The organism is Streptococcus sp. CF8-6 (genome assembly GCF_024295845.1).
Lineage (GTDB): Bacteria > Bacillota > Bacilli > Lactobacillales > Streptococcaceae > Streptococcus > Streptococcus oralis_BO.
The window spans coordinates 230,686-288,356 of sequence record NZ_JANCOF010000003.1; the positions used below are offsets into that span (position 1 = coordinate 230,686).

Below are 57,671 nucleotides of genomic sequence, written 5' to 3' on the forward strand. Positions count from 1 at the left end.
TTATGTTTAAACCACCAACACAAGGATCTATTTCTGGTCTCTTGTTGGCTAAAGCATTTGACGAAGCCGGAATCCCAGCAGGTGTCTTCAACACCATCACTGGACGTGGTTCTGAAATTGGAGACTACATCATCGAACACAAGGAAGTGAACTTCATTAACTTTACAGGTTCAACACCGATTGGTGAGCGTATCGGTCGTTTGGCTGGTATGCGCCCGATTATGCTGGAGCTTGGTGGGAAAGATGCAGCAATTGTCTTAGAAAATGCAGATTTAGAAAATGCAGCTAAGCAAATCGTAGGTGGTGCCTTTAGCTACTCTGGGCAGCGTTGTACCGCTATCAAACGTGTTTTGGTTGTGGAAAGCGTAGCAGACAGATTGGCTGAATTGCTCCAGGCTGAAGTTGCTAAGCTAACTGTCGGTGATCCATTTGACAATGCTGATATCACACCTGTTATTGACAATGCTTCAGCTGATTTCATCTGGGGATTGATTCAGGACGCTCAGGAAAAGGGTGCCAAAGCGCTCAGCACAATCAAACGTGAGAACAATCTCATTTGGCCAGGACTTTTTGATTATGTCACAAGAGATATGAAATTAGCCTGGGAAGAACCATTTGGACCAGTTCTCCCAATTATCCGAGTTGCAGATGCCAACGAAGCACTAGAAATTGCTAATGAATCAGAGTTCGGTCTTCAATCTTCAGTCTTTACAAATGACTTTAAGAAGGCGTTTGAAATCGCTGAAAAACTTGAAGTGGGAACCGTTCATATTAATAATAAAACACAACGCGGACCAGATAATTTCCCATTTCTTGGTGTAAAAGGTTCTGGTGCAGGAGTGCAAGGAATTAAATACAGTATCGAAGCGATGACAAATGTTAAATCCATTGTTTTTGATGTGAAATAATTTATAAAATCAGGAAAACGACTTCCTGATTTTATTTTTTTCAAAAAAATACAGTTTAAAATTGATAAAAAACGAATATTCTGGTATTATAATAAAAAAATATATGGAAATTGTTTCGTATTCTATTTTCTGGATATATTTTTTAAAATGCTAGGAAATTTTTTGAAGGCTTTCATAAAAAAATATGATTTCCTTCGTAAATTACTTGAAAGTTATCTTAAAAGAGTGTATAATAGAATTATAGAAAACGCTTACAAAAGAAAGGGGATTGAATGAATAATCAAGAAGCATTAAGAACCTTTACTACAGGTGAGAACTTTCACCTCCAGCATTATTTAGGAGCGCATAGAGAGGAGAAAAACGGAGAAATAGGCTATACCTTTAGGGTTTGGGCACCAAATGCACAAGCAGTTCATCTAGTTGGTGATTTTACTAATTGGGTTGAGAATCAAATTCCTATGGTTCGTAATGAAGCAGGTGTTTGGGAAGTCTTTACCAGTCAGGCTCAGGAAGGTCAGATTTATAAATATCATATCACGCGTGCAAATGGTCACCAGATTATGAAGATTGATCCGTTAGCAGTTTATTTTGAAGCTAGACCGGGTACAGGAGCAGTTCTGACCAATATCCGTGAAAAGAAATGGAAAGATGGTCTTTGGCTAGCACGTCGCAAACGTTTGGGATTTTTCGAGAGACCAGTTAATATATACGAAGCCCATGCAGGGTCTTGGAAGAGAAATCCAGATGGTAGTCCTTATACTTTTTCGCAACTGAAGGACGAGTTGATTCCATACTTGGTTGAGATGAACTATACACATATTGAGTTCATGCCTTTAATGGCTCACCCACTTGGATTGAGCTGGGGCTATCAACTTATGGGTTACTTTGCTTTTGAACATTCCTATGGTAGACCTGAGGAATTCCAAGATTTCGTTGAAGAGTGTCATATAAATAATATCGGTGTTATCGTAGACTGGGTTCCAGGTCATTTCACTATTAATGATGATGCATTAGCATATTATGACGGCACACCAACTTTTGAATACCAAGATCACAACAAGGCTCATAACTACGGTTGGGGTGCGCTGAATTTTGACCTCGGGAAAAATGAGGTCCAGTCTTTCTTGATTTCAAGTATTAAATTTTGGATTGATTTTTACCACTTAGATGGTATTCGGGTTGATGCAGTGAGCAATATGCTGTATCTAGATTATGATAATGCTCCTTGGACTCCAAACAAAGACGGTGGAAACCTTAACTATGAGGGTTATTATTTCCTTCAACGTTTGAATACAGTTGTCAAGCTAGCTCATCCAGATATCATGATGATTGCAGAAGAAAGTTCATCAGCGACAAAGATTACTGGTATGAAAGAAATGGGTGGCCTTGGATTTGACTATAAATGGAATATGGGCTGGATGAATGATATCCTCCGTTTCTACGAGGAAGATCCGATTTATCGTAAGTATGACTTTAATCTTGTGACCTTCAGCTTTATGTATGTCTTCAATGAAAACTATCTCTTACCTTTCTCACATGATGAGGTAGTTCATGGTAAGAAGAGTATGATGCATAAGATGTGGGGAGATCGCTACAATCAGTTCGCTGGTCTGCGCAATCTCTACACCTATCAAATTTGTCATCCAGGTAAGAAACTCTTGTTCATGGGTAGTGAGTACGGGCAATTCCTCGAGTGGAAGTCTGAGGAGCAGTTGGAATGGTCTAATCTAGAAGATCCGATGAATGCCAAGATGAAGCATTTCACTTCACAACTGAATCAATTCTATAAAGACCATCGCTGTCTTTGGGAAATTGATACTAGTTATGATGGTATCGAGATTATCGATGCTGATAATAGAGATCAGAGTGTCCTTTCCTTTATTCGTAAGGGCAAGAAGGACGAAGTGTTAGTCTGTGTCTTTAATATGGCACCAGTTGAACGTAAGGACTTTACGATTGGTTTACCTGTTGCAGGTATTTACGAAGAAGTTTGGAATACAGAACTAGAAGAATGGGGAGGTGTGTGGAAAGAGCACAATCAAACAGTTCAGACTCAAGAAGGCTTATGGAAAGATTATGAGCAGACTTTGACCTTTACCCTGCCTGCCATGGGAGCAAGCATCTGGAAGATCAAGCGTCGTTTGAAACCAACCAAGAAAAAAGAATAATGGGCTGATGATGATATTTTTTAGATTTTAAAAACGGATGTACTTGTATTGGACTTGAAACACAAGAGAAATGGATTTCCTATTATTTTTATAAAAAAGTTTGACTTCCGACCTTCTTTCGATTTTAACGTTCACATGTCTTTATAAAGGAGTAGAAAATGAAGAATGAAATGCTAGCTTTGATCCTTGCGGGTGGGCAAGGAACTCGTCTCGGAAAACTCACTCAAAGCATTGCCAAACCGGCAGTGCAATTCGGTGGGCGCTACCGTATCATTGACTTTGCTCTTTCCAACTGTGCAAACTCTGGAATCCATAATGTTGGTGTGATTACGCAGTATCAACCTCTTGCTTTGAACAACCATATCGGAAATGGTTCTAGCTGGGGATTGGATGGTATCAGTTCAGGTGTCTCTATTTTACAACCTTATTCAGCCAGTGAAGGAAACCGTTGGTTTGAAGGGACTAGTCACGCTATCTACCAAAACATTGACTACATCGACAGTGTTAATCCTGAGTATGTTTTGATTCTTTCTGGTGACCACATCTACAAGATGGACTACGATGATATGCTTCAGTCACATAAAGATAACAATGCCAGTTTGACAGTAGCTGTCCTAGACGTACCTCTCAAAGAAGCTAGCCGTTTTGGTATCATGAATACAGATGCCAATAACCGTATCGTTGAATTCGAAGAAAAACCTGCGCAACCTAAGTCTACAAAGGCTTCTATGGGAATTTATATTTTTGACTGGAAACGACTTCGTAATATGCTTGTTGCTGCTGAAAAGAGTAATGTGGATATGTCAGACTTTGGGAAGAACGTTATTCCTAACTATCTCGAGTCTGGTGAAAGTGTCTATGCTTATGAATTTAATGGCTACTGGAAAGACGTTGGTACGATTGAGTCACTTTGGGAAGCCAATATGGAGTACATTTCGCCAGAAAATGCCTTGGATAGCCGCAATCGTCAATGGAAAATTTACTCAAGAAACTTGATTTCACCACCCAACTTCTTTGGAGCACATGCACACGTTGAAGATTCATTGGTCGTGGATGGCTGTTTTGTAGATGGAACGGTAAAACGTTCGATTCTTTCAACAGAAGCACAAGTACGTGAAGGAGCCGAGGTCGTTGATTCTGTCATCATGAGTGGGGCTATTATTGGCCATGGAGCAAAGATTACTCGTGCTATTATTGGTGAAGGTGCCATTATTGCAGACGGCGTAGAGATTGACGGAACTGACGAAGTACAAGTAGTAGGATACAATGAAGTAGTGGGGGTAGCAACAGATGAAGATTGATAAATATTCAGCCATTTTAGGAAACACAGTTGGTTTTCATGATATGTCAACGTTAACAGAACACCGTCCGGTAGCTAGCTTACCTTTCGGTGGGAAATACCGTTTGATTGACTTCCCCCTTTCCAGTCTTGCAAATGCAGGTGTTCGTAGTATCTTTGGTATTTTCCAACAAGATAATATCAGCTCAGTATTCGACCATATCCGTTCAGGTCGTGAGTGGGGCTTGTCCACCCTTCTAAGTCACTACTATCTAGGAATTTATAATACTCGTGTTGAAAGCAGTACAGTTGGAAAAGAGTATTACCAACAACTTCTTACCTACTTGAGACGTTCAGGTTCAAACCAAACCGTTTCGATTAACTGCGATGTGCTGGTGAATATTGACTTGAATCAAGTCTTCCACCTACACAATACAACGAAAGGTCCGATCACAGTTGTATATAAGAAACTTCCGAAGAAAGACATTTCTGATGTGAATGCTATCTTGGAAATTGATGAAACTGACCATGTTCGTTCGCACAAACTCTTTGATAACAAGTCTACGGATGAACTCTTTAACATGTCTACAGATATCTTTGTTGTGGATACTCCTTGGTTGATTGAACGACTTGAAGAAGAGGCTCAGAAAGAATATCCTGAAAAGCTGCGCTATGTTCTTCGCGATTTAGCTGCAAAAGAAGGAGCTTTTGCTTACGAATACACAGGCTACTTAGCGAACATTCATTCTGTTCAGTCCTATTATCAAGCAAACATCGATATGCTTGAATCTAAAAAATTCTACTCTCTTTTCTCACCAAATCAAAAGATTTATACAAAAGTTAAGAATGAAGAACCAACCTACTATGCGAATACTTCAAAAGTAAGTACTTCTCAGTTTGCTTCTGGTAGTATCATTGAGGGTGAAGTAGTTCAGTCAGTTCTATCTCGTAACATTTATGTTCATAAAGATAGTGTGGTGAAGGACAGCATTTTATTCCCTCGAGTTGTGATTGGTCAAGGTGCTCAAGTTGAATATGCCATCCTAGACAAAGGAGTTGAAGTTGCAGATGGTGTTGTCATTCGAGGAACAGCAGAACATCCAGTTGTAGTTAAGAAGGGTGAAACAGTAACAGAGGACATTTATTCATGAAAATTTTATTTGTAGCAGCAGAAGGAGCGCCCTTTTCAAAAACAGGTGGTTTGGGTGATGTCATTGGCGCACTTCCTAAATCACTTGTAAAAGCGGGGCATGAAGTTGCAGCTTTCTTGCCTTACTATGATATGGTAGAAGCTAAGTTTGGTGACCAGATAGAGGATGTTCTCCACTTTGAAGTCAGTGTAGGATGGCGTAGACAGTACTGTGGTATTAAAAAAACGGTCTTGAATGGGGTTACCTTCTACTTCATTGATAATCAATATTATTTCTTCCGTGGCCATGTGTACGGTGATTTTGACGATGGTGAGCGCTTTGCCTTTTTCCAACTGGCTGCTCTTGAAGCCATGGAACGCATCGGCTTTATCCCTGACCTTCTCCATGTTCATGATTACCACACAGCCATGATTCCCTTCTTGTTAAAAGAAAAGTACCATTGGATTCAAGCATATCAAGGAATCAGAACAGTTTTAACTATTCATAATTTGGAGTTTCAAGGTCAATTTTCTGAAGGAATGTTGTGGGATTTGTTTGGTGTTGGGTTTGAACGCTATGCTGATGGCACCCTTCGCTGGAATGATTGTCTCAACTGGATGAAAGCAGGGATTCTCTACGCGGATCGTGTTTCAACCGTTTCCCCTAGCTATGCGCATGAGATTATGACCAGTCAGTTTGGTTGCGGTTTGGACCAGATTCTTCGCATGGAGTCAGGTAAGGTTTCAGGTATTGTCAATGGTATTGACGCAGATCTTTATAATCCTCAAACAGACCCACTTTTAGACTATCATTTTGATAAGGAAGATTTGTCTGGAAAAGCGCAAAACAAAGCAAAATTACAAGAGCGAGTTGGGTTACCTGTCCGAGCAGATGTTCCTCTAGTTGGGATTGTCTCTCGTTTGACGCGCCAAAAAGGTTTTGATGTTGTGGTAGAAAGCTTGCACCGTTTCTTACAAGAGGACGTTCAAATAGTCCTTTTAGGAACAGGTGACCCAGCTTTTGAACATTCCTTCTCCTGGTTTGCGCAAGTCTATCCTGACAAACTATCAGCAAATATCACTTTTGACGTCAAGCTCGCTCAAGAAATTTATGCAGCTTGTGACCTCTTCCTCATGCCAAGTCGTTTTGAACCATGTGGCTTGTCACAAATGATGGCTATGCGTTATGGAACTCTACCATTGGTTCATGAAGTGGGTGGCTTGCGTGATACGGTTCAATCCTTCAATCCAATCGAGGGAACTGGTACTGGATTTAGCTTTGATAATTTAACACCTTACTGGCTCAACTGGAGTTTCCAAACAGCCTTGGATGTTTATAAGTACCAGCCGGACGTTTGGAGAAATCTACAAAAACAAGCTATGGAATGCGATTTCTCATGGGATACAGCCTGTAAATCTTACCTGGACTTGTACCATAGTTTAGTCAACTAATAGATAAAATCGTATGATGACTTCATACGATTTTTGGGCTGTTTAGAGAGGAGAACTGATGACTCAAGTAATGGGGCTCTGTGTCATGGATGTTGATGGGACCTTAATCCTAGAAGAAGTGATTGATTTGTTGGGAAGAGAAGCAGGTTGCGAAGAAGAAATATCGCAGATTACAAGCCAGGCAATGCGAGGTGAATTGGATTTTGAAACAAGTTTAAGAGCAAGAGTGGCTTTGTTAAAAGGCCTTCCGGTTTCGGTCTTTGATACTGTCTTCAAATCCATTCATCTGTCCAAGAATGCTCAAGAATTTATCTCCGTACTTCAAAAGAAGGGCATTCTAGTCGGTCTAGTTTCTGGTGGGTTTGCACCAATAGTTGAGAGATTAGCAGAATCCCTTGGTATCTCCTATTTCTCTGCCAACCAGTTAGAAGTCAAAGACGGTTTTTTAACAGGAAAATCAGTTGGTGAAATTGTTACAGCCCAAGAAAAACAAGCTACTCTTGAGAAATGGAGAAAGAAATTAGAACTCCCCAAAGAAAGAACGATTGCTATCGGTGATGGTGCCAATGACCTCTTGATGTTAAAGACAGCAGGCCACGGTATAGCCTTTTGTGCCAAAGAGGTCGTAAAAGCAGAGATAGCTTGTCATGTAGATACGAGGGATTTTTTGGAAGTTCTTCCTTTGATTGATTTCTTAGAATGAGAGGGAACTATGAAAATTGTAATTGCACCTGATTCTTTTAAAGAAAGTTTGACAGCAGAAGAGGTCGCTCAAGCTATAAAAAAAGGCTTCGAACAGTCAATAGCGGATGTAGAATGTCTGCTCTGTCCTGTTGGTGATGGTGGGGAAGGAACTGTAGATGCTATTCGCCATTCTCTTGAACTCGAAGAAAAATGGCAAGAGGTGACGGGGCCTTTTGGGCTAAAAGAATCAATGCGCTACTTTCAAAAAGATCAAATAGCGCTCTTCGAAGTTGCTGACTTGGTTGGTCTTGGAAAGATTCCGCGTGAGAAACGAAACCCTCTCCACATCCAAGCCAGAGGAATTGGAGAGCTGATTCACCATCTCATTGATCAAGGGATGAAAGAAATTTATATCGGAGTTGGCGGTACGGCTAGTAATGACGGTGGGATAGGCATTGTTGCTGGTTTAGGTTATCGTTTTTATGATAAGAAGGGAAAAGAATTGCCTGCTTGCGGTCAGACATTACTTGAGTTCGAGTCAGTTTCAGACAGTGAGTTGTATAGGATTCCTGAAGATGTGAAAATCCGCATTTTAGCAGATGTCGTGAGCCCTTTATGTGGTCATCAAGGAGCAACCTATACATTTGGAAAACAAAAGGGCTTGGAATCTGCTTTGTTTGAGACAGTAGATCTGGCTATACAGGAGTTCTATGAAAAATTCTCACCTTCCACCCTGTCTCTTAAAGGAGCAGGAGCCGGCGGTGGCATTGCTGCTGGGCTCTGTACCTTTGCTCAGGCCTGTATCGTATCTGGGATTGATACTTGCTTGGATTTGATAGACTTTGACAAGAAAGTTTCAGATGCCGACTTGGTTATTGTTGGAGAGGGCAGACTGGACAGTCAAAGCTTCGCTGGGAAAGCTCCTATCGGTGTAGCAAAAAGAACCCCTAACGGAGTTCCTGTTATCGCTATTTGCGGTAGTCTTTCTGAGGATTTGCCTCCCCTACCATTCGAAAATATACAAGCAGCATTTTCCATTTTAGAGAAATGTGAACCTTTAGAGAATAGTTTGAAAAATGCAAGTCTCTATTTGGAGCACACAGCTACTAATATTGGCCGTTTATTAAATATGAGAAAGGATTAACCAAACCATTTTTTCCAGATGGATTTTTTAGGAGCCTCTGCCTTTTTCTCTTCCCAGAGGTCTGAGAAAGCAAGTCTAAGGTCCTTCTCGTCTACTTGAACAGATTCATTTGTATGAATGACAAGACCGAAAGGAGAGGTGATATGATCATCTGAAACAATAGTAGCCTGACAGTTGCTTTCCTTTGCTTGTTTTAAGTAAAAGACCTGTTTGTCAAACTCGATATTTGGTGAAATCTTCACAAAAAGAGGTTCTGTCTTTTCTTGAAAATGTTCCAAAATCGTTAAAAATCCCTTTTGTAACTGAAGGCTATTGGCTGTCTCAACATCCGCATAGCCTAGAACTCTTTCCTCGAAAGTACCGAGGTAGCGGCGTTGTTCATCTGGGTTTAATTTCGGCCCACCATGAGCTTTTTCTAGTAGTTGTTTTGATAAATCTGTCATAAAAACAGTATATCACAAAAATCGCAAGAAAACAGACAAAAGAAAGCGATTACTTTATAAAGTTAAGGAAAATTTGCACAAAGATAACGTTTTTTCTTGAAAAACGCTTATTTTTAAGGTATCATAGAGGTGTAAAAAATTTAACTCAAAGGAGAGTAAAAAATGTCAATTATTACTGATGTTTACGCTCGCGAAGTCCTAGACTCACGCGGTAACCCAACACTTGAAGTAGAAGTTTATACTGAATCAGGTGCTTTCGGACGTGGTATGGTTCCATCAGGAGCTTCTACTGGTGAACACGAAGCAGTTGAACTTCGCGACGGTGACAAATCTCGTTACGGTGGTCTTGGTACACAAAAAGCTGTTGACAACGTAAACAACATCATTGCTGAAGCAATCATCGGCTACGATGTACGTGACCAACAAGCTATTGACCGTGCTATGATCGCACTTGACGGTACTCCTAACAAAGGTAAATTGGGTGCAAATGCAATTCTTGGTGTGTCTATCGCTGTAGCTCGTGCTGCTGCTGACTACCTTGAAATCCCACTTTACAGCTACCTTGGTGGATTCAACACTAAAGTTCTTCCAACTCCAATGATGAACATCATCAACGGTGGTTCTCACTCTGACGCTCCAATCGCTTTCCAAGAATTCATGATCGTGCCTGCTGGTGCACCATCATTCAAAGAAGCTCTTCGTTGGGGTGCTGAAATCTTCCACGCACTTAAGAAAATCCTTAAATCACGTGGTTTGGAAACTGCCGTAGGTGACGAAGGTGGATTCGCTCCTCGTTTCGAAGGAACTGAAGACGGTGTTGAAACTATCCTTGCTGCGATCGAAGCTGCTGGATATGTTCCTGGTAAAGACGTATTTATCGGATTTGACTGTGCCTCATCAGAATTCTACGATAAAGAACGCAAAGTTTACGACTACACTAAATTCGAAGGTGAAGGAGCTGCTGTACGTACTGCTGCAGAACAAATCGACTACCTTGAAGAATTGGTAAACAAATACCCAATCATCACTATCGAAGATGGTATGGACGAAAACGACTGGGACGGTTGGAAAGCTCTTACTGAACGTCTTGGTGGTAAAGTTCAATTGGTTGGTGACGACTTCTTCGTAACAAACACTTCTTACCTTGAAAAAGGTATTGCAGAAGGTGCTGCTAACTCAATCCTTATCAAAGTTAACCAAATCGGTACTCTTACTGAAACATTTGACGCTATCGAAATGGCGAAAGAAGCTGGTTACACTGCCGTTGTATCACACCGTTCAGGTGAAACTGAAGATTCAACAATCGCTGACATCGCAGTTGCAACTAACGCAGGACAAATCAAGACTGGTTCACTTTCACGTACAGACCGTATCGCTAAATACAACCAATTGCTTCGTATCGAAGACCAACTTGGTGAAGTAGCTGAATACCGTGGATTGAAATCATTCTACAACCTTAAAAAATAATCTAGTTCAGTGAACAAGGTTTGAAGCCCCTCGGATTTTTTCCGAAGGGCTATTTTTGTATTTAGGGGGCAAAAAAGGGGCAGTGTTTATGGTATAATAGACAAAAATACGTGAATTAGAAAGAAATTATGTCTAAAGAAATTGATATTGAGTATTACCACCAGCTAGCCTTGCAAAAGCAGAAGGAGCACCGCAAAGTGTTAGCTAATCTAAAGAAAAAACCACCAAAGAATCTAGATAAGATTGCACAGCAGATTCACCAAGAAGTTTTTGATGAGATTGATTGTACTGCCTGTGCTAACTGTTGCAAGACATTGGGGCCTGACTTTAAGGAAGCCGATATTACCCGTATTGCTAAGTACTTTAAGATGAAATTACCAGCTTTTGAAGCGGAGTTTCTGCAGGTAGATGAAGATGGTGATAAGGTTTTTAAATCCATGCCTTGTCCCTTTCTAGGAGGAGATAATCTCTGCTCCATCTATGACGTTCGACCAAAGGCCTGCCGAGAATTCCCACATACAGACCGCAAAAAGATCCATCAAATTAATCATTTGACGATTAAGAATACCTTGACCTGCCCAGCGGCTTATCTCTTTGTTGAGAAATTAAAGGATAAGTTATAGAGATTTACACCTTTAAATCTTGTACAAAGATTCTAGGGCGGAAATATCTGATATCTGATAGACTATAGATAGAATTGAACGTGGCCTAAAAGCTGTTCGAAAAAGAAAAAATTTCTAGGACTAGAAGCTCTAGTGTCAATTTTTCTATTTTCACTTTGCTTTTAAGGACTTTTGTATCTTGTGGAGGTAAGAAGAAACGAATATGATGCATCAGTTCAACCAAACCATGGATTATTTGGAGCAGCAGCTGACTGGAGAAGTGGATATGAAAAGATTTCAGCAGCTATCGGGCTATTCTTACCCTCTCTTTAGTAGGCTATTTTCTATCCTGGCAGATATGACATTAGCAGAATACTTGCGCAATCGCAGGCTGTCGGAAGCAGTGACAGACTTGCGTGAAAGCTCTGAGAAGGTCATTGACATAGCAATGAAATACGGCTATGACTCTGCGGATGCTTTTAGTGCGGCCTTTAAGAAATTCCATGGTGCAACTCCCTCAGAAGTTCGAAATGGAAAACCTTATCGGGTCTTTCCTAAGCTTCAATTATCCTTAAAAATCACAGGAGGAAAGAACATGGATATCAAGATTCAAAAGAAGCCTGCATTTACCGTGGCAGGCGTCCTATTGGAAGCTATTGACAATAGCAAATGCCCGTCTGCTTGGGAGTATCTCTATGCTCATCACAGCTTTGAAAGCCTAGAAAGTTTAGGTAGTGGCCAATACTTTGGCGTCTGCTCGGATGTCAAAGAAGGCGAAATCATCAACTATATGGCTGCTTATGATGTGACGGATAAAACTAAAGCAGAAGAATTGGGTCTGTCAATCAAAGAAATCTCCGAAGCTGAATATGCAATCGTACCAGTCAAAGGCCCTATACCAGCAAGCATCCAACATGCTTGGAAATATGTCTTGGAGGTCTTTTTCCCAGAAACTGGCTATCGCCACTCAGGAGCGCCAGACTTTGAAGTCTATACTGAAGGAGACATGTCGTCACCAGACTATCAAATGGAACTCTGGATACCAGTGATTAAGAACTAGATAATTTTCTGACATTTTATAAAGATGCAAATCGAACTCTGTAGAAGATACCTTTTACAGAGTTTTTCTTTGTTTGGGATTGGTAATTTCTGAGAAAAACAATAAATTTGATTTTACTTAAATTTAAGTATAAGGAATTTTTAAGCATTTACTTGTATACTTTTCCAATCATCAAAGAAAGAGGTGTAAATATGAACTATCTAGTTATTCCAGCTTACGAACCTGACTACAATCTCATCAAACTGATTGAAAAGATTCACAACAGGAGCGATTTTTACATCATTGTCATTGATGATGGAAGTTCAGCAGAATGCCAAGACATTTTTGCTCAAGCAGAGGATTTTGCGACGGTGCTTCACCACCAGGTCAATCAAGGAAAAGGCCAAGCTCTGAAAACAGCCTTTGAGTACATTCAGTCTCTTAATAAGTCAGGGACTGTAGTTACAGCAGACGCAGATGGCCAACACAGGATCTGGGACATTTTCCGTAATATGACAAAATCAAATGAAAATCCTAATACACTTGTCCTTGGTGTCCGTGCTTTTACTGGCAAGGTTCCCTTGCGTAGTCGTTTTGGGAACAGCTTGACTCGTATCTTGTTTAAACTGCAAACAGGTGTCGCTGTATCCGACACACAGACAGAATTACGTGCCTTTTCAACGGATATGATTCCTTTTATGCTTAAGATAGAAGGACAACGGTATGAATACGAGATGAACATGCTCCTTGAAGCAAGTCAAGTCTACCCAATCTTAGAAGTTCCGATTGAAACGGTCTATATTAACGATAATGCGGCCTCTCACTTCCGACCTATTCGGGATGGTTTGATGATTTATAAAAATATTTTAAAGTTTGCCCTCTCGTCTTTTAGTAGTTTTATCGTAGATTATGTGGTTTACGCTCTCTCTATTCTATGCTTGAGCTTTATTCCAACTGGTTTGCGTGTTCTCCTCTCAAATGGTTTGGCACGTGTGACTAGCTCCATCTTTAACTTTTCTACCAACAAAAAATTGGTCTTCAAGAACAAGGCGAGCAGTTTTAAAACAGGATCAGGCTATTTTGAATTAGCAGTTGGTCTCTTTATCTTAGACACCATCCTGATTCGACTCTTTAATTCAGGTCTTGGAGTCAACTTGCTAATCGCGAAGATTTTTGTTGGAATCATGCTCTTTATCCTCTCTTGGACAGTTCAAACCCGCTTTATTTTCAAAGAAAGGACTTGTAGCCCATTATGAAAGTTTTAAAGAAACCCTATCTATACGCCTCGGTCTTGGGCTTGTTCCTGACAAGTTCCTTTACCTATTCGATGTTGAAGACCTTTGTTCTCGCTGAAACGATTTCCACTGTCTCTAATACCAGCTCAACTTCTAACACCACGGCAGCAAGTCAGGCAGCAAAAAATGCCCAAGTGACAGATACTAGCTATTCAGATGGAAATATCAGTGTCACCCTAACTGAAAAGACTGTGGAAGAAACTCAGGTCTATGTAGCAGATATAACCCTCAGTTCATTGGACTATCTGAAAACGGCTCTAGCTCAAAACTCCTATGGAACCAACGTCACAGCTAAAACCTCTGTAATGGCTGCTGAAAACAATGCTATTCTAGCTGTCAACGGTGACTACTATGGAGCAAATAGCTCTGGTTATGTTATCCGTAATAGAGTTGTATATCGGGACAGTGTCCGTGAAGATGCTAGTAACGGTGACCTTGCTATTTACAAGGACGGCTCCTTTAAAATCATCTACGAGAACCAAGTTTCAGCCGATCAGTTGGTTCAGGACGGTGTCGTCAATCTACTGGCATTTGGTCCGTCTCTAGTTGAGAATGGAGAAATATCTGTTGATACCAATACAGAAGTCGGTCAGGCCATGTCATCAAATCCTCGTACAGCTATCGGGATCATAGATGAAAATCACTACATCATCATCGTTTCGGATGGTCGTACCTCTGAAAGCAAGGGCTTGTCACTTTACCAGATTGCAGAAGTGATGAAATCTTACGGAGTGAAGACAGCCTATAACCTTGATGGTGGTGGTTCCTCAACTCTCTACTTTAACGGTCAGGTGATCAATAAACCGACTACAGGTGGAAGCAAAATATCAGAAAGGGCGGTGAGTGATATTGTCTACATCGGTTACTAAAATCAAAAACAAACGCCTCAAAAAAACACTCGTTAGCTATAGCCTTCTCACCATTTTCTTTTTTGCATTTAGCCGTATCTACGAGTCCTTTAGTTTTGGCGAGACCTCGCTTCATATGCACTATCTCTTTGTAGTCCCTCTAGTAGGGGGCATCGTTCTAGCATTATTGTTGAAAATCATGCCAAACCTAGGGCGACTCAGTCTAAACTTGTGGAACTCGGCAGTTGCAGTCCTAACAGCTGGAATGCTATTTCGTGGAATCGTCAACCTCTCAGGTCGTTCAACAACACTAGATCAACCTTACTGGTATGTTGGCCTTGCCTTCGCCTTGCTAGCTATAGTATCGCTTTTGCTTCAGAAGAAGAACAGTAAGGAATTAGCATAAAAAATAAAGAAACTGGTTGTTGAGAGAGACAGCCAGTTTTCTTGTGGAAATTCATGTCTGTAAATTAAACATGCTATATTTTTTGTTTGGATTTTATGGGGCATGCGAATAGTTTTCTCGGTATAATAGTCCCATAGAAGATAAGGAGACAGGAATATGCAGATGTATTTTGGAGATGTATCACTTTGCTATAGCTATTCATTGGCAATGGCATTGGATAGCTATGGTTATGACTTTAAAGCAGAGTTTTTAGAGGCAATCATGGTGATGGGAAATGGCGCTAGTATCGTAAAGAAAGATGACCAGCACCCTCTAGTATTCTTTGATAACGGAATGCCAGATCTTTCTATCTCTCATTCTTTAAAAATACTTAGATTTGACTATGAGGACTTCTATCTAAAGGATGGAGCGGAAGTAGATTTGGAAGAGATAAAAAGAAAGTTGGAAACCTTTCTGACTAATGGACCTGTCGTACTGGGACCTCTTGATATGGGCCATCTGACTTATAATCCTAATCACACAATCCTTTATGGTGTGGATCACTTCGTAACCGTGTATGGCATTGATCATCAGCACCTCTATTTGCATGATCCAGCTGGTTTTGCCTGTATGAAGGTTGCTTTTAATGACATTTTAGAAGCTTGGAAGGCGGAGGCTATTGACTATAAGCGTGGTTCTTACTCCATGTGGGGAAATTTTAAGAAGGTCAAGAGTCCTAGTCAGATTGAAATCTATCAGGAAACAGCAAGGATTATGAAAAACCGATATCTGAATGGTCAAAGTGGTGTTTTGGAATACTATGCAAAAGCAGTTGCTAAAAACGGCTTAAATACGGAGCAAAAACAATTGCATCAGTATTTCAGCTTTAAACTTGCTGCTGTTCGAAATCTCTATCTCAGTAAATTCTTAAAAGACCATGATCCCGAAGGGGCACGATTAAAAGAAGAATTGGCTACTCTATTTGGTCAAGCCCATCTTTCATGTTTAAAAGAAGATTACCAAGAACTAGCCTACTTGCTCTATCAGATAGCTGAAGTGGATGGTCGCTTTAGAGATTTATATGTAAACTAGTGACTATAAGCATAAAATAACTAGTTAGTAAAAGCAGTTTTTCGTAAAATGAAGAACTGCTTTTTGAATTGTTAACAACAAAAATATGAGTCCAATTTTTAATATCCTATTTATTTAAAACATATAAAAATGACAACACTTAAAAAGAACGAATAAGAATTTTAAAATAACTATTTGAGTATTTTTCGTTTCTTACTTTTTCTAAGTGTAAATGATATAATATACCTATGGTTATTAAAAATTATTTTGCAAATTCAATTGAATCGTATATTCAAACTATTAGAGAGATTAATTCAGAGAATCCATCCCATAGACTATGGTATAGAGGGCAAAAGAATTCCGAATATGGGTTAATACCTGGAATTTGGCGTGAGGCTTATTCTGTTTTTAATTCGAGGAGAGAGAAAACCCCAATTCTTCGAACAAATTTTTACAATCCTGAAGGAGAGGTAGTTGTTATGCCATCTCAAAATGTTCTTCTTGAAAAATTTAAGAGTAAGGCAAAGACAGAAGATATTATAGGGCCGCAAAACGAAGTACAGTGGTTAGAACTAGCTCAACATTATGGTTTACCAACAAATTTATTAGATTGGTCTACAGACCCATTGGTTGCATTGTTTTTTGCTGTCTCTACAGTTGATTGTAAAAATAACAATCACACTTACTTAACTAAAAATCAAGTTATTTGTCGACAAGATGATGAAGATGAGGATGAGATAATTCATGATCATGCTTCTGTATGGGTAATAAATCCGTTGGAAATAAACCGAATATTACTAAATGAACCTGGTTTAGAAGGAGTTTTTCAGAGTTTCAATCATAATGATATCGAGAGAATTAACCAAGAAATTTCTTTAAATTGTGGCACATTTTGTTTTGAGGGGTCTAAAATCAATCCTCGTATCACCAGACAATCAGGGAACTTCACACACTCAGGAACAAAACTCACACATCCTCTAGATTTTTTGTCAGCTACTCAATCAGAAATTATAAAAATTAATATACCTTATAATTGTATTTTCCAAATTATGAAAGACTTGAGTGCATTAGATATTACAAATCAATCTATATATTTTAGAAGTAATGAAAGAGATTTGACTGCAGGTGAAATTAAAGACGAAGTATATTCGGAGTTTATGGATTATCTGAATTCAATTATTGAGTAATTATTTTTCTTGCACCTCCTTTTGAATCTTTGCACCCCTAGAAAGGAAAACTCTCAAATTGTCCTACAAATTTCTACTTTTCGATCTCGATCACACCTTGCTTGATTTTGACGCTGCTGAGGATGTGGCACTGACGCAACTTTTAAAAGAAGAAGGAGTTGCAGATATCCAAGCCTATAAAGACTATTATGTTCCTATGAACAAGGCTCTCTGGAAGGACTTGGAGCAAAAGAAAATCAGTAAACATGAACTGGTTAACACGCGCTTTTCTCGTCTATTTGCTCATTTTGGACAGGGAAAAGACGGTAGGTTGCTTGCCCAGCGTTACCAATTTTACTTAGCCCAACAGGGACAAACTCTTTCGGGTGCTCATGAACTCTTGGACAGTCTCATAGAGCGTGACTATGACTTGTATGCTGCGACAAATGGCATTACCGCCATCCAGACAGGACGTCTGGCTCAATCTGGTCTGGCACCTTATTTCAACCAAGTCTTTATCTCCGAGCAATTACAAACACAAAAGCCTGACGCACTATTCTATGAAAAAATCGGTCAACAGATTGCTGGATTTGATAAAGAAAAGACACTGATGATTGGAGATTCTCTAACCGCCGACATTCAAGGTGGCAATAATGCTGACATTGACACTATCTGGTACAACCCTCAACGCCTCGAAAATCACACACAAGCCCAGCCGACTTATGAAGTTCATTCTTACCAAGACTTGCTGGATTGTTTAGATGCTTTGTAGTGATTTCCCTAAGAGGTGTTGATATGGAAATTAAAGTCATTGAAGAGATTGATAACTTACTAAACCTCATCGAGCAGTATCAGTTAAAAGGTGTGGTTGCTCAAGTAAATTCGTTAAAAGAGTTAAAGTATATCATAAGCAATCATATAGAGTTAAGTACTCGAGAGAAGATGAATATCCACTATTCACTCTTTCTCCCTAGGGGTGGCTTATCTGAACTCTACTATATGGACGCTAATCTTGAACGGATGAAGTCTGTAAATAATCAACTTTCCTATGCTATTGATACAATAGAAAAGTTTTTAATGGCTGATTGATACTGTGAATACTAATGTCAAATAATAGGGTCAATAACAGTATATATAAGAACTGTAAAAAGTGGTTTAGATAGCCACTTTTTGCTATAATAGAGGCAGTAAAAACGAAGGAGTCGGCTATGGAACACTCGTCTTGGCATGCTTTGATTAAGGAGCAATTACCTGAGGGGTATTTTGGGAAAATCAATCAATTTATGGAACAGGTCTATGCTCAGGGAACTGTTTATCCACCTAAGGAAAAAGTTTTTCAGGCTCTCTTGACTACACCGCTTGAAGAAGTGAAGGTGGTGATTCTAGGACAGGATCCTTATCACGGGTCAGGGCAGGCGCAGGGCTTAAGTTTTTCTGTACCTGACTCTATCCCAGCCCCGCCATCCTTGCAAAACATCTTGAAAGAATTGTCGGATGACATCGGGGTTAAGAAATCACATGATTTGACGGCTTGGGCTGAGCAAGGAGTTTTACTTCTCAATGCTTGCTTGACGGTTCCTGCTGGTCAGGCCAATGGTCATGCTGGGCAGATATGGGAGCCTTTTACAGATGCTGTGATTCGGGTTGTCAATAATCTAGACAGACCTGTAGTCTTTGTACTCTGGGGAGCATATGCACGTAAGAAGAAGGCCTTGGTTACCAATCCTCACCACTTGATTATCGAATCAGCCCATCCTAGTCCTTTATCGGTTTATAGAGGATTTTGGGGTTCCAAGCCTTTTTCCAAGGCCAATGCATTCTTAAAAGAGACAGGACAAGAGCCAATCGATTGGCTTAGATAAGGAGAGAATATGCCTCAGTTAGCGACGATTTGCTACATTGATAACGGAAAAGAACTACTCATGCTCCATCGTAATAAGAAGCCCAATGATGTCCACGAAGGCAAATGGATTGGTGTGGGTGGGAAGCTAGAGAGAGGAGAGACACCTCAAGAATGCGCTGCGCGTGAAATTCTCGAAGAGACAGGTCTCAAAGCCAAGCCAGTACTTAAAGGTGTTATCACTTTTCCTGAATTTACGCCAGATTTAGACTGGTACACCTATGTTTTTAAGGTGACAGAGTTCGAGGGTGAGTTGATTGACTGCAATGAGGGAACCTTAGAATGGGTTCCCTATGATGAAGTTTTGAGCAAGCCAACTTGGGAGGGTGATCACACTTTTGTTGAGTGGCTTTTAGAAGATAAACCCTTTTTTTCAGCCAAGTTTGTTTATGATGGGGATAAATTGTTGGATACCCAAGTTGATTTCTATGAATAAAGGAGAAAGCAGATGCTACTTATCAAAAATGGTCGTGTAATGGATCCCAAGTCTGGTTTGGATCAAGTGTGTGATATTTTAGTCCAAGATGGAAAAATTGTCAAAATTGCCCCTGAAATCAAGGAAGAAGGAGCAGAGATAATTGATGCTACGGGACTTGTTGTTGCGCCTGGACTAGTTGATATTCATGTTCATTTCCGTGAACCTGGTCAAACCCACAAGGAGGACATCCATACTGGGGCCCTAGCGGCTGCTGCAGGTGGTTTTACAACGGTTGTTATGATGGCTAATACCAGTCCAACCATTTCGGACGTAGAAACTTTGCAAGAAGTTCTTCAGTCAGCTGCCAAGGAAAAAATTAATGTCAAGACAGTTGCGACTATTACCAAGAACTTTAATGGCCAAGACTTGACAGACTTTAAGTCGCTTTTAGAAGCTGGAGCTGTTGGTTTTTCTGATGACGGGATTCCACTTGAAAGTAGTAAAGTTGTCAAGGAAGCCATGGAAGAAGCCAAAAAACTCAATACCTTTATCAGCCTTCATGAGGAAGATCCAGGTTTGAACGGGATTCTTGGATTTAACGAAAACATCGCTAAGAAACATTTTCATATCTGTGGAGCGACTGGGGTGGCTGAGTATGCTATGATTGCGCGTGATGTTATGATTGCCTACGCAACCAAGGCCCATGTTCACATCCAGCATTTGTCTAAGGAGGAAAGTGTCAAGGTAGTGGAGTTCGCTCAAAGTTTGGGTGCGCAAGTCACAGCAGAAGTAGCTCCACAGCATTTCTCTAAGACAGAAGCTCTTCTTTTAACTCAAGGTAGTAATGCCAAAATGAATCCTCCACTTCGTTTGGAGTCAGACCGTCGTGCCGTTATCGAAGGTCTCAAGTCAGGTGTTATCACAGTTATCGCGACAGACCACGCGCCTCACCATGCAGATGAGAAAAATGTAGAAGATATCACCAAAGCACCATCTGGTATGACTGGCTTGGAAACCTCTCTATCTCTCGGTTTAACTTATTTGGTGGAAGCTGGTGAGTTGAGCTTGATGGAATTGCTAGAAAAAATGACTGTTAATCCAGCCAAGCTTTACAACTTTGAAGCTGGTTACTTGGCTGAGGATGGTCCAGCGGATATCACTATCTTTGATGCTAAGGCTGACCGCCTTGTGGACTCACACTTTGCTTCAAAAGCAGCTAATTCACCATTTATCGGTGAAACTTTAAAAGGGCAGGTTAAATATACCATCTGTAAGGGACAAATCGTCTATCAAAACTAGATGGGATTCTGCTCTATAAACTATAAGAATAGAGAGCGTATATGTATCCAACCCATCAATTTAAAGACAAGTTTGTCTTATTTCTTAAGATATTTTTCCCTATCCTGATTTATCAGTTTGCCAATTATTCTGCCTCATTTGTTGATACAACCATGACTGGGCAGTACAATACCATGGACTTGGCAGGAGTATCAACTGCAACGAGTCTATGGAATCCTTTCTTTACTTTTTTAACAGGGATTGTTTCGGCCATGGTTCCCATCATAGGCCATCATCTAGGACGGGGCAAAAAGGAAGAAGTGGCATCTGATTTTTACCAATTTATCTACTTGGCTTTTGGATTGTCTTTGGTCTTACTTAGCATGGTAGTATTCTTAGCGCCACCTGTCTTAAACCATATTGGTCTAGAAGCTCAAGTGGCGGCAGTTGCAGTTTCTTATCTTTGGTACCTTTCTATCGGGATTATTCCCTTGTTGCTTTTTAGTGTCATTCGGTCATTGTTAGATTCTCTTGGTTTGACCAAGCTATCTATGTACCTCATGCTCCTATTACTTCCGCTCAATAGTGGTTTTAACTATCTCTTGATATATGGAGCCCTTGGTTTTCCTGAGCTTGGTGGTGCAGGAGCAGGGCTAGGAACTTCGCTAGCCTATTGGGTTTTATTGGGGATTTCCCTGCTTGTTTTGTTCAAACAAGAAAAGTTAAAAGCGCTACATCTTGAAAAACGGATTCCACTCAATATAGATAAAATCAAGGAAGGTGTTCGGCTAGGTCTACCAATCGGGGGAACCGTATTTGCGGAAGTGGCTATTTTCTCCGTGGTGGGACTAATCATGGCTAAGTTTTCATCGCTCATCATCGCTAGCCACCAGTCAGCTATGAACTTTTCCAGCCTCATGTACGCTTTTCCCATGAGTATTTCCTCTGCTATGGCAATTGTTGTGTCTTACGAGGTGGGGGCTAAACGTTTTGAGGATGCAAAAACCTATGCTCGTCTGGGGAGAGTAACCGCCCTTATTTTTGCAGGCCTTACCCTGTCCTTTCTCTACATTTTTAGAGATCGTGTAGCAAGTCTATATGGAAATGACCCTCAGTTCATTGAAACAACTGCTGTATTTCTAACCTACAGTCTCTTTTTCCAGTTAGCTGATACCTTTGCGGCTCCGCTCCAAGGAATTTTAAGAGGGTATAAAGACACTATCGTTCCTTTCTATCTTGGTCTAATCGGGTATTGGGGAGTAGCGATACCTCTAGGATACCTACTAGATCAGGTAACTGACTTAGGGGCATTTGCTTACTGGATTGGGTTAATTGCCAGCTTGATTGTTTCTGGTTGTTTGTATCAATGGCGTCTGAAAACCGTAATGAAAAGATTGAGCTAATTTTTGGAAAAATATCCTGAAAAAGCACTTTGTGAAAAAATACTCTAACTAGAGAGAATCCCTGTTTTAACAGGGGTTTATTTTTTTATATTGTGAAATTTTATTAGCCATATACTTTGACAGTGTATACTAAAAAAGGTAAAATAGTAAGGTAAGTACAAAGTTAGAAAGGCAAGATTATGTCAACTTTAGATAAGAATCTTTTGCTAGAGATGTTCCGTAAGATGGAAGAAATCCGTCGCATGGACTTAAAAATCGCTCAGTTAGTGAAAAAGGGAAAAGTTCCCGGTATGACTCACTTTTCTGTCGGAGAGGAAGCTGCTAACGTCGGAGCAATGCTGGCCCTTAATCCAGATGATCTGATTACCTCAAATCACCGTGGACACGGGCAAGCTATTGCTAAGGGGATTGACCTCAATGGAATGATGGCTGAAATACTCGGGAAATACACTGGAACCTGTAAAGGAAAAGGTGGTTCTATGCATATCGCTGACCTGGATGCTGGTAACCTCGGTGCCAATGGTATCGTAGGTGGTGGTATGGGAATCGCTGTCGGTGCAGCCCTCAGTCAGCAAATGCAACATACTGGGAAAATCGTTGTTTGTTTCTTTGGAGATGGTGCGACCAACGAAGGTGTCTTCCACGAAGCAGTAAACATGGCTTCTATCTGGAAACTTCCTGTTATTTTCTACTGCATTAACAACGGTTATGGGATCTCTGCGGATATCAAGAAAATGACCAATGTGGAGCATATCCATCAACGTAGTGCGGCATATGGAATTCCTGGAATGTTTATCGAAGATGGAAACAATGTCATCGATGTTTATGAAGGATTTAAGAAAGCCGCAGACCATGTTCGTGGTGGCAATGGACCAGTTTTGATCGAAAGTATCACTTATCGCTGGCTTGGTCACTCATCATCTGACCCTGGTAAATATCGTACCCGTGAAGAAGTGGAATTGTGGAAACAAAAAGACCCAATCGAAAACCTTCGCAAGTACCTCGTTGAAAATAATATTGTGAGTGCTGAAGAATTGGAAGAAATCCAAGCACAAGTCAAGGAAGCAGTGGAAGCTTCTGTTAAATTTGCAGAAGAAAGTCCATTCCCACCGCTTGAATCCGCATTTGAAGATATTTACGCAGACTAAGGAGAAAGAGATAAAATGGAAACAAAAACAATGTCGTTCCGTGACACCATTATCCTTGCTATGTCTGAGGAAATGCGTCGCGATGAAAATGTATTCTTGATGGGAGAAGACGTCGGTGTCTTCGGAGGAGACTTCGGAACTTCTGTCGGAATGCTCGAAGAATTTGGTCCAGAACGTGTCCGTGACTGTCCGATTTCTGAAGCTGCTATCTCAGGTGCAGCAGCAGGAGCAGCCATGACAGGACTTCGTCCAATCGTCGATATGACCTTCATGGACTTCTCAGTTATTGCCATGGACAATATCGTCAACCAAGCTGCTAAAACACGTTATATGTTTGGTGGTAAAGGTCAAGTTCCAATGACTGTTCGTTGTGCAGCTGGTAACGGAGTTGGTTCTGCAGCACAGCACTCGCAATCCTTAGAGTCTTGGTTTACTCACATTCCTGGACTTAAGGTTGTAGCGCCTGGTACGCCTGCTGACATGAAAGGACTTCTCAAGTCTTCTATCCGCGATAGCAACCCAGTTATCATTCTTGAGTACAAGTCGGAATTTAACCAAAAAGGGGAAGTGCCAGTTGATCCAGACTACACAATCCCACTTGGAGTTGGCGAAATCAAACGCGAAGGAACGGATGTAACAGTTGTTACTTATGGGAAAATGCTTCGCCGTGTGATTCAAGCTGCTGAAGAATTGGCAGAAGAAGGAATTTCAGTTGAAGTCGTGGACCCACGTACCCTTGTTCCACTTGATAAGGATATTATCATCAACTCAGTTAAGAAGACTGGTAAAGTTGTTCTGGTCAATGATGCCCATAAAACAAGTGGCTATATCGGAGAGATTTCAGCTATTATTTCAGAATCAGAAGCATTTGACTATCTAGATGCACCAATTCGCCGTTGTGCAGGAGAAGATGTGCCAATGCCTTACGCACAAAACCTAGAAAATGCAATGATTCCAACAGTTGAAAGCATCAAAGATGCCATCCGAAAAACTTATAACAAAGAATAATCTTGCATAAATTAAATTATGTAAGATTTTAGAGATTTTTAACTTTAGTAACTTAAGACATGTGTTGTATCCAAGTTGCTTGTAGAGTTGAATTCGGACGGAGGTCTGCGAAAAAAAGATAGATTTCCTTGTGTTCATCGAACACATCGTCAATCTCCTATTTTTTCATTGCCCACTTCGTCCTTAATATCTTATATTCGAACACGGGCTAAAGTCTGTGTGAAAAAGATAAACTTTCCTAGAAACTAAAGTTTCTTCGTCAAGTTTCCTATTTTCACTTTGACTTTTTCGCCCTTAGTATCATAATTAGAATTGGAGAGGTCATGGCTGATGACAAGCTAAGAGCGACTCCTGCAGCTAGAAAGTTAGCGGATGATCTAGGGATCAACCTCTACGACGTTTCTGGCTCAGGTGCAAACGGTCGTGTCCACAAAGAAGACGTGGAAACTTATAAAGACACAAACGTGGTTCGCATTTCGCCACTTGCAAAACGAATTGCCCTTGAACATAACATTGCTTGGCAGGAAATCCAAGGAACAGGTCATCGTGGTAAAATCATGAAGAAGGACGTTTTGGCCTTGCTTCCTGAAAATATCGAAAACGACACCATCAAGTCTCCTGCTCAGATTGAAAAAGTGGAAGAAGTTCCAGACACTATCACTCCTTATGGTGAGATTGAGCGTATTCCAATGACACCAATGCGTAAGGTTATCGCCCAACGTATGGTTGAATCCTACCTAACTGCGCCAACCTTCACACTCAACTATGATGTCGATATGTCAGAAATGTTGGCCCTTCGTAAGAAGGTTCTTGATCCTATTATGGAAGCAACTGGTAAGAAGACTACTGTAACAGACCTTCTTTCACTCGCTGTTGTGAAAACATTGATGAAACACCCTTACATCAACGCTTCATTGACAGAAGATGGCAAGACCATTATCACTCATAATTATGTCAACCTTGCTATGGCAGTTGGAATGGATAATGGATTGATGACACCTGTTGTTTATAATGCTGAAAAGATGAACTTATCAGAGTTGGTTGTAGCCTTCAAGGATGTCATTGGTCGTACCTTGGATGGTAAATTGGCTCCAAGCGAACTCCAAAATTCAACCTTCACAATTAGTAACTTGGGAATGTTTGGCGTTCAGTCCTTTGGCCCGATTATTAACCAACCAAACTCAGCTATCCTCGGGGTTAGCTCAACAGTTGAAAAACCTGTAGTTGTCAATGGTGAGATTGTCATTCGCCCTATCATGAGCCTTGGATTAACCATTGACCACCGTGTTGTAGATGGTATGGCTGGTGCTAAGTTTATGAAAGACTTGAAAGCCCTAATTGAGAACCCAATCTCAATGTTGGTTTAAATAATACAGCATTTATTTTTAGAGATATAGATAAAGGAAGTAAGACATGGCCTTAGAAGTAATTATGCCAAAAGCCGGCGTGGATATGACAGAAGGACAAATCGTCCAATGGAATAAAAAAGTCGGAGAATTTGTAAAAGAAGGAGAAATCCTTTTGGAAATCATGACTGACAAAGTCAGCATGGAATTGGAAGCCGAAGAAGATGGATACTTGATTGCCATCCTCAAAGGAGATGGTGAAACAGTCCCTGTAACGGAAGTTATCGGTTACCTTGGTGAAGAAGGGGAAAACATCCCAACAGCTGGAGCAGCTGCACCAGAATCAAAACCTGCACCTGCAGTTAGTGCCTCAAACGACGACGGCAAGAGCGACGATGCCTTTGATATCGTTGTGATTGGTGGAGGACCTGCTGGTTATGTAGCAGCCATTAAAGCTGCCCAACTTGGTGGTAAGGTTGCCCTTGTTGAGAAATCTGAACTTGGTGGAACTTGCTTGAACCGTGGCTGTATCCCAACTAAGACCTACCTTCACAACGCTGAAATCATCGAAAACATCGGTCATGCAGCAAACCGTGGTATCGTCATCGAAAATCCAAACTTCACTGTAGATATGGATAAACTTTTAGAAACTAAATCTAAAGTTGTCAATACCTTGGTAGGTGGAGTTGCAGGTCTTCTTCGTAGCTACGGAGTTACTGTTCATAAGGGAATTGGTACGATCACTAAGGATAAGAATGTCTTGGTAAATGGTTCTGAATTGCTTGAAACCAAGAAAATTATTCTTGCTGGTGGTTCAAAAGTCAGCAAGATCAACGTCCCTGGTATGGAATCATCACTTGTAATGACCAGTGATGACATTCTTGAAATGAACGAAGTCCCAGAAAACCTTGTTATCATCGGTGGTGGCGTTGTCGGTATCGAACTCGGTCAAGCCTTCATGACATTTGGTTCAAAAGTAACTGTTATCGAAATGATGGACCGTATCGTTCCAGCTATGGATGCGGAAGTTTCTAAGAATCTTCGCTTGATTCTTGAGCGTAAGGGTATGACCATCTTGACAGGTACAAAATTGGAAGAAATCATCGAAGAAAATGGTCAACTTCGTATCAAGGTTGAAGGAAAAGACGATACCATCGCAAGCAAAGCACTCCTTTCAATCGGTCGTGTGCCAGACCTTGAAGGAATTGGCGATGTTGAGTTTGAATTGGATCGTGGACGTATCAAGGTCAATGAATACATGGAAACTTCTGTTCCAGGTATCTACGCACCAGGTGACATCAACGGTACTAAAATGTTGGCGCACGCGGCCTTCCGCATGGGTGAAGTTGCTGCTGAAAATGCCCTCAAAGGAAACCATGCTGTTGCCAAATTAAACTTAACTCCAGCAGCTATCTACACTCTTCCTGAAGTAGCAGCAGTAGGTTTGACTGAAGAACAAGCTCGTGAGAAATACGATGTAGCCATCGGTAAATTCAACTTTGCTGCGAACGGTCGTGCCATTGCTTCTGATGTAGCTCAAGGTTTCGTAAAAGTCATCGCTGATAAGAAATACGGAGAAATCCTTGGTGTGCACATCATTGGTCCTGCAGCTGCTGAATTGATAAACGAAGCATCAAGTATCATCGAAATGGAAATCACTGTTGAAGAAATGCTTAAGACAATCCACGGACACCCAACCTACTCTGAAGTGATGTACGAAGCATTTGCGGATGTTTTAGGAATGGCTATCCATTCACCTAAGAAAAAATAAATAAGTTTTTCAACTAAATTTTCTTAAAGTAGTACGGACGGCAGCGACCTCTATTAGAGTTCCATGCCTAAAAAGTGAGCCTCTTGTCTCAATTTTTCCGAGAAATGTAACGATAACACGTTACATTTCTTTTTACCACTTTAGAAAATTGGATTGCTATGAACAGAATTTAAAAACTAAATTTTTGGAAATACTATGAAATACATTATCAATCATTCAAACGACACTGCTTTTAATATCGCCTTGGAAGAATATGCCTTTAAACACTTACTAGATGAGGATCAAATCTTCCTTCTTTGGATTAACAAACCTTCTATCATTGTTGGTCGTCACCAGAATACTATTGAAGAAATTAACCGTGATTATGTTCGAGAAAATGGCATTGAGGTAGTCCGCCGTATCAGTGGTGGTGGAGCTGTTTATCACGATTTAAACAACCTCAACTACACCATCATTTCAAAAGAAGATGAAAACAAGGCCTTTGACTTCAAGAGCTTCTCAACTCCAGTTATCAACACCTTGGCTCAACTCGGTGTTAAAGCTGAATTTACAGGGCGTAATGACCTTGAGATTGATGGCAAAAAATTCTGTGGTAATGCCCAAGCTTATATCAATGGACGTATTATGCACCATGGTTGCTTGCTCTTTGACGTTGATTTATCAGTCCTTGCTAACGCCCTCAAGGTGTCAAAAGACAAATTTGAATCAAAAGGTGTGAAATCCGTCCGTGCCCGTGTGACCAATATTATCAATGAACTACCAGAAAAAATTACAGTTGAAGAATTCCGCGATTTGCTATTGGAATACATGAAAAAAGAGTACCCAGAGATGACTGAATACGTTTTTTCTGAGCAAGAATTAGCGGAAATCAATCGTATCAAGGATACCAAGTTCGGTACTTGGGACTGGAACTACGGTAAATCACCTGAATTTAACGTCCGTCGGGGAACAAAATTCACTAGTGGTAAGGTTGAAGTTTTTGCCAACGTCATTGAATCAAAAATCCAAGATATCAAGATTTACGGTGACTTCTTTGGTATCGAAGACGTTGCAGCTGTAGAAGATGTCCTTCGTGGAGTGAAATACGAACGTGAAGATGTCCTTAAAGCTTTAGAAACTATTGACATCACACGCTACTTTGCTGGTATCAGCCGTGAAGAAATCGCTGAAGCGGTAGTGGGGTAAATCAAAAAGAAGTTGCTTATTTTAGCAGCTTCTTTTTACGAGTTATTGGTTTACATAATTTATTTTATGTAATTTATAAATTGTCCAGAGCATTCTTTTGTTCATCGTTGACGATATGAGTATAGAGGTCAGTGACTTGTGTACTGGCGTGTCCTAGCTGGTGGCTAACCAACACTTGCGATTTAGTTGCATCATAGAGCCTAGTTGCTAGGGTATGACGCAGTTTATGGGGAGTTACACGCACTTTGAAGTCCTCAGAGTACTTAGCAACCATTTTCTCAACGCTGGAAGCATCGATACGATTGGGAACGCCACGATATAAGGTCAGAAAGAGAGCTGTATCCGTCTTTTCCGTCTTATAGCGTTGATTTCGAATGGCTAGATAATTCTCTAGATAAGGTTTTGCAAAGGCAGCGACATTGACCGAGTCACGTTTACCACCTTTTCGAGTGACATCAATGACCATCATTTTTAAATTGAGATCTCTTAGATCCAGATTAACAGCTTCAGATAGGCGGACACCAGATGCTAGGAGAAGGGCGATGATGGCCAAATCACGTTCTTTATTTTTGTTAAATGATGAAAGAGCGCGATTTGAGAGCTGTTGTGGGTACTCCTGGTCGATATAGGTTAGAAAACCTTCTGTTTCATCACCTAGAAAGAGTTTTTGCTTGATGTTTTCAGCTCTGGCAGCAAGAGTTTCTTTCTTTTTCCTGGTTGAAACTTTCTTCATTACATTACGATAGAAATAAGGCTCCCCCTGGTCGTTTTCAACCTCCTCGGTCAGATACTTGTAAAGACTGGAAAGTGCTGACAAGGTCCGATTGATGGTCGTCTGAGAGACACCTTGCTTGGTTGTATTAGCATTCAGCAATGGACGTTCACGTAGATAAAGGATAAAGGATTCCATGTCTTTTTTAGACATATTTTCCAAGACCGATAAAGGAATGTCAGACATTTTATCAGCATTTGAAATACCAGACTCCAAAACCCAGCTAAAAAATCGATCGTATTCCTTGAGGTATTCGTACAAGGTTGTAAAACTGTAGGGAACAGCAAGCTTTGATTGGTAGTATTCCAAGACATACCAGGGCATGATTTGTTTTAGTTTGTCGATTCGTTCCAGTAAAATCTCACGTTTCATGTATTTTCTCCATAATTAAGTCTACTAGTAGTATAGCATAGACTAATATATTTTTCAAGAAAATTATAGTTTTTCGGAAAGATGTTATAAGTGTGTGATGGATTTTAGAAAAACAAAGACCTGGTTCTGCAATTATAAAAACCAAGTCTTTTGTGTGTATGTAATCCGGCAATATGTTTATACTTTAATTTCTCTAAAATATTGCAATTGCCATTTTTGTGTTGCTCGAGCTGTTGTATTTAAATTTGAGCACCAAGGAGGATAAAATCGCATAGACATTTTTCCATTGCTATCTTTTGTCGACAGAATGTTTTTACGAATAGCCACCTCGTTTGGAATAATGAATAGTCCCCTCTTATCATTATCAATGATAACGATTATAAGTTCATTTCCTAAATCCTCATTGGTATAAGGAATGTTCTTGTTGTTTTGGTCTTTTTTCCAAAAAACTGTAAAATATCCTTCTTTTTTCGGTGTTCTTTTTGCCAAGCGGCATCTTTTATACCCTTGCTCTTCCTTTATATTGATAAGAATACCTTCGTATTTTTCATTGTATTTTTCTTCAATGAAATCAAAATCACCATAAAAATTATATAAAACATCGAGTATTTTCATTATGATGTATATCCTCCTTAGCAAATAACTTTTCCAAAGAATAATACTGTTTCCAACAAAATCAGCTACCGACTATACTCATCTTTTTTATGTATTACCATATAGCAGGATACCAAGATGATGAAGATTTTAAGCAGGTAGGTTTCGGATCGATCAGTGTCTATGGTTAGCTGAGACAAGACATTAATGATCGAATGTGTCATAACGCAAATCCAGAGATTCTTTGTTTTGTTATAAAGAGCTGAGAGTATGAAAGAATTCGTCAGCAATCCAAATAAAAACGGTAGAATTTGCAGAGTTGCTAGGGAACCATCAATGTAAAAGAACAACAGATGCCAAATCGCCCAGCTGAAAAAGGTTAGGATTGTTGAGTGAAAATACGGTAGCTTCTCTTGTAAAATTGGTTGAAAGACATATCGCCATCCAATCTCTTCTATACCACCAAACACAATAAATTTGAAGAACATCAAAAATGGGAGATACCAGCTAAATTCTATTATTTTCCCACCAAACCTTAGAAAAGAAAAATCAAGGATAATTAGGAAAAAAGATAATAAATAATGTTTATAACTAGTATGGATGTTAAAAAAATCTTTTACGATCTTCTTAAAATGAATATGAAAATAGTGATTTGCAACAATTATTCCCCAAAGAGCTGAAGAAATCCCACCTAAAATGATTCCTAAAATAGTTAATAGATTGGACTGAACAGAAAAATGATTCAAGAGAAAGAAAAGGAGACAAACTGATGCTATTTGGCTAAATGTGCCTAGCAAATATACCGTAATTGCCCTATTTCTTTTCATAAAGAATCCTTTCAAAAATATTTAACATAAAATAAATTATGTAAACGACGTCTACAACAACATATCTTTGACTTTCCCAATTTCACTTTTTGGAATCACCAGGTGAATCATATCACCAAGATACATTCTAGTTGAGCCGTTAACGGTTTGGCTTTTGCCATTATGGACTTGTGTGGTGATGAGTACGTTATGTGGCAAGTTGAGCTCGTGAACCTGTTTTCCAGCGATCTTATCTGATACAGGGATTTCAATAAGAGTGACTTCTCCTTCGTCTGTCGCCTCTTCTGGTAGCATTTTTTCTAGCATGGCCTCATAGACTGGTGCTCCCTTGAGCAGATCCATGACGATGTAGGCGACCAAGGTCACTAAGCCAAGTGGCATGAGGTTGCGAATATCCCCGACCATCTCGGTTACGAGTATCATAGCAGTTAATGGAGCTTTGGAAATTGCTCCAAAGTAGCCACTCATTCCTAAAATGACGAATATAGGGAATTGTTCCTGACTGACAAGCCCAAAATTCACACAGATGACACCGACTAGGGCACCAAGTAAGGAACCGAGAGCCAGAATGGGAAGGAAAATCCCTCCTGGAAGGCCACTTCCATAACTAATCATGCTCCAAATAAAGCGGATCAAAAAGTAAGCTAATAAAACCTGAAAACTAAAATCTTGCTCAGTCAAGGAAAGAACGACCTGATTTCCACCACCAAGAATTTGAGGTAAGAAAATTCCGACTGGTATGATGAGGATAAAGGCTAGGATTGGATAATAAGCTCTATCCAAATGGATTTTTTGACCAAGCCATTCATAAATTTGACCAACATTGAGTACAGCTTTCTCATAGAGAAAACCAGAAAGCCCGAGAAAAACTCCCATAACCAGGTAAATCCAATACTGGTCTAGGGTCATGAGAGGAATGTTGTCTGGCATATCCAGTACGGGTGTTAGGCCAAATATGAGTAGTGAGACAAAGTTTGCTACGAGACTAGCTGCTAGTGTTGAGACCCAGAAAAAGCGTGAAAAATGATGATAGACTTCTTCTACAACAAAGAGGAGACCTGCTATCGGTGCATTAAAGGCAGCGGCTAAACCTGCAGCAGCTCCACTGGCAATCAGGGAACGTTCCTCTACTGGACTAGATTTTAGCCACTTGGCAATGCCTTTACCACCAACTGCTCCAAGTTGAATACTTGGCCCTTCTCTACCTAGCATAAGGCCACTGGCAATAGCAAGAATCCCTAGAATATATTTTTTCCAGAGGACACTCCACCAGTTGAGGCTCATCAGTCCCTTCAGCTCGGCTTCGACTTGAGGAATTCCTGAACCCTTGATATCTTTTTCTGACCGAGTTAGTTTCGCACTAAGCCAGCAAACTATTAAATAAAATAGACCAATGATAAAAAGATTGCGCACTAGGTGCGCTTGATCTTGATAAAGTCCTTGTATCAGATGGAAACCCTTTTCGATTAAGAAACGAAAGGATCCGACGATTAGCCCGACGACGAGACCAACAATGACTCCTCGCCCAACTTGGGATAATATGGTGCTTGAGGCAAAGGCAAATTCTTTCTTGGAACTGAGTGTTTCTGACTGTTCCTCCATAATCATTTCCTCTTACTTATCTTTCTTGGTTGAAACCAGTATTTTGACTGGTTCAAAACTGGTTCGGTGAATTGGGGTGACACCTAGTTTTTCCAATCCTTCTAGATGTTTAGCTGTTCCGTATCCTGCATTAGCTGTAAAATCATATCCAGGATATTGATCATCATAGTCCTTCATCAATTCATCCCGTGTCACCTTGGCCACTATAGATGCAGCTGCGATCGAGAGGGAGTTAGCATCTCCTTTGATGATTGCTGTTTGAGAAATCGGCAACTCCAGTTTCATGGCATCTATCAAGAGGTGCTCAGGTTGGGGACTGAGCTGGGAGATTGCTTCCTTCATGGCCAGTTTGGTCGCTTCATAGATATTGACTTGGTCAATGATGTGATTATCCATGATACCAATACCGATTGCCAAAGCTTGGTCTTGAACGGCTTGATAAATTTCCAGATGTTTCTTTTTGGGGATTTTTTTGCTATCGTTGAGGCCTCTAATCTTACAATTTTTTGGCAAGATAACGGCTGCAGCAACCACAGGACCAGCCAAAGGACCACGGCCGACCTCGTCAACACCTGCTATTAAGATCATTCCTTGTTTGTAAAGCTCTTTTTCATAGGAAAGCATGGATTCCAAACGAAGATCCTCATCCAGTTCATCCTGAATGGCTTTTTTACGCTTGTTAATTTCCTTTTGAACTCCAGAACGAGGATCCTTTTCCAGTTCAAGAAAAAGGGGATTGTCTAATTCTTTGACAGTGGCAAGAAGTTCTTTGATTTCTTTAATCGTCGTCATCGATGTCGTCCAATGTATCTAAGGTGTAGTTACCGAGTTTTCCATCACGGACCTCCTTGACGAAGAGGCTGTAAAAGCGGTCGTAGTCGTCTCGAAAACCGAGGGCGCGGGTCATATCCATGATGATAACAGGTGCTTCTTCTTCTATCTTCATTTGTTTGAAGCGTTCAGCTAGCTTTTCTGGATAATGTTTTTTGAAATAATTGAGACCAAAAATGGTCACCTCATCCATAGGAAGCAGCTGGTCTTTAATTGCTCCTGTTAGGGCTAGTTTCAAAGCGACGGTTTCGTCTTCAAACTTAGGCCAGAGAATCCCTGGTGTGTCTAGGATTTCAAGATCTTTATTGGTTTTGAGCCACTGTTGCCCCTTGGTAACACCTGGTTTATTGCCCACAACCGCAATCTTTTTTCCAGCCAAACGGTTCATGAGAGTTGACTTACCGGCATTTGGAATTCCGATAATCATGGTCCGCAAGGTTTCGATCTTGATACCGCGTTCTTTCTGGCGTGCAATCTTATCAGCCATGAGCTTTTTAGCAGCATCTGTCACAACTTTTACAGTCACTTGCTCTTTGGAGTTGATAGCCAGAGTTTGGATTCCCTGTGATTCAAAATACTGACGCCATTCTTTGGTCATTGCCGGATCTGCTAAGTCCGCTTTATTTAAAATCAAGAGTTTAGGTTTATCGCCAACAACCTTGGTTAACATAGGATTTTGACTAGATAAAGGTAGTCGAGCATCCACCAAAATCGTTACAAAATCAACAAACTTTAGATTCTCCTGAACTTGCCGCCGAGCCTTAGACATGTGGCCCGGAAACCATTGAATAGTAGCCATAATATTTTCCCCTTCCGACTAAAAAAAACGTAGTAAAAACGTTTTCTTTCTTACTAACTATTCTATCATAAATGAGGAACTTTTGCACAGGCTTTGACCACAATAAATGACAAATAGTAATCGTGCGAAACATCCTTGATGCCAGTAAGAATTTACTTGACTTTTTTTGTTTTCAGGTATATACTTAGTGTATACATTTTTCTGGAGGTAGAGCAATGAATACAGTAAAGACTCGGAAGGTAGGGAATTCGCTCACTGTGACCATTCCTAAAAATTTGGGGATGACAGAAGGTCAAGAAATGGTTGTCTACAAAGGGATTGACGGAGTCATTGTCTTAGCTCCAAAACTGAAAGATCCTTTTGATGGAATTACTGATTTGAGAATGACAAACGATTTTGAAGGGGTAGGGTCACTTGGTAGCGAAATCTGACTATATTCCTGAAAAGCAGGATATCATTTGGCTGGACTTTGATCCATCAGTCGGTCGAGAAATCCAGAAACGGCGACCTGCCTTGGTCGTTTCTAGGAGAGAATATGCCTTGCAAACTGGTTTTGTGGCTGTCTGTCCTATCACTCACGGCCAACAACGGTTGGCAGAAAAAGGCTTGCTCGTTCCTGTCTCGTCGGATAAGGTAGATGGCGCTGTCAATCCATTTCAACTTTATACCTTTGATTTTCGGGTGCGTAATGCTCAAAAAATAACAAGAATGGACACGCAGTGTTTTCAGAAAGTCGTCCAACTGTACCAGTACATCTTTGGAGATACATAAATCCTACCATGCATAGACAAGGTAGGATTTTTTTCTATATGAGCAATCTATCTAAAAAGGGGTGAAGGCAGTTTGACAAAATCCCTCTAATCCAGCTTTCTTGTGCTGAAGATAGATGCTCTGCCTGAAGGCATTCTTTTAGAAAATCGAGGACTTGTTCTGGTGCAATTTCAAACTCAAAGGCTTTCATCTTGTAGAAAAAGTCGATGAGATGCCCAGATAAGTAATCATCTGAAAAGGGTACTTCACCACTTTTTCGATACTCTAGTAAGAGTCGAGCAAATCTGGCTTTTTCATCAGGCAAACCACGAAAATAAGAATTGAGAAGCCAAGTCTGCTTCTGCTTTCGTTCAATAGGATCTTGATTTGCAATACGCTGGTCCTTTTCCAGCTCCTTTTGATTTTGTTTAGCTTTGATAGCTCGTTCGTCTCTATTTTTACCAAAGAGGATTTTCTCCCATTTTCGTTCTTCTTGGGTCAAGGTTTCTGTAAAGCCAAAGTAATCTTGATAGGCGCGTTCAGCGGGTCCCATGGCTAGGATGAGATTGTCAGCGTATTGCTTGGCGATTTTATCTCTTTTCCTGCGTTCTTTCTCTGCCTGAATCCGTAAATGCTGCTCGTAGTCAATTTTCTCCTTACCTAGTTTGATAAGGTAGAGTTGGTCATCGGACTTTCCAAGTAGAAATGGTTTGATACATTTTTCAAGGACTTCTTCTAGACGTACCTTCTTTTTTGGTTCTGCCTTGGTCCAACTTCCGCCTTGAAAGACTTCTAGGAAGAGCTGATAGTCTCTCTCAGGCGCAAATTGATTGCCACGATTGGCTTTGAAAACACCTTTCTCCCAGAACCATTTTAGAAGTCGTTCGTCAAAATCGCTTTTATTGACCTTGATTTTTTCCTTTTTCTTGACCTTTCTAGTCAGATTTTCGAGCTTTCTGAGAAGTTTTTCTTCCTCTTCTAGTTGCTGGTCAAGGCTAATACGATGAAAATGGCGAACACAGTCACTGCCGATAGGAAAAAGACGTTGACCAGTGGCATTGTTAAAAAGCTCGTAAGCGTACTTAATGGCATTTCCGCAGATACAATTACTGCGCCCAATACCATTAAAAATCAAGGAAACTTCATTCCATTCCTTGGTAGCTTGATCCCAAGTATCGGCTTTTGAAGCCTGTAAAACCGCATCGTGTAGGGATTTTCTAACTGGAAGTGGCATGAGGTCTCCTTTCTAGGTTATACTTTTACAACTTGAACCTCGTCTTTGCCAAGTAAGATCAAGTATTTTTCAATATTTTTAATAGAATAGGCTCGTGATAAAGCCTCTCCGTATAGCGCTAACTGACCACGATAACGGTCTATGAGTTGACTTGGTTCGTCGTAACGGTCTGTTTTGTAGTCGAAAAGAACGATACGATCCTTATAAAGAAGATAGCCATCCAAGATTCCACGAACAACAAAGTCTTCCTGACTCTTTTGGTCGCGTTTGAGCATGGAGAAAGGTTGCTCGCGATAAAGATGGCTGGTATTACCAAGAATCTCCTGACCAAGTGATGTGTCAAAGAAAGCTAGGATTTTAGAAAGATTGATTTTGTCTCTAACAGCTGGACTAGTCTGAACTTGTTTGAGAGTTTCTGCCAGACTAGCAAGTGTTGGTTGCTGACTGAGGTCAATTCTCTGCATCAGTTCGTGGGTTGCACTACCAATCTCCGCTCCAGTTACCTTTTCTTTAGTTGAAAAATCTGGTAAATCAAAGCTGATTTGCTTTTCCGGTGATTGAGTTTGGTTAGCAATTTGTACCCCTTCCATATCCATAACGGGTTCGTAGAATTTCTTGATTTGGCTTGGGGTTTGAACACTTGATAGTTCAATGGCTGCGCGGTGAAGAGTATTATAAACTTCCACCTCTTTCAGCATTTCAAGGGCTTCTTTGATGGTTTCTGACTGACGATTGTCTGCTTGAGAACTATCTTGGAGAGGACTCTTGTTTTCCAATTGACCAATAGCTTCTCTAGTCAACTGGTCTTCACCAACAAAACGATAACTAAAGTTGAGATTGTCTCTAGCAAATACTTTGCTGATAGCCCAGATCCAATCTTGGAAATTCTTGGATTGAAGTCTGGTATTGCTATCTAGTTTTCCGTTTTCAGCTGTTGGATATTCCTTAGCTTCCAGCTTTTCACGAGAACCCTTACCGACAAGATAAAGCTTTATCTCAGCCCGTGTCATGGCAACATACAGCAGACGCATCTGCTCTGAGTAGCTAGCCAATTGCAGTTCTTCTTCATTCTGCGTATAGGTAAGGCTGGGAATGGAGAGTTTGATGGTTTCAGGATAGTGTGCTTCCACTGCTCCTGTTTCCACCTTGGCAATGTATTTGACACCAAGCCCATTTTGACGGCTGAGAATGACGTCTGACATCGAGTCTTGCTTATTGAAGTCCTGATCCATATTGAGGATAAAGACATAAGGAAACTCCAGACCTTTACTCTTGTGAATGGTCATGAGCTCTACGGCGTCTTTTGGTGGTGCGACGGCTACGCTTGCGAGATCATGCTGGGCATCCAAAACCTGATCAATCATACGGATAAAACGAGACAAACCCTTGAAATTGCTCTTTTCAAACTGGTCTGCTCGCAGAGCTAGGGCATAAAGATTGGCTTGTCTGGCTGGACCATTGAGCAAAGCACCAACATAGTCATAGTAAAAACGGTCATTATAAATCTTCCAAATCAAGTCGTAGAGTGAGTGAACTTTGGCATACAAGCGCCAAGAATCTAAAATATTCATGAATTGATTTAGTTTTTCAGCTAGAGCGGTGTGGATTAAGTTTTTCTGGCTAGCTGCTTGTTTTTGAGCATTGACCAGTTTCTCATAGAGATTTTCTTGGATTTTATCCTCTGCTTTCTGAAGGGACAAACGTGCTAACTCGTCCTCATCAAAACCAAACATAGGGGACTTCATAAGGGCAACCAAGGCGTAGTCTTGCAGGGGATTGTGGATGACACGAAGCGTATCCAGCATGACTTGTACTTCTAGGGATTGGAGATAGTTGTTTTGCTCACCGTCGGTTTTAACTGGAATTCCGTACTCAGACAGTGCGAGTAGAATCTGGTCATTTCGACTGCGACTGGAAGTCAAAAGGGCAATTTCCTTAAAGGCTACACCTTTCTCTTGATGGAGCTTCAAGATTTCCTTGATGACCAGACGCATTTCACCAGTTAGTTTCGATTCTGTTTGGCTCTCTTCCTCCTCTTGCCCACTATCGTCCTTATCGTAGAGGAGAAATTCTGCCTTGTTGTCTGGATTAGGAGTCAGCTTGGTATTGGCAAAAACAAGCTGGTGCATGCTATCATAGTTGATTTCGCCGACCTCTTGGTCCATAAGGCGTGCAAAAACATCATTGGTTGCAGACAGCACTTCTGAACTACTACGGAAATTTTCCTTAAGAAGAATCAACTTGCCTTCTTTAGGATTTTGCGCATAGCGTTGGAATTTTTCATTGAAAATTTGGGGATCTGCCTGACGGAAACGGTAGATGGATTGCTTGATATCTCCCACCATAAAGCGATTGTGACCATTCGACAGCAATTCCAGCATCCGTTCTTGAATGTGATTAGTATCCTGATACTCATCGACCATGACTTCATGAAATCGTTCCTGATAAGCCTCGCGGACTTTAGGGAAATTCTCTAAAATCTCAATGGTGTAATGGCTGATATCAGCGAATTCAAAGGCATTTTCCAAACGTTTACGCTCACGATAAGCCTCCACAAAATCACTCATAAAGGTTTGGAAGGTTTTAGCTAGCTCCCAAGTATCTTCATGATAATGTTCTTGGTAGTCGAGAATCGTTATCTGGTCCGCCAGTTGTCCTAGTTTAGAAAACAGGGTCTTTCTTTCATCGTTATAGGCATCAGCCAGTGTCTTCAAATCGGCCTTACGACTAGAGTTAGCCAGAGCTCGACCATTTTTCTCCTTAGAGATGGCAACAACACGTGCAAGCACTGCTCGATAAGCCTGGCTATCGGACTCTTGATTTAAGGAGCCAATTTCATCCAGAACCAGCTGCACATTTTCTAAATAGGCAGCTTTTGGAAACTCCTTGGCATCGTTATCCAGATGATAACGAAAGAAACTTTCCAAGTCCCAAAGCGCCTGCTTGATTTGCTCAGTTAATTTGTCTTTTTCAATTACAAAGTCAGCTTCTTCAAACCCTTTGAGAAAAGACTCGTTCAACCATTTTTGGGGACTGCTGGTGGATTGGAGGAAATCATATATTTTGTAGACTTGCTGGCGCAGACCACGTTCATCCTTGCCACGCCCAGCAAAGTTTTTCACCAAACGACTAAAGGTCTCTTTATTTTCACCTGGGTAATGGGCTTCAAACACCTGATGAAAAACTTCGTTTTTGAGGATTAACTGTTCACTTTCATTTTGTAGAATACGGAAATTTGGTGCAATATCAATCAGATAGCCATGTTTACCGAGGAACTTTTGTGTGAAGGAGTCCATAGTTCCGATGGCCGCGTTTGGCAGATCTGCCAACTGACGTCCCAAGTGTTGTTTGAGATCAACATCTCTACTTTCTTGGATTTGCTTGCTGATTTTTTTCTCCAAGCGCTCCTTTAGTTCAGTAGCAGCCTTGACGGTAAAGGTCGAGATAAAGAGTTGGCTGATTTCCACACCTCGCGCTAACTGATCCAGAATGCGCTCGGCCATAACAAAGGTCTTCCCTGAACCAGCAGACGCTGAAACAAGGATATTTTGCCCTGCGGTATAAATGGCTTCGATTTGCTCAGCTGTTTTCTTCTGTTCCTTGTTCGAACTCGCTTCTGCTTCTTGCAGTTTTTGAATCTCTTCCTCAGTTAAAAAGGAAATGGGCTTCATCGATTCAACTCCTCTCTCATTTTCTCAAACCAAGCTTGCTTGAGTTTTTCTCCAACTAGACGCTTGCCATCAGCTAAGTCCAACTTCTCTAGGAAACGGGCTTGTCCTAAGTGGTAATTGGCTTCAAATCCAGTGATGGCTTGGTGTTGCTGGACATACGGGGCAATACTTCTGCCGTTTTCTGTGTATGGATTAATGGCAAAATGGCCTTCTAAAATCTTCTCAGCTGCCTTCTTGTAAAGATGGGCATTGTAGTCCAATAAGAGCTGGAATTCCTCGTCTGTCAGCTGATTAGCCTTGTTTTTGTTGTAAAATTCGCCCAAGTGACTGCTTTCTTTTTCTAAAAAGAGTCCCTGGTATTTCATAGATTTGCTGGCTTCTGCTACTGCTCCTGCCAGACTTTTAACAGCTAATAAAGATTGGACAGGCTCTGCCATTTCCAAGTACATAGCGCCGAAAAAGTTCTGCTCTCCTTCTCCCTTAAGTGCAGCAAGATAGGTTGGCAGTTGGGAATTAAGCCCATTAAAGAAATGAGGAAACTGGAACTGAGTCAAACTAGACTTGTAGTCTACTACTCCTATCGCTCCATCAGCTTTCAGCCGGTCAATGCGGTCCACCTTGCCTCGCACAAAAACATTACGGCCGTTATCCAGCTGAATAAATGCTTGGTCTTTGCCACCAAATGTTGCTTCCTCTTGGATGGTTTCGATGGCTGGATTATGACGAAGGATGTGGCCAGTAGTCCGAGCGACATCAAGAAGAACTTCCTTGGTAAACTGGGCTTCCAAACTTTCTTGATAAATGGCTTCAAATTCCCGTTCCTGACCAGTTTCTTGGATAGCCTGTTCCAAACGTTGGTCAAAGGAATCTTCGTCAGGTAACTGCAAGGCACGTTCAAAAATACGATGCAAGAAATTCCCGTGACTGCGAGCATCTGGACGAAGGCGCAATTCTTCCTGCAAACCTAAGACATAACGGAGGAAATAACTGTATTGGTTACGGTAAAACTCCGTCAAACCAGACGTAGACAGGTAAAACTCCTTGTCAGCTGGATAGAGAGCCTGCAAGGTCTCTTTCTCTAATGGTTTGCTGCTTGGACTAGTTGGGAGTGCAGGATTTGTAAGACCTTTCTGATCAAGTTTTTTCCCCATCACACGCGCCAGAACCTTGACAAAAGTCAAATCTTGCTCAGTATCACTCGTCTCACTCTGCTGATGATAGGCAACTAGACTAGACAAGAGACTGTGATAAGAACCCATATCATCCTTAGACAGACCTTTGTGATGAATCTTCTTCTCTATCCGGCTAAATCCAAAACTCACCAGTTCCTGAAGATAGGCCGATTCCTTGCTCTCATTTTCATTGAGGAGACTTGGAGCTGACAAAATCAACTGATTACGGGCAGCATTAACTAAAGAAAGCATGGTGTAGCGATTTTTCTTGAGGTTTTCACTACTTGCAATCAGTAATTGCGCTCCCTCTTCAGTCGCTTGGTTTAGGCTTTGTCTTTCTTCGTCTGTTAACAGGCTGGTGTTTTGCGCAATTTTTGGTAAATGATCCTGAGTCAGCCCAATGGCATAGACAAAATCAGCCGTTAAGGGCGCAATCAAATCGTAACTCTGCACCAGAACGGTGTCCACTGTTGCTGGAATAGTACGGTACTGAGAAAGGCTCATCCCAGAATGAAGCAAGGATAGGAAATCTTCCAGGCTAACTTGTGAACCAGCAAAAACGGTTGCAAATTGTTCTAAAACATGGCAGAAAGCCTTCCAAACTTCGGCTTGTCTTTCCTGTTCTAGAGTTTCCATAGTAGCTGTCAATTCTTGCATCTGCTTGCTTAAAGCAGCATTTTTTAGAAAATTATTCCACTTTTGCAAAAGATTTTCTGCCTTTTGTTTACGGCTGCCAAATAAGGTTTCAAGAGGAGCCAAAACTCGCAAACGAATGGCGTTCAAGCGTTCCAAATCAAACTTTCCATGGTGGGATTTAGTGAAGGTCTGCTGAAAAGCTGGCAAGCCATTGATGCCAAGATAGTGGAGATATTGTTCAAAAGCATCAATATCAGCCTGACTAAGGTCAGTATATAGACCAGTTCTGAGGAGATTAATCAAATCTTCTTGACGAAAACGGTAGCGTTTCAAACGTAAAATAGACTCCACATACTGGGTCAAGGGATGATGAGCCATGGATTCGCTTCTACCTAGATAGAAAGGAATCTGGTACTGGTCAAAAATGGTCTTTAAGGATAACTGATAAGAAGCTACATCTCCCAAGAGAATACGAAAATGCTTGTAACTCAGTTCTGGAAGGTCATGTAATTTTTGACGAATGCTACGGGCTACCAATTCCAACCCCTCTTTTTGCGTCAAGCAGGACCAGATTTGCAGGTTTTTTCGGTCCTTCTCATCGATCTCCAAAGTCAGCTCTGAGAAGTCATAAGAAGATTCCAGCAAACGAGAGGCCTTGTCAAAACTATCCATTTTCTCATGTGTCTGAGAAAGATCCTGAGCAGGTGTTTGGTATTTTGCCCCCAAATGATGGAGGAATTCCACACTGGCTTGATAGAGATTGCCTTCAGTGAAAGGACTGATATAGGCTTTCTTGCTTGCATAAGCACCAATGACAATCTCGACACCTTTTCGATGAAGCAGATCCACTACACGCTCTTCCTCGGCAGAAAAACGGGTAAATCCATCAATAACCAAGGCAATCTGACTAAAATCACTACTTACCTTGCCATTTTCAATAGCCTCAATCAAATGGGACAACTGACTTCCCTGAGCCAACTGACTTTGATTGAGATAGGCAGTCACTTTCTCAAAAATCAAGAGTAAGTCTGCCCGCTTATCCCCATCCGTCAAACTTTCCAAGTCCAAAAAGTTCATCTGAGCAGTCGTTATCTCATGATAAAGTTCAACCAACTGCTGGATAAATTGAGGATCCTGCTTAATCGCACCATAAACTCGCAATTCTTTAGGATCAAGTTCCGCAAGGAACTTATAAAAAGCCATCCCAAGCCCGATGTCATCTAGACTAGTTTTAGTCGGCAAATCATTAAAGACCAGGTAACGAGCCATTTGAGCGAAACGCGTGACGGTAATCGCAAAAGAAGCCTGCTGGGACAAGCATTCCAGCACGGCGCGTTCCTTTTCAAAAGAAAGAGAGTTGGGGGCGATGTAGAAAACCCGCTTGCCTGCAGCAACTAGCTCTTCTGCCTCTCTCGTTAAAATTTCAGTCAAAGAAGTCCGAATATCAGTATAAAGTAATTTCATCTCAGCCTCGTTGGAATTTTTCATTACCTTTTATTATACCATTTTTTAATGAAGCAATCCTGTAAATAATCGGTTCTTGCTCATCTATTGAAAAGAAAAATGCCGGAAAATTCCGACATTGTTTCAGTAAGCTAACTTCCTGAAAATAGGAGTAACCACAAGTCCCAGAAGGCAGTGATATTGATAAGGATATGAAGTACTATTGGATAGTAGAGATTTTTAGTCATGCGATACAATAGGGCTAAAATAAGACCTCCACTAGCATAAATGAAAAAAGCAAGAGGTGTTAAAGCGAAATTGATATGAATACAACCGAAAATAATAGCAGAAAGCAAGATATCTCCGTACCAAGGTGAGTTTTTGAAAAAGGTTGTCATAAGCACACCGCGATAAATCAATTCCTCAGCAATAGGGCCGATGAAGCAAACTATGAGCAAGAAATAGGGTAATTCCTGTCGCCCTATCATTTCTATCGTTTCATTCAAAGAAATTTGATTCGAGGACGAGGGGATGAAATAAGACAAGAGGAAGTCGGACATATACGAAATGATGTAGCCCAGTAAAAGGTAGATAAAGTACCTCGGCTGCCACTCGAATTGAAAAGTCTTTTTTCCTGAAAAAACTAGTAGATAGATGAATGCTGACAAAAGAACACCACTCTCCATCAAAAGCATAATCTGAAAAAACTCACGACTTGCTGGTAGATAGGGCTTTGCGAGGTGATTGAAAAGCCTCCAAAACCAAGTTGATTTGTAAAAAATTAAGGACAATGCTAGTAAAATTTGGATACTTCGTTTTTTCATATTGTACCTCAGCTTTTCTCCCCTCGTCTCTTCATATTACTAATAAATTTTACTTAAAATCTCGCAGCACTTCCTTTGCAAAGATGATTGCCTCCTCCAATATATCCTAAATCATAGGTGCCTCTGGGACAAAATCCATGAACCGGCAGAGTTAATACTGGTTCTATTTCCCAATCATATCTACCATTAAGATTTTTACCATAGGGATCTGCTCCACCTTGTATCAGCTCTAATTCTTCATTTGTTAGATTTATATTTTTTTTCATTAAAACCATGATGTATTCCTCCATTATTGTTCAGATTAGTTGAGTAATCTGCTACTCATAACTACTTACAAAAAAACTATTATGTTTTAAGTTAGTTTTTTATGTTTGTCTAGTTGCAACTTTGACAAGTTTAGTATAGCACATCTTTGCAAAATATCCTCTTCAAATCTTGAATTGTCATCGAAACGTCCTAAACTGTGTAATCAATCACCCCCTAAACTTTTAGCCTGATTTTTTCTAAAATATGCTATAATAAAAGCAAAACACCTAGAAAAGGAAGTCTTATGATTAAACTACTAGCCTTGGATATGGACGGAACCCTCCTTAATGAAGCCAAGGAAATCCCGCAAGCCCACATCACTGCCATTCACCAAGCTATTGAAAAAGGTGTCAAACTGGTTCTCTGTACAGGTCGCCCGCTTTTCGGTGTCCTTCCCTACTATAAAAAACTAGGACTGGACCTCCAGAATGAATATGTCATTGTTAATAACGGTTGTTCAACTCACCAGACCAGTGACTGGAGTCTAGTTGACTGGCAAGAACTCAGTCCAGCTGACATTGAATACCTCTATGACTTAGCAGACAAAAGCGACGTCCAGTTGACTCTTTTTGATGAGAAACATTATTTTGTTCTCGGTGGCAAGCCTAATCAAATTGTTCAAAATGATGCCAAGCTAGTCTTTTCAGACCTGACTGAAATCTCCCTTGAAGACGCGACTAGTGGCAAGTATCGGATGTTCCAAGGTATGTTTTTAGGAACAAAAGAGCAAACAGACGATTTTGAGCAGCGGTTCGCTGAGGAACTCTGCCAACGATTTAGCGGCGTTCGTTCGCAGCCTGTCATTTACGAAGCAATGCCCCTTGGAACGACCAAGGCTACTGCTCTTTCACGTCTAGCTCAGATCTTGAAGATCGAGCCCTCAGAAATTATGGCCATGGGCGATGCCAATAACGATATCGAAATGCTTCAGTTTGCAGGGCTTGGCATTGCTATGGGAAATGCCAGTGATTATGTCAAATCCTTAGCCAATGACGTTACAACCAGCAACGAAGAAGACGGCGTTGCGCGTGCCATTGAGAAGTATATTTTATAAATAAGAAAAGCAAATAGACAGTCAATACTTCTATTTGCTTTTTTGCTATTTAACCAAATAAGCAATCAAAGTTATGATCCATAGATGAGCTGGGTAGAAAATATAAAAGAAATATTTACTCCAACTAGTTTCTTTTCCTCGCTGTCCATTATACAAGGCCATAAAAGGAAATACGGTGATAAAGAGCCAGTCAGAATTGTAAAGCATCATTTCCAGTGTTTGGTGCCAAGTGTCGTAAATTTGGATGGAAGTCACTAACAAGAAGGCCCACAGAAAAGCATAGAGGAGATTTCGCAATCCCTTGCGATTTCGACAAGAGTAACTAATCAAGAGAAATGGTAGCATGGTGATACCATCCTCAGTAAAAAGACAACCGAAAATCAAGAGACCAGCAACCCCAATCCGACGCCACAACTTCTCTTTTTTATCCAGCTCTTTTCTGGGAAAACCAATCCAAAGCATGGTAACACCGATGGCCAAAGTCAGGAAAATGTTATTATTGACCATTACTCCTTTGGATGCAAATAGGGCGTTGAGTAGGCTATTTCCAGCAAACATAATAAACGCCCAACTCCAAAGGCGGATGAGGTAGTTTTTCAAATTTTGAGTATGGATGAATCCTTCCATAGCCATATAGGCAAACCAAACTCCTACACAACGAGTCATCGCGTGGAAAATACCTTCCCACAGAGGAGAAACGATTCCGGTGATATGAGGGATATGGTCTAGAACCATTACTGCCGCCATCAGATACTTCAACTGCGTCGCATTCCATTTTTTCATAATAAACCTCTTTCTTTTTGATCTACATAGAGTATAGCATACATCTCCACGTATAATCGTACACCTATCTTACATTTAAAAAGCCTATCTTACATTTTTGTAAGACAGGCGTGAATATCAAAAATTTATTATGAAAGATACCTTCTAGTCCGTAATCCGTTGGTACATTTCTGGTCTTCTATCTCGAAACAAGCCCCAGTTTAGGCGTTCACTTGCTCCCTTGTCTAGGTCATAAGTTGCTAACAGAACAGCCTCACCTTGCCTTTCAGCTCTCTCTAGAATAGCTCCTGTTTCATCCGTCATAAAGGAGGAACCATAGAAGTCAAGACTGGAACTTTGTCCACCATTTTCCTCGCTAGGAGTGACTTCCTCCAAACCATAACGATTGGCTGCAATGACTGGGACAATATTTGCTGCTGCGTGTCCTTGCATAGTACGTTGCCAGTGACCACAACTATCTGTATCCAAAATCGGTTCTGAACCGATAGCTGTTGGGTAAAAGAGAAATTCTGCCCCATTCAACGCAAGACAGCGCGCTGTTTCAGAGAACCATTGATCCCAACAGATACCAATTCCAATCTTAGCATAACGAGTATCCCAGACCTTGAAACCAGTGTTACCAGGCGTGAAATAAAACTTTTCTTGATAATAATGGTCATCTGGTATGTGGGTCTTCCGATAAACGCCAAGAACCTCACCATCTGCATCAATGACAGCAATAGAATTGTATAAGACATTACCATCTTTTTCATAGAAACTGATCGGTAAAACAACCTGTAGATCCTTAGCAATCACCTTAAAATGCTGAATGGCTGTATTTTCTGTCACCGACTGGGCATACTGGTAGTAGTCATACTGGCGTTCCTGACAGAAATAGGGACGTTCAAATAATTCAGGTAAGAGAATAATTTGGGCTCCTTGCTTTGCAGCTTGTCGAACTAAACGTTCCGCTGTTTGGATATTTGTTGCCACATCCTTGGCACATTGCATCTGGATCGCTGCAACTCTTACATTTCTCATTTTTTTCTCCTATTCTGGGATTTGTTGGGTAATACAGTGGATATTGCCGCCACCCAAGAGAATATCTCTGGCTGGTATTCCGACAACTTTACGGTCTGGGAAACACTTGCTGAGAATATCTAAAGCCACTTGGTCGTTTACATCCTCAAACTGTGGAACTAAGACAGCCTTGTTGGCAATATAAAAATTGACATAGGAAGCTGCAAGGCGCTCGCCCTCATAACGCTCCTCTTCTCCTTCTTCATAGATGTAGCCTGGCAAATCCTCTTCGGTTACAACTTGATGAAGAGCTGGGATTGGCAATTTATGAATAGTGAAGTGACGACCTTTTGCATCCGTTTCTTTTTCTAAAAGCTCAAGGTCAGCTGCTGACATGGCATGTTGAGGATCGTTTTGATCATCTGTCCAAGCCAAGACAAGTTCCGCAGGACCAACAAAGGCGGCAACATTGTCAACGTGTTCATTGGTTTCGTCCTGATAAATACCATAAGGAAGCCAGACAACTTTTTCAGCGCCAAGGCTCTCTAATAAGGTGTTTTCAATTTGCTCTTTAGACAGGTGGGGATTGCGTCCAGGACTGAGTAAGCAACTTTCAGTCACAAGAATGGTTCCTTGACCATCGCTGTGTATCGCTCCTCCTTCCAGTACAAAAGGTTTGGCATCGTAAACAGGAATTTCCAAGGCCTCAGCAAGGCGACTGGCTACTTGGTCATCCTCTTCATAATCTTGATAAAGACCATCCACAGCGCCACCCCATGCATTAAAAGACCAATCGACTGCCAACTTTTCTCTTTTTTCATTGACGAGAATGGTCGGACCCGTATCACGGGCCCAGGCATCATTGGTAGGAATATCTAGATAAACGACCTTGTCTCCGAGATAGGATTGGGCTTCAGATTGATAGTCCTGCTCCACCAAGAGATAAACGGTTTCCCCTTCGGCTATGGTATTGATGATTTGGCTAAATGCTTTTTTTGCAGCCTTACCTTGGAAGGGCCATGAACCTGGTCGAGTCGGCCAGATCATGAGGGTACCATGATGAGGTTCATACTCTGCTGGCATACGATAGCCTAATTTCTTTGGACTGTCCATCATGATAATCTCCCTTTAAAATCTTGATAGCCAAAGGCTTTGACTAAGCTGCAGTCACCCTGCTCGTCCATAAGATAGAGACTTGGCAAGCCAATACCGTTAAAGGTATTATTTTTGACAAAGGAGTAGATTGCCATGTCTTCAAAGTAAAGTCTATCACCGATTTGGACTGGATTTTCAAAACTATAATCACCAATCACATCACCCGTCAGACAGGTATTGGAAGAAAGTCTATAGGTATGGGCTTTTTCCTGCGGTTCAAATCCATTTCTCAAAGGTGGACGATAGGGCATCTCAAGTACATCTGGCATATGGCAGGTCGCGGAGGCATCTAAAACCAAAATATCCATATCGTTTTCGACAATGTCCAATACTTCAGTTGCTAGATAACCCGCATTGAGCGCAATAGCTTCACCCGGTTCGATATAGACTTCAAGATTGTAAGTTTCTCGGATACGCTTGATTTCAGAAATCAGCAAATCCACATCATAGTCTTCTCTCGTTATGTGGTGGCCGCCACCCATATTGAGCCATTTGACCTCATGTAAATAAGGTCCAAACTGTTCTTCTACAGCTTTCAAAGTTGTCTCTAAATCATCCGCCCCCTGCTCGCAAAGGGTATGAAAATGAAGACCATCCACCAAGTCCAGCAAATCACTAGGAATCTTGTCTATAGTGACTCCAAAACGCGATCCAGGTGCACAAGGATCATAGAGCGCGTGATCTCCTTGAGTGGAACACTGAGGATTGAGGCGCAAACCGACACTAATACCAGCCTCTCGGCAACGAGGACCGTGTTTACGCAACTGTCTCTCTGAGTTAAAGACGATATGGTCCGTTATCTCCAGCAATTCCTCTAAGTCTGCATCCTTGAAAGCAGGCGCAAAGACATGGACTTCCCCCGGAAACTCTTCTCTAGCTAACTTAGCTTCATAAAGACCACTAGCCGTCGTACCTGACAGATACTGACTAATCAAAGGATAGGTTTTATAGAGGGAATAGGCTTTCTGAGCTAGCAACACCTTACAACCGGCTTTTTCTTGGACTTCTTGTAGAATGCGACAATTCTCTTCTAATTTTCCTAAGTCAATGATATAAGAAGGTGTTGGTACTTGTTCTAACTTCATTAGTCCACCATTTGTGGATTTTCAACCACAACCCAAGGCAAGCCGTATTTATTCAAAGCTTCCATAAATGGATCTGGATCCAATTCTTCAAGGTTGTAAACCCCAGGTTGTTTCCAAGTACCATTCATCACTAATTTGGTCCCAATCATGGCTGGAACACCAGTCGTGTAAGAAATGGCTTGTGAACCAACTTCTGCGTAACATTCCTGATGGTCGCAAACATTGTAGATATAGATAGTCTTTTCAACGCCATCTTTGACACCTGTAAAGATACAGCCGATATTGGTTTTTCCAACTGTTCGTGGACCAAGGCTTGCAGGGTCTGGAAGCAAGGCTTTCAAGAATTGGATTGGCACAATTTCTTGACCGTTAAAGTTAATGGTATCCGTACGAAGGAGTCCGACATTTTCCAAGCATTTCATGTGCGTTAGATAAGATTGCCCAAAGGTCATAAAGAAACGAATCCGTTTGACTCCAGGAATGTTTTTGGCCAATGATTCAATTTCTTCGTGGTGAAGGAGATACATGTCTTTTTGACCAACTTGAGGGAAATCATACTCACGCTTGATTGACATGGCTTCGACTTCGATCCATTTTCCATCTTCCCAGTAAGAACCTGGCGCAGAAACCTCACGTAGGTTGATTTCTGGGTTAAAGTTTGTCGCAAATGGATAACCGTGGTCACCACCATTACAGTCTAGAATGTCGATATAGTGGATTTCATCAAAATAATGTTTAAGGGCGTAAGCTGAAAAAACGCTGGTTACACCTGGGTCAAAACCTGAACCAAGAAGAGCAGTTAAGCCGGCTTCTTTGAATTTTTCTTGGTAAGCCCACTGCCATGAGTAGTCAAAATAGGCTGTAAAACCTAGTTCCTTGCAACGTTTCTCATAAATGGCACGCCATTCTGGATCTTCTGTGTCCTCTGCCTCATAGTTGGCTGTGTCAATATAGTGGACACCTGTTGCTAAACAAGCATCCATAATAGTTAAGTCTTGGTATGGTAGCGCTACGTTCAAAACGGCTTCTGGTTTGTAGCTTTCAATCAAGGCAATCACTTCTTCTACCTTGTCTGCATCAAGAGCAGCTGTCTCAATCTTTGTACTTGTTGTGCCTTCTAATTTAGCTTTCAAGTCATCACATTTTGACTTGGTGCGGCTAGCAATCATAATCTCTGTAAAGGTTTCGCTATCTTGGCAAATCTTTGAAATAGCAACTTGGGCAACGCCCCCACATCCAATAACTAATAAACGACTCATTTTTTTCCTTCCTCTTCTTCTAAAATGTCTTCTACATACTTGGGCAGCATAAAGGCTCCAACGTGTAAGTTTGCAGTATAGTATTCCGTGAAAAGCTGGCGTTTTTTCCAGCCTTCCTTGTCAAAATCTTTAACAGGGTGGTATTTTTTAGATGCAAATCCAAACAACCAATAGCCAGCTGGACTGGTTGGGATATGAGCCTGATAGACCCGACTGATTGGAAAGGCTTGATTGACCTTGCGGTGCATACTTCGACAAGCTGACTCATCCTCGTCAAAGAAGGGACTCCCATGCTGATAGATCATGATGCCATCTTCTTTGAGAGCTCTGTAACTGTTACCGTAAAATTCCTTGGTAAAGAGCCCTTCCGTATGTCCAAATGGATCTGTCGCATCGTTGATGATAATATCGTAGTCATCTTCGCAGTTTCGCAAAAAGCGAAGACCATTTTGGTAGTAAATGGTAACACGAGAATCATCTAGCCCTGCAGCAAAGTCTGGGAAATACTCACGACAGACCTCAACCAACATCTCATCTGGTTCCACAATATCGATTTGCTCCAGTTCAGGATAGAGGGTTAATACTTGGGCAACACCCCCGTCACCACCACCAATAACCAATACTTTCTTTGGATTAGGATGCACAGCCATGGGCACGTGGACGGTCATTTCGTTGTAGACAAAATCATCCGCATCTGAGAACAAGACATGCCCATTTAAAATCAGTATTTTTCCAAAAGCTGGCGTATCCAAGACTTCGATATCCTGCCATTCACTTTTTCCAGCATAGAGTTGCTTGGCAGTTCTCAAGGACAATTTCACATCTGGAGTATGAACTTCAGAAAACCATAAATCCATCTAGTTCTCCTTTCTCTTAATGACGTTGATGTGATTGACCTCTGGATCTTCCGTCCCTTGGAGGGAGCAACCACGTTCTTTGGCAAATTGGACATAGTCTACAATTTCTCGTGTAATGCGTTCACCTGGTGCTAGGATTGGGATGCCTGGAGGATAGCACATGACAAATTCCCCACAGACCTGTCCAACAGACTCATCCAAGGTAAAACTTCTTCTCTCTGAATAAAAGGCTTCCTGAGGAGATAGGACCAACTCAGGCTGGATATATTCTCCAGCAATCAAATCTTTTCCATCTCTTGAGTAAAGTCTCTTGATATCAGCCAAAGCACCGACCAAGCGTTCAATGTCTTGGATACGGTCACCAATCGAAATATAGGCCAATATATTGCCAATATCCCCGAATTCAATCTGAATATCGTATTCGTCTCGTAGGAGGTCATAAACCTCGATACCTGTTAGCCCAATTCCCTTAGTATAAACTGACAGCTTGGTCACATCAAAATCACAAACCAAGACACCGTCTATGAGCTCTTTTGAGTAGGCATAGTAACCACCGATAGCATTGATTTCACGACGAGCGTACTCGGAGAGCTCAATGACTTTCTCAAAAGACTCTTTACCACGAAGGGCCAAATTTCGTCGAGAAATATCCAAACTAGCCATAAGTAGGTAAGATGCAGATGTAGACTGGGTCAGGTTAATGATCTGACGAACGTACTCAGGGTTCATCTGCTCCCCGATAAGTAAAATGGAGCTCTGAGTCAAACTCCCACCAGACTTATGCATAGAGACCGCCGCCATATCAGCACCTGCATCCATAGCAGAAATTGGAAGTTTATCTGTGAAATGCAAATGCGCTCCGTGGGCTTCATCTACTAAAACCATCATGCCAGCTTCATGAGCCATTTCCGTTAAACCCTTGAGGTCTGAACAAATTCCATAGTAAGTAGGATTGTTAATCAAAATGGCCTTGGCATCTGGATGCTCCTTAATTGCCTGCGCAACACGGTCATTTTCAAGACCTAAAGCGATGCCGATTTTAGGATCTACACTCATCTCGATATAGATTGGAATGGCACCACATAGAACCAGCGCATTGATGGCAGATTTATGGACATTTCTCGGTAGAATAATCTTATCTCCTGCCTTACAGGTGGAAAGAATCATAGTCTGCACCGATGAAGTTGTTCCACCAATCATGAGAAAGGCATGGGCTGCACCAAATGCATCTGCTGCCAACTCCTCCGCATCTCGAATAATCGAAATGGGATGACCAAGATTATCCAAGGGTTTCATCGAATTGACATCAATGCCAACACATTTTTCTCCTAACAGTTCGACAAGTTCTGGATTTCCCCGCCCACGCTTGTGACCAGGCACATCAAAGGGGACAATCCTTTTCTTGCGTAGTTTGACCAAGGCCTCATAAATTGGGGCTTGGTTTTGATCTAACTTCTTCAAGACATACTCCTTTACCGTATTTTTAGCACCTCAAGAAGATAAAGGCGCTAAAGGTTGACTTATGAAAAAAGAGCAGGTTTTCACCTGCCCTGCAATCTTCTGACGTGTGTATTTTGGTTTCTGTTGAGTATGTCTGTTCCTGATGTTTCCTAACTCTCTAGTAGCAAATATTACGTACTTTATTGATCGTTTCACAAGATGACGTGTGCTTTCACCACACTAAAAATTTATGAATTAGGACAAGCGTCCTAACATCAACTTATAAAAGTAGGCTTTTAACCCTATCAATAATGTGGCTTTTCAACCACGCTTCGGCATTCAACCCTGCCTGTCCGTAGGCATTTTCTACTCGGGTTTATATTTGCTAGAAAACATCATCTCATTTTCTAAGCCTTATAACTATATCATGTTTATAAGTTCTTGTAAAGGTTTTTTATGAAACTTTTTTAAAGAATTTCGTTTTTTGTTCGCAAAATATTATTCAACAGTAAAAAAGAAATCGCTTTAAACCGTTATCTGTATAAGAAAAAATGAACTACAACCATTATTACTTTAATCATTCTTCAAGTATGACTTGATATTGAAAATCAGTTCTTTTCATCAGATTTTATACACATTTCTAGCTAGGAAGTGTGAATCAACTGCTCCAATTCTACTTTTGAAAGCTGTCCTTGTTTGTAAAGTTTTCTAAGTAAGTCCTCATCTACGGTAATTGAATAATAGTACTCTACAAACTCATGAAATTTCTCAAAACTGTCAAAGAAATAGGATAATAACCATTCGCCACCGTCCTGATCTTGGTAGCTATTTTGATGCTCTTGTCCGTCATACCAGATAAAGAAGGTTGTTTCATCTTTTTGCTCTTCTGAGTAAAGGTTTTGATACTTTTCATCCAGTCCTTTATAAAATCCGTCTATGATGTCTTGATTCCACTCATCCGCAGCAAATTGACTCAAACTGCTTTCATGATCAAAGCCCTTTATAAGGATGATTTTATCAGTAAAGATTACATCTAGAGAATCACCAGAACCATTGTCGATAAGGTAACGAACCCCATAGCTTCCCTCAGTCTTAACGATCAATCGAAGCCAGGTCTCATTTGGATCTGTTCGATACTCATCAATAACAAGCAAGGCATCTAAACGTGTCTTGGCATTTTCCCATTCAATTCTTCCCATCTCTTTAGTCCTCCATCTTAAAGCTTAAAATCTATTATGCTTACAAATTCTATAACCTATTTCTATATATTCCGTCTGACTATACTGTGGAATATTTCCTTCAGCAGACAAATTATCAGATGTTTGATTTTATAAATGTGCATTCATCACGCACCTGACTAACAGTTGGTAAAAGTACTTAACCAATAGTCACTAGGACATTTCCCTTGAGAGTTAATATTTTCTTATAAAAGTTCTTCATTTTCACAAAGCAGGTTCGAATATCATCCTTGATTTCTTCCTCTTCATCAAGATAATCCCAAATATCGGGATACAAATCTGCCTTCTTGCATGCTTCCATGCTAAAGTTAGCTAGAGCCCTATCCACGTCAAAATTCAATAAAGCTTGAACAATCTCAGCTATCTTTGAGTGTTCAGTATAAGCCACATACTCTGATACCTTTTCTAAAGGAGTTACTCCCAAGACAGCTTCTCTCAAGGGATCGTCATCCATAAATTCTGAACTACTAAAACCTGTCATAACAAAGAGTAAGGCATCCCACATTTTGTCAATATCTATCAACGTATCATTTCCCTCAGGATAATCATCTACTATGTCAAGCAAATCCTCTTCCTGACAAGAATACCGCTTTATTTGGCTTAATTCATTGTCAGATAGATATTGATAATTAGCAATCATTCCCATAATGTTTCCTCCAATTAGTTAGTCCCCTTTCTTGAAAAAGGCAAGATATCTAGTGTTTTTGGACTCTCCTCCTTATTTCTCATTCTCATCTTCTATCACTTCCCAGACTTCTGACTGATAGCCCTCACCATCTATATCATAGCGCTGCATATAGCCAATAAATCTTTCCTTTTTATTTGCCTTACGAGGCTTGAGAATGTTTATAGCCCAGAATCCGATAAAAATGAGAACTAAAAGCGCTATTACAGTCTCCATATTACTTCTCCTTTGCCTATCTTAATAACCTTCAACCCACTTTTCATTATCCATGATAAAAGGCTTAGCTAATCCGTCACCAGTGTAATCCGCATACTTTGTAGCTAAATACTTGTAACAATCCTCCTTGCTCTCAAACTTAATAGCTTGATAAGGCTCTTCAAAAGTCAGTTTCTCTACAAATAAGAAACCATCATCAGCTGGCACTAAAACACCAACGTGCCCGACAAAAAGAAACTCTCCATCCAAATTATCATGCAAAACAACAGACAACATTCGAGCTTTGTCATTGAATTGAAACTGGGAGAAGAATTTCTCCATCTTCTGCGCGTGAACTTTTACATCCGTCGTTGCTTCCGTCTCCACCCTAGAAAATAGAATATCAAATTCTTCCTTGTCTTTCGCATCAAATAGCTTTCCCTTATCGATAGCATCGTTATCCACAAAAAGAAGCTGATCATTCTTTTCAAGTGTTGGGATTGTGACCGAATTTTTTAAGAGCGCATAGCTATTGATACGGCAGTTGGTCCCGACAAAGTCACCCTTTTTTTGATTCCAGAGATTGCTAATTTTCTCTACGTCATATTCTGTTTTTGTAAAGGAGGCAAAATCACCACTTAAGCCAGTGGAGCCGACTGTCGCATTATAGTCTGTGACAAGATTGAAAAATGCCTCAACACTATTTGGATCCAAGTGAGCTGATAAGAGAGATTTGACCTCTTCGGAACTTACTTGACTGTTTAGATTGGTATATGAAGCCGTCCAAGGAACTTTATCTGAACTGGTCTGTGTCTTATTTGCAGCTTCAGTCCTCGTATTATTTTGGTGACAAGCAATTAGTCCAAGTAATAAGGGCAAACACAGTCCTAAGGCTACTACTTTTCTCGTTCGTTTCATGCAATTTCCCTTCTAGAGCGCAAGTCTCTATTTCATTTTAAACACACTCCACTAATCACTCCTCCAATGATCAGTGACTTAGCTATATTATACTACATAAGTCAAAAAAAGACTGCACGAATCACCCATTCATTACAGTCTTTTTAATCATATTCTTTATCGAATGACAAAACCTTTAGGCAAAATCACCAGTTGCTGCTCTAGTTCTTGGCAATGACTGGCTAGCGCTACAGCATCACTATATACAAGATAGTTTTCAGTTGATTGGTTAAAAATGGCCTGGACCTTTTGTCCATCATAATCCCATGTTAATGATACCACATCTGGCTTGATTTCTTGCAGACTATAGGTTCCATGTTGGATAATGGCTGAAACATCCTTACGAAGCTGAATCAATTTCTTCATGAATTTCAGCATCTCATTACTGTCGGAAACACGTTCCCAAGGCATGACACGACGACAATCTGGATCTGGTCCTCCATCTAATTCTAACTCCGTTCCATAGTAGAAACACGGTGTCCCCCTTTGTAAAAAGAGGCAAGCAAGTGCCGACTTAACCAGTTGTACATCACCCTTGGCAGTAGCCAAAATGCGCTCCGTATCATGCGAATCCAAGAGATTGAACATCACTTCCGAAATCTGTTGTCTATAGTACATAGACTGGCTATTGATCTCATCGATAAATTGACTGGTCTTTTTAACCCCACGTAAGAAATAATCCTTGATACTGTCGGAGAGAGGATAGTTCATGACTGCGTGGAATTCATCGCCATTTAGCCAAGGCTGAGAAGTGTGCCAGACCTCTCCAAGAATATAAAGGTCAGGCTTTTTAGCCAGGACAGCCTTACGGAAATCTCGCCAAAATTGGTGGTCGACTTCATTTGCCACATCCAAGCGCCAAGCATCGATATCAAACTCTTCAATCCAGTAGGTCGCAACGCTCAACAAATAGTCCCTCACTTGAGGATTGGCCGTATTGAGCTTGGGCATATAGCTGGCAAAGGCAAAGGTATGGTAAGGGAGTTTTCTTGGGTTTCCCAGCTTATCCTTGGTCACGGGGAATTCTTGAACATGGAACCAGTCTTTATATTCCGACTTTTCACCATGCTTGAGAACATCCTGCCATTGTGGAGACTGGTCCCCGATATGATTGAAAACAGCATCCAGCATGATTTTCATACCTCTCTGATGGGCCTCCTCCACCAGTTTACGGAAGATTTTCTTGTCTCCAAAATGACGGTCAATTTCGAAATAATCCGTCGTATTATACTTGTGATTGCTTGGGGATTCAAAAATCGGACAGAGATAAAGTCCTGTAATCCCCAAGTCCTGCAAGTAATCCAGATAGTCAATAATACCTTGTAAATCACCACCAAAGAAATCGCTCGTCTTTGGCTTGATAGAGGAATCCCAAGCTAGGGCTCCTTCTGGAGAAATCTCAGGATTCCCATTAGCAAAGCGTTCTGGGAAAATCTGGTACCATACCGTCTTTGCTACCCAGTCAGGAACATGACAAGCATCAATCTCATGGATATACGGAATTTTGAAGCCGTTTCCTTCATAATGAAGGTTTTCTAGCGTGTTTGCAACACATCCCTTATCGCCATACAAAATACTCTGACCTAGCTTATCT

The 57,671-nt window shown here is 40.9% G+C and carries 53 protein-coding genes (2 of these 53 only partly in view); 29 read left to right on the forward strand and 24 right to left on the reverse strand.

Annotation, left to right across the window (positions count from 1 at the left end):
* The 7 genes from NML69_RS06250 to NML69_RS06280 form a co-directional block, all read left to right on the forward strand.
* Nucleotides 1-908, forward strand: the 3' portion of a protein-coding gene (locus tag NML69_RS06250) for an NADP-dependent glyceraldehyde-3-phosphate dehydrogenase (RefSeq protein ID WP_254725754.1). Its footprint begins 517 nt before the window's first position; the window shows 908 of its 1,425 coding nt (coding positions 518-1,425); its start codon lies off the left edge, out of view; it ends in the stop codon at nt 906-908.
* 272 nt (nt 909-1,180) lie between these two features.
* A complete protein-coding gene (gene glgB, locus NML69_RS06255) occupies nt 1,181-3,076 on the forward strand; it encodes a 1,4-alpha-glucan branching protein GlgB (protein WP_254725757.1) in 1,896 nt (631 codons plus the stop codon).
* A gap of 158 nt (nt 3,077-3,234) precedes the next feature.
* Nucleotides 3,235-4,377: a glucose-1-phosphate adenylyltransferase gene (locus tag NML69_RS06260; RefSeq protein WP_254725760.1), complete on the forward strand. Its 1,143-nt coding sequence runs from the start codon at nt 3,235-3,237 to the stop codon at nt 4,375-4,377.
* Nucleotides 4,367-5,506 carry a glucose-1-phosphate adenylyltransferase subunit GlgD gene (gene glgD / locus NML69_RS06265; protein ID WP_000687049.1) on the forward strand — a complete coding sequence of 380 codons (1,140 nt, stop codon included), beginning with the start codon at nt 4,367-4,369 and terminating at the stop codon, nt 5,504-5,506. Before NML69_RS06260 ends, glgD begins: the two co-directional genes overlap by 11 nt.
* Nucleotides 5,503-6,936 carry a glycogen synthase GlgA gene (gene glgA / locus NML69_RS06270; protein ID WP_254725763.1) on the forward strand — a complete coding sequence of 478 codons (1,434 nt, stop codon included), beginning with the start codon at nt 5,503-5,505 and terminating at the stop codon, nt 6,934-6,936. Before glgD ends, glgA begins: the two co-directional genes overlap by 4 nt.
* Nucleotides 6,937-6,994: 58 nt before the next feature.
* A complete protein-coding gene (serB, locus tag NML69_RS06275; RefSeq protein WP_254725766.1) occupies nt 6,995-7,639 on the forward strand; it encodes a phosphoserine phosphatase SerB in 645 nt (214 codons plus the stop codon).
* 9 nt (nt 7,640-7,648) lie between these two features.
* On the forward strand, nt 7,649-8,764 hold the full coding sequence (locus NML69_RS06280) for a glycerate kinase (RefSeq protein WP_254725769.1): 1,116 nt from the start codon (nt 7,649-7,651) through the stop codon (nt 8,762-8,764).
* Here NML69_RS06280 and NML69_RS06285 read toward each other — a convergent pair.
* Complete coding sequence (locus tag NML69_RS06285; protein WP_254725772.1) at nt 8,761-9,207, reverse strand: DUF1694 domain-containing protein; 447 nt, start codon at nt 9,205-9,207, stop codon at nt 8,761-8,763. The genes NML69_RS06280 and NML69_RS06285 overlap by 4 nt on opposite strands.
* Nucleotides 9,208-9,369: 162 nt before the next feature.
* Between NML69_RS06285 and eno the strand changes: the two genes are divergently transcribed.
* The 19 genes from eno to NML69_RS06380 all read left to right on the forward strand — a co-directional run bounded on the left by eno (nt 9,370) and on the right by NML69_RS06380 (nt 28,537).
* Nucleotides 9,370-10,674: a surface-displayed alpha-enolase gene (gene eno, locus NML69_RS06290; protein ID WP_000022821.1), complete on the forward strand. Its 1,305-nt coding sequence runs from the start codon at nt 9,370-9,372 to the stop codon at nt 10,672-10,674.
* 128 nt (nt 10,675-10,802) lie between these two features.
* Nucleotides 10,803-11,297, forward strand: coding sequence for a YkgJ family cysteine cluster protein (locus NML69_RS06295; protein ID WP_084859902.1), 495 nt, complete (start codon nt 10,803-10,805; stop codon nt 11,295-11,297).
* Between the two features lie 202 nt (nt 11,298-11,499).
* Nucleotides 11,500-12,336 carry an AraC family transcriptional regulator gene (locus NML69_RS06300; protein WP_084859903.1) on the forward strand — a complete coding sequence of 279 codons (837 nt, stop codon included), beginning with the start codon at nt 11,500-11,502 and terminating at the stop codon, nt 12,334-12,336.
* 191 nt (nt 12,337-12,527) lie between these two features.
* Complete coding sequence (locus NML69_RS06305) at nt 12,528-13,571, forward strand: bifunctional glycosyltransferase family 2/GtrA family protein (protein WP_254725776.1); 1,044 nt, start codon at nt 12,528-12,530, stop codon at nt 13,569-13,571.
* Nucleotides 13,568-14,479, forward strand: coding sequence for a phosphodiester glycosidase family protein (locus NML69_RS06310; RefSeq protein ID WP_254725779.1), 912 nt, complete (start codon nt 13,568-13,570; stop codon nt 14,477-14,479). Before NML69_RS06305 ends, NML69_RS06310 begins: the two co-directional genes overlap by 4 nt.
* Nucleotides 14,460-14,864: a hypothetical protein gene (locus tag NML69_RS06315; protein WP_084860379.1), complete on the forward strand. Its 405-nt coding sequence runs from the start codon at nt 14,460-14,462 to the stop codon at nt 14,862-14,864. Before NML69_RS06310 ends, NML69_RS06315 begins: the two co-directional genes overlap by 20 nt.
* Nucleotides 14,865-15,020: 156 nt before the next feature.
* Nucleotides 15,021-15,935: a peptidase gene (locus NML69_RS06320; protein WP_254725782.1), complete on the forward strand. Its 915-nt coding sequence runs from the start codon at nt 15,021-15,023 to the stop codon at nt 15,933-15,935.
* A gap of 227 nt (nt 15,936-16,162) precedes the next feature.
* On the forward strand, nt 16,163-17,101 hold the full coding sequence (locus NML69_RS06325) for an FRG domain-containing protein (protein ID WP_198459600.1): 939 nt from the start codon (nt 16,163-16,165) through the stop codon (nt 17,099-17,101).
* Between the two features lie 58 nt (nt 17,102-17,159).
* Nucleotides 17,160-17,852 carry a YjjG family noncanonical pyrimidine nucleotidase gene (locus NML69_RS06330; RefSeq protein WP_254725786.1) on the forward strand — a complete coding sequence of 231 codons (693 nt, stop codon included), beginning with the start codon at nt 17,160-17,162 and terminating at the stop codon, nt 17,850-17,852.
* Nucleotides 17,853-17,875: 23 nt separating this feature from the next.
* Nucleotides 17,876-18,169 carry a hypothetical protein gene (locus NML69_RS06335; protein ID WP_084881808.1) on the forward strand — a complete coding sequence of 98 codons (294 nt, stop codon included), beginning with the start codon at nt 17,876-17,878 and terminating at the stop codon, nt 18,167-18,169.
* Nucleotides 18,170-18,288: 119 nt separating this feature from the next.
* Complete coding sequence (locus NML69_RS06340; protein WP_254725788.1) at nt 18,289-18,942, forward strand: uracil-DNA glycosylase; 654 nt, start codon at nt 18,289-18,291, stop codon at nt 18,940-18,942.
* A gap of 9 nt (nt 18,943-18,951) precedes the next feature.
* Nucleotides 18,952-19,416: an 8-oxo-dGTP diphosphatase gene (locus NML69_RS06345; protein ID WP_001135775.1), complete on the forward strand. Its 465-nt coding sequence runs from the start codon at nt 18,952-18,954 to the stop codon at nt 19,414-19,416.
* Between the two features lie 12 nt (nt 19,417-19,428).
* The gene (locus tag NML69_RS06350) at nt 19,429-20,697 is read left to right on the forward strand and encodes a dihydroorotase (RefSeq protein WP_254725789.1); all 1,269 of its coding nucleotides are present in this window, start codon (nt 19,429-19,431) and stop codon (nt 20,695-20,697) included.
* 41 nt (nt 20,698-20,738) lie between these two features.
* Nucleotides 20,739-22,079 carry an MATE family efflux transporter gene (locus NML69_RS06355; RefSeq protein WP_254725791.1) on the forward strand — a complete coding sequence of 447 codons (1,341 nt, stop codon included), beginning with the start codon at nt 20,739-20,741 and terminating at the stop codon, nt 22,077-22,079.
* A gap of 179 nt (nt 22,080-22,258) precedes the next feature.
* Nucleotides 22,259-23,227, forward strand: a complete 969-nt coding sequence (locus NML69_RS06360) for a thiamine pyrophosphate-dependent dehydrogenase E1 component subunit alpha (RefSeq protein ID WP_254725793.1) — start codon at nt 22,259-22,261, stop codon at nt 23,225-23,227.
* Nucleotides 23,228-23,242: 15 nt separating this feature from the next.
* Entirely contained in the window at nt 23,243-24,235 is a 993-nt protein-coding gene (locus NML69_RS06365) for an alpha-ketoacid dehydrogenase subunit beta (RefSeq protein ID WP_254725795.1), read from the forward strand.
* Between the two features lie 323 nt (nt 24,236-24,558).
* Nucleotides 24,559-25,602, forward strand: coding sequence for a dihydrolipoamide acetyltransferase (locus tag NML69_RS06370; RefSeq protein WP_254725797.1), 1,044 nt, complete (start codon nt 24,559-24,561; stop codon nt 25,600-25,602).
* 46 nt (nt 25,603-25,648) lie between these two features.
* Nucleotides 25,649-27,352: a dihydrolipoyl dehydrogenase gene (gene lpdA, locus NML69_RS06375; RefSeq protein WP_254725807.1), complete on the forward strand. Its 1,704-nt coding sequence runs from the start codon at nt 25,649-25,651 to the stop codon at nt 27,350-27,352.
* Between the two features lie 195 nt (nt 27,353-27,547).
* Complete coding sequence (locus NML69_RS06380; RefSeq protein WP_070657676.1) at nt 27,548-28,537, forward strand: lipoate--protein ligase; 990 nt, start codon at nt 27,548-27,550, stop codon at nt 28,535-28,537.
* A gap of 73 nt (nt 28,538-28,610) precedes the next feature.
* On the opposite strand, the gene xerS is transcribed toward NML69_RS06380, so the two are convergent.
* The 6 genes from xerS to ylqF all read right to left on the reverse strand — a co-directional run bounded on the left by xerS (nt 28,611) and on the right by ylqF (nt 34,334).
* Nucleotides 28,611-29,681 carry a tyrosine recombinase XerS gene (xerS, locus tag NML69_RS06385; RefSeq protein WP_198459609.1) on the reverse strand — a complete coding sequence of 357 codons (1,071 nt, stop codon included), beginning with the start codon at nt 29,679-29,681 and terminating at the stop codon, nt 28,611-28,613.
* Between the two features lie 177 nt (nt 29,682-29,858).
* The gene (locus NML69_RS06390) at nt 29,859-30,296 is read right to left on the reverse strand and encodes a MepB family protein (RefSeq protein ID WP_198459610.1); all 438 of its coding nucleotides are present in this window, start codon (nt 30,294-30,296) and stop codon (nt 29,859-29,861) included.
* 65 nt (nt 30,297-30,361) lie between these two features.
* Nucleotides 30,362-31,102: a CPBP family intramembrane glutamic endopeptidase gene (locus tag NML69_RS06395; protein ID WP_254725810.1), complete on the reverse strand. Its 741-nt coding sequence runs from the start codon at nt 31,100-31,102 to the stop codon at nt 30,362-30,364.
* Nucleotides 31,103-31,153: 51 nt separating this feature from the next.
* Nucleotides 31,154-32,704 (reverse strand): ClC family H(+)/Cl(-) exchange transporter, encoded by a 1,551-nt coding sequence (locus NML69_RS06400; protein WP_254725812.1) that lies wholly within the window; start codon nt 32,702-32,704, stop codon nt 31,154-31,156.
* Between the two features lie 12 nt (nt 32,705-32,716).
* The gene (locus tag NML69_RS06405) at nt 32,717-33,496 is read right to left on the reverse strand and encodes a ribonuclease HII (protein ID WP_254725814.1); all 780 of its coding nucleotides are present in this window, start codon (nt 33,494-33,496) and stop codon (nt 32,717-32,719) included.
* Nucleotides 33,483-34,334, reverse strand: a complete 852-nt coding sequence (gene ylqF / locus NML69_RS06410; protein ID WP_254725816.1) for a ribosome biogenesis GTPase YlqF — start codon at nt 34,332-34,334, stop codon at nt 33,483-33,485. The genes NML69_RS06405 and ylqF overlap by 14 nt, the downstream gene beginning before the upstream one ends.
* A gap of 215 nt (nt 34,335-34,549) precedes the next feature.
* Here ylqF and NML69_RS06415 point away from each other — a divergent pair, with 215 nt between their 5' ends.
* Entirely contained in the window at nt 34,550-34,765 is a 216-nt protein-coding gene (locus tag NML69_RS06415) for an AbrB family transcriptional regulator (protein WP_254725818.1), read from the forward strand.
* A complete protein-coding gene (locus NML69_RS06420) occupies nt 34,749-35,105 on the forward strand; it encodes a type II toxin-antitoxin system PemK/MazF family toxin (protein ID WP_254725820.1) in 357 nt (118 codons plus the stop codon). The genes NML69_RS06415 and NML69_RS06420 overlap by 17 nt, the downstream gene beginning before the upstream one ends.
* A 34-nt stretch (nt 35,106-35,139) precedes the next feature.
* Here the strand turns inward: NML69_RS06420 and NML69_RS06425 are convergent, their stop codons facing one another.
* The 5 genes from NML69_RS06425 to NML69_RS06445 form a co-directional block, all read right to left on the reverse strand.
* Nucleotides 35,140-36,318, reverse strand: a complete 1,179-nt coding sequence (locus NML69_RS06425) for a hypothetical protein (protein ID WP_254725822.1) — start codon at nt 36,316-36,318, stop codon at nt 35,140-35,142.
* Between the two features lie 17 nt (nt 36,319-36,335).
* The gene (addA, locus tag NML69_RS06430; RefSeq protein WP_254725824.1) at nt 36,336-39,989 is read right to left on the reverse strand and encodes a helicase-exonuclease AddAB subunit AddA; all 3,654 of its coding nucleotides are present in this window, start codon (nt 39,987-39,989) and stop codon (nt 36,336-36,338) included.
* Nucleotides 39,986-43,261, reverse strand: a complete 3,276-nt coding sequence (rexB, locus tag NML69_RS06435; protein WP_254725826.1) for an ATP-dependent nuclease subunit B — start codon at nt 43,259-43,261, stop codon at nt 39,986-39,988. The genes addA and rexB overlap by 4 nt, the downstream gene beginning before the upstream one ends.
* Nucleotides 43,262-43,392: 131 nt before the next feature.
* Nucleotides 43,393-44,064 (reverse strand): CPBP family intramembrane glutamic endopeptidase, encoded by a 672-nt coding sequence (locus tag NML69_RS06440; protein WP_254725828.1) that lies wholly within the window; start codon nt 44,062-44,064, stop codon nt 43,393-43,395.
* Nucleotides 44,065-44,117: 53 nt separating this feature from the next.
* Nucleotides 44,118-44,339 carry an SP_0924 family bacteriocin-like peptide gene (locus NML69_RS06445; RefSeq protein WP_213988535.1) on the reverse strand — a complete coding sequence of 74 codons (222 nt, stop codon included), beginning with the start codon at nt 44,337-44,339 and terminating at the stop codon, nt 44,118-44,120.
* A 275-nt stretch (nt 44,340-44,614) separates the two neighbouring features.
* Between NML69_RS06445 and NML69_RS06450 the strand changes: the two genes are divergently transcribed.
* Complete coding sequence (locus tag NML69_RS06450; RefSeq protein WP_254725829.1) at nt 44,615-45,424, forward strand: Cof-type HAD-IIB family hydrolase; 810 nt, start codon at nt 44,615-44,617, stop codon at nt 45,422-45,424.
* A 45-nt stretch (nt 45,425-45,469) separates the two neighbouring features.
* Here the strand turns inward: NML69_RS06450 and NML69_RS06455 are convergent, their stop codons facing one another.
* From NML69_RS06455 to NML69_RS06510, 12 genes are all read right to left on the reverse strand, one after another.
* Nucleotides 45,470-46,207 carry a TraX family protein gene (locus tag NML69_RS06455; RefSeq protein WP_254725830.1) on the reverse strand — a complete coding sequence of 246 codons (738 nt, stop codon included), beginning with the start codon at nt 46,205-46,207 and terminating at the stop codon, nt 45,470-45,472.
* Between the two features lie 144 nt (nt 46,208-46,351).
* On the reverse strand, nt 46,352-47,227 hold the full coding sequence (aguB, locus tag NML69_RS06460; protein WP_254725832.1) for an N-carbamoylputrescine amidase: 876 nt from the start codon (nt 47,225-47,227) through the stop codon (nt 46,352-46,354).
* Nucleotides 47,228-47,236: 9 nt separating this feature from the next.
* Nucleotides 47,237-48,322: an agmatine deiminase gene (gene aguA, locus NML69_RS06465; RefSeq protein WP_254725834.1), complete on the reverse strand. Its 1,086-nt coding sequence runs from the start codon at nt 48,320-48,322 to the stop codon at nt 47,237-47,239.
* Complete coding sequence (gene nspC / locus NML69_RS06470; RefSeq protein ID WP_254725837.1) at nt 48,319-49,446, reverse strand: carboxynorspermidine decarboxylase; 1,128 nt, start codon at nt 49,444-49,446, stop codon at nt 48,319-48,321. Before nspC ends, aguA begins: the two co-directional genes overlap by 4 nt.
* Nucleotides 49,446-50,705: a saccharopine dehydrogenase family protein gene (locus NML69_RS06475; RefSeq protein ID WP_254725839.1), complete on the reverse strand. Its 1,260-nt coding sequence runs from the start codon at nt 50,703-50,705 to the stop codon at nt 49,446-49,448. The genes nspC and NML69_RS06475 overlap by 1 nt, the downstream gene beginning before the upstream one ends.
* The gene (gene speE / locus NML69_RS06480) at nt 50,702-51,562 is read right to left on the reverse strand and encodes a polyamine aminopropyltransferase (protein WP_088788452.1); all 861 of its coding nucleotides are present in this window, start codon (nt 51,560-51,562) and stop codon (nt 50,702-50,704) included. The genes NML69_RS06475 and speE overlap by 4 nt, the downstream gene beginning before the upstream one ends.
* Entirely contained in the window at nt 51,563-53,023 is a 1,461-nt protein-coding gene (locus NML69_RS06485) for an aminotransferase class I/II-fold pyridoxal phosphate-dependent enzyme (protein WP_254725841.1), read from the reverse strand. It abuts the gene before it with no gap.
* Nucleotides 53,024-53,646: 623 nt separating this feature from the next.
* Nucleotides 53,647-54,201, reverse strand: coding sequence for a hypothetical protein (locus NML69_RS06490; protein ID WP_254725843.1), 555 nt, complete (start codon nt 54,199-54,201; stop codon nt 53,647-53,649).
* Between the two features lie 178 nt (nt 54,202-54,379).
* Entirely contained in the window at nt 54,380-54,886 is a 507-nt protein-coding gene (locus tag NML69_RS06495) for a YfbM family protein (RefSeq protein WP_254725844.1), read from the reverse strand.
* A gap of 72 nt (nt 54,887-54,958) precedes the next feature.
* Nucleotides 54,959-55,141, reverse strand: coding sequence for a hypothetical protein (locus tag NML69_RS06500; protein ID WP_071850986.1), 183 nt, complete (start codon nt 55,139-55,141; stop codon nt 54,959-54,961).
* 21 nt (nt 55,142-55,162) lie between these two features.
* Nucleotides 55,163-56,038, reverse strand: a complete 876-nt coding sequence (locus tag NML69_RS06505; protein WP_254725846.1) for a DUF4300 family protein — start codon at nt 56,036-56,038, stop codon at nt 55,163-55,165.
* A gap of 156 nt (nt 56,039-56,194) precedes the next feature.
* Nucleotides 56,195-57,671, reverse strand: partial view of a glycoside hydrolase family 13 protein gene (locus NML69_RS06510; protein WP_254725848.1) — the 3' portion only. The gene runs 263 nt beyond the window's last position; the window shows 1,477 of its 1,740 coding nt (coding positions 264-1,740); the start codon falls outside the window, past its right edge — the gene reads right to left on this strand; its stop codon occupies nt 56,195-56,197.

Bases quoted from the DNA above. Each gene is read 5' to 3' on its own strand.
- glgB (WP_254725757.1), top strand. From the start codon at position 1,181: ATGAATAATCAAGAAGCATTAAGAACCTTTACTACAGGTGAGAACTTT.
- NML69_RS06260 (WP_254725760.1), top strand. From the start codon at position 3,235: ATGAAGAATGAAATGCTAGCTTTGATCCTTGCGGGTGGGCAAGGAACT.
- glgD (WP_000687049.1), top strand. From the start codon at position 4,367: ATGAAGATTGATAAATATTCAGCCATTTTAGGAAACACAGTTGGTTTT.
- glgA (WP_254725763.1), top strand. From the start codon at position 5,503: ATGAAAATTTTATTTGTAGCAGCAGAAGGAGCGCCCTTTTCAAAAACA.
- serB (WP_254725766.1), top strand. From the start codon at position 6,995: ATGACTCAAGTAATGGGGCTCTGTGTCATGGATGTTGATGGGACCTTA.
- NML69_RS06280 (WP_254725769.1), top strand. From the start codon at position 7,649: ATGAAAATTGTAATTGCACCTGATTCTTTTAAAGAAAGTTTGACAGCA.
- NML69_RS06285 (WP_254725772.1), bottom strand. From the start codon at position 9,207: ATGACAGATTTATCAAAACAACTACTAGAAAAAGCTCATGGTGGGCCG.
- eno (WP_000022821.1), top strand. From the start codon at position 9,370: ATGTCAATTATTACTGATGTTTACGCTCGCGAAGTCCTAGACTCACGC.
- NML69_RS06295 (WP_084859902.1), top strand. From the start codon at position 10,803: ATGTCTAAAGAAATTGATATTGAGTATTACCACCAGCTAGCCTTGCAA.
- NML69_RS06300 (WP_084859903.1), top strand. From the start codon at position 11,500: ATGATGCATCAGTTCAACCAAACCATGGATTATTTGGAGCAGCAGCTG.
- NML69_RS06305 (WP_254725776.1), top strand. From the start codon at position 12,528: ATGAACTATCTAGTTATTCCAGCTTACGAACCTGACTACAATCTCATC.
- NML69_RS06310 (WP_254725779.1), top strand. From the start codon at position 13,568: ATGAAAGTTTTAAAGAAACCCTATCTATACGCCTCGGTCTTGGGCTTG.
- NML69_RS06320 (WP_254725782.1), top strand. From the start codon at position 15,021: ATGCAGATGTATTTTGGAGATGTATCACTTTGCTATAGCTATTCATTG.
- NML69_RS06325 (WP_198459600.1), top strand. From the start codon at position 16,163: ATGGTTATTAAAAATTATTTTGCAAATTCAATTGAATCGTATATTCAA.
- NML69_RS06335 (WP_084881808.1), top strand. From the start codon at position 17,876: ATGGAAATTAAAGTCATTGAAGAGATTGATAACTTACTAAACCTCATC.
- NML69_RS06340 (WP_254725788.1), top strand. From the start codon at position 18,289: ATGGAACACTCGTCTTGGCATGCTTTGATTAAGGAGCAATTACCTGAG.
- NML69_RS06345 (WP_001135775.1), top strand. From the start codon at position 18,952: ATGCCTCAGTTAGCGACGATTTGCTACATTGATAACGGAAAAGAACTA.
- NML69_RS06350 (WP_254725789.1), top strand. From the start codon at position 19,429: ATGCTACTTATCAAAAATGGTCGTGTAATGGATCCCAAGTCTGGTTTG.
- NML69_RS06355 (WP_254725791.1), top strand. From the start codon at position 20,739: ATGTATCCAACCCATCAATTTAAAGACAAGTTTGTCTTATTTCTTAAG.
- NML69_RS06360 (WP_254725793.1), top strand. From the start codon at position 22,259: ATGTCAACTTTAGATAAGAATCTTTTGCTAGAGATGTTCCGTAAGATG.
- NML69_RS06365 (WP_254725795.1), top strand. From the start codon at position 23,243: ATGGAAACAAAAACAATGTCGTTCCGTGACACCATTATCCTTGCTATG.
- NML69_RS06370 (WP_254725797.1), top strand. From the start codon at position 24,559: ATGGCTGATGACAAGCTAAGAGCGACTCCTGCAGCTAGAAAGTTAGCG.
- lpdA (WP_254725807.1), top strand. From the start codon at position 25,649: ATGGCCTTAGAAGTAATTATGCCAAAAGCCGGCGTGGATATGACAGAA.
- NML69_RS06380 (WP_070657676.1), top strand. From the start codon at position 27,548: ATGAAATACATTATCAATCATTCAAACGACACTGCTTTTAATATCGCC.
- xerS (WP_198459609.1), bottom strand. From the start codon at position 29,681: ATGAAACGTGAGATTTTACTGGAACGAATCGACAAACTAAAACAAATC.
- NML69_RS06390 (WP_198459610.1), bottom strand. From the start codon at position 30,296: ATGAAAATACTCGATGTTTTATATAATTTTTATGGTGATTTTGATTTC.
- NML69_RS06395 (WP_254725810.1), bottom strand. From the start codon at position 31,102: ATGAAAAGAAATAGGGCAATTACGGTATATTTGCTAGGCACATTTAGC.
- NML69_RS06400 (WP_254725812.1), bottom strand. From the start codon at position 32,704: ATGGAGGAACAGTCAGAAACACTCAGTTCCAAGAAAGAATTTGCCTTT.
- NML69_RS06405 (WP_254725814.1), bottom strand. From the start codon at position 33,496: ATGACGACGATTAAAGAAATCAAAGAACTTCTTGCCACTGTCAAAGAA.
- ylqF (WP_254725816.1), bottom strand. From the start codon at position 34,334: ATGGCTACTATTCAATGGTTTCCGGGCCACATGTCTAAGGCTCGGCGG.
- NML69_RS06415 (WP_254725818.1), top strand. From the start codon at position 34,550: ATGAATACAGTAAAGACTCGGAAGGTAGGGAATTCGCTCACTGTGACC.
- NML69_RS06425 (WP_254725822.1), bottom strand. From the start codon at position 36,318: ATGCCACTTCCAGTTAGAAAATCCCTACACGATGCGGTTTTACAGGCT.
- addA (WP_254725824.1), bottom strand. From the start codon at position 39,989: ATGAAGCCCATTTCCTTTTTAACTGAGGAAGAGATTCAAAAACTGCAA.
- rexB (WP_254725826.1), bottom strand. From the start codon at position 43,261: ATGAAATTACTTTATACTGATATTCGGACTTCTTTGACTGAAATTTTA.
- NML69_RS06440 (WP_254725828.1), bottom strand. From the start codon at position 44,064: ATGAAAAAACGAAGTATCCAAATTTTACTAGCATTGTCCTTAATTTTT.
- NML69_RS06445 (WP_213988535.1), bottom strand. From the start codon at position 44,339: ATGGTTTTAATGAAAAAAAATATAAATCTAACAAATGAAGAATTAGAG.
- NML69_RS06450 (WP_254725829.1), top strand. From the start codon at position 44,615: ATGATTAAACTACTAGCCTTGGATATGGACGGAACCCTCCTTAATGAA.
- NML69_RS06455 (WP_254725830.1), bottom strand. From the start codon at position 46,207: ATGAAAAAATGGAATGCGACGCAGTTGAAGTATCTGATGGCGGCAGTA.
- aguB (WP_254725832.1), bottom strand. From the start codon at position 47,227: ATGAGAAATGTAAGAGTTGCAGCGATCCAGATGCAATGTGCCAAGGAT.
- aguA (WP_254725834.1), bottom strand. From the start codon at position 48,322: ATGATGGACAGTCCAAAGAAATTAGGCTATCGTATGCCAGCAGAGTAT.
- nspC (WP_254725837.1), bottom strand. From the start codon at position 49,446: ATGAAGTTAGAACAAGTACCAACACCTTCTTATATCATTGACTTAGGA.
- NML69_RS06475 (WP_254725839.1), bottom strand. From the start codon at position 50,705: ATGAGTCGTTTATTAGTTATTGGATGTGGGGGCGTTGCCCAAGTTGCT.
- speE (WP_088788452.1), bottom strand. From the start codon at position 51,562: ATGGATTTATGGTTTTCTGAAGTTCATACTCCAGATGTGAAATTGTCC.
- NML69_RS06490 (WP_254725843.1), bottom strand. From the start codon at position 54,201: ATGGGAAGAATTGAATGGGAAAATGCCAAGACACGTTTAGATGCCTTG.
- NML69_RS06495 (WP_254725844.1), bottom strand. From the start codon at position 54,886: ATGGGAATGATTGCTAATTATCAATATCTATCTGACAATGAATTAAGC.
- NML69_RS06500 (WP_071850986.1), bottom strand. From the start codon at position 55,141: ATGGAGACTGTAATAGCGCTTTTAGTTCTCATTTTTATCGGATTCTGG.
- NML69_RS06505 (WP_254725846.1), bottom strand. From the start codon at position 56,038: ATGAAACGAACGAGAAAAGTAGTAGCCTTAGGACTGTGTTTGCCCTTA.